This is a genomic window from Methylobacterium litchii (assembly GCF_038442315.1).
GTDB classification, from domain to species: Bacteria; Pseudomonadota; Alphaproteobacteria; order Rhizobiales; family Beijerinckiaceae; genus Methylobacterium; species Methylobacterium litchii.
In genome coordinates this window covers 105764-154974 of record NZ_JBBXMY010000002.1, presented here as the reverse complement: position 1 = coordinate 154974, position 49211 = coordinate 105764, and the positions used below count along the sequence as shown (strand labels likewise).

General features: G+C 66.9%; 74 protein-coding genes and 1 pseudogene (2 of these 75 running past the window's edge). 26 read left to right on the top strand and 49 right to left on the bottom strand.

Features of this window, described 5'->3' with window-relative positions; translation table 11 throughout:
* Positions 1 to 209, bottom strand: partial view of an NlpC/P60 family protein gene (locus AAHF99_RS05735; protein WP_342163092.1) — the beginning only. Its footprint begins 472 nt before the window's first position; only the first 209 of its 681 coding nucleotides appear in the window; it begins with the start codon at positions 207 to 209; the stop codon falls past the left edge of the window.
* 118 nt (positions 210 to 327) lie between these two features.
* On the opposite strand from AAHF99_RS05735, the gene AAHF99_RS05730 reads away from it, so the two are divergent.
* Both AAHF99_RS05730 and AAHF99_RS05725 read left to right on the top strand, forming a co-directional pair.
* On the top strand, positions 328 to 816 hold the full coding sequence (locus tag AAHF99_RS05730; RefSeq protein ID WP_342163091.1) for an HNH endonuclease family protein: 489 nt from the start codon (positions 328 to 330) through the stop codon (positions 814 to 816).
* 325 nt (positions 817 to 1141) lie between these two features.
* Positions 1142 to 1300 (top strand): hypothetical protein, encoded by a 159-nt coding sequence (locus AAHF99_RS05725; RefSeq protein ID WP_342163090.1) that lies wholly within the window; start codon positions 1142 to 1144, stop codon positions 1298 to 1300.
* A 2-nt stretch (positions 1301 to 1302) separates the two neighbouring features.
* On the opposite strand, the gene AAHF99_RS05720 is transcribed toward AAHF99_RS05725, so the two are convergent.
* The gene (locus tag AAHF99_RS05720) at positions 1303 to 2733 is read right to left on the bottom strand and encodes a C1q-like domain-containing protein (RefSeq protein ID WP_342163089.1); all 1431 of its coding nucleotides are present in this window, start codon (positions 2731 to 2733) and stop codon (positions 1303 to 1305) included.
* 6 nt (positions 2734 to 2739) lie between these two features.
* Positions 2740 to 3084 (bottom strand): hypothetical protein, encoded by a 345-nt coding sequence (locus tag AAHF99_RS05715; RefSeq protein WP_342163088.1) that lies wholly within the window; start codon positions 3082 to 3084, stop codon positions 2740 to 2742.
* Between the two features lie 139 nt (positions 3085 to 3223).
* Between AAHF99_RS05715 and AAHF99_RS05710 the strand changes: the two genes are divergently transcribed.
* Positions 3224 to 3874, top strand: coding sequence for a hypothetical protein (locus tag AAHF99_RS05710; RefSeq protein WP_342163087.1), 651 nt, complete (start codon positions 3224 to 3226; stop codon positions 3872 to 3874).
* On the opposite strand, the gene AAHF99_RS05705 is transcribed toward AAHF99_RS05710, so the two are convergent.
* Genes AAHF99_RS05705 through AAHF99_RS05675 form a run of 7 tightly spaced genes read right to left on the bottom strand, consistent with a single transcriptional unit; the run spans position 3840 to position 12853 of the window.
* Entirely contained in the window at positions 3840 to 4073 is a 234-nt protein-coding gene (locus tag AAHF99_RS05705; protein ID WP_342163086.1) for a hypothetical protein, read from the bottom strand. The two genes, AAHF99_RS05710 and AAHF99_RS05705, sit on opposite strands and share 35 nt — an antisense overlap.
* Positions 4070 to 6862, bottom strand: a complete 2793-nt coding sequence (locus tag AAHF99_RS05700; RefSeq protein ID WP_342163085.1) for a hypothetical protein — start codon at positions 6860 to 6862, stop codon at positions 4070 to 4072. Before AAHF99_RS05700 ends, AAHF99_RS05705 begins: the two co-directional genes overlap by 4 nt.
* Positions 6863 to 6904: 42 nt before the next feature.
* Positions 6905 to 7612, bottom strand: a complete 708-nt coding sequence (locus AAHF99_RS05695; protein ID WP_342163084.1) for a hypothetical protein — start codon at positions 7610 to 7612, stop codon at positions 6905 to 6907.
* Complete coding sequence (locus AAHF99_RS05690) at positions 7612 to 9675, bottom strand: phage tail protein (protein ID WP_342163083.1); 2064 nt, start codon at positions 9673 to 9675, stop codon at positions 7612 to 7614. Before AAHF99_RS05690 ends, AAHF99_RS05695 begins: the two co-directional genes overlap by 1 nt.
* Positions 9675 to 10052, bottom strand: a complete 378-nt coding sequence (locus tag AAHF99_RS05685; RefSeq protein ID WP_342163082.1) for a DUF6950 family protein — start codon at positions 10050 to 10052, stop codon at positions 9675 to 9677. The genes AAHF99_RS05690 and AAHF99_RS05685 overlap by 1 nt, the downstream gene beginning before the upstream one ends.
* On the bottom strand, positions 10049 to 10627 hold the full coding sequence (locus AAHF99_RS05680; protein WP_342163081.1) for a hypothetical protein: 579 nt from the start codon (positions 10625 to 10627) through the stop codon (positions 10049 to 10051). The genes AAHF99_RS05685 and AAHF99_RS05680 overlap by 4 nt, the downstream gene beginning before the upstream one ends.
* A 12-nt stretch (positions 10628 to 10639) precedes the next feature.
* Complete coding sequence (locus tag AAHF99_RS05675; RefSeq protein ID WP_342163079.1) at positions 10640 to 12853, bottom strand: hypothetical protein; 2214 nt, start codon at positions 12851 to 12853, stop codon at positions 10640 to 10642.
* A gap of 71 nt (positions 12854 to 12924) precedes the next feature.
* Here AAHF99_RS05675 and AAHF99_RS05670 point away from each other — a divergent pair, with 71 nt between their 5' ends.
* Positions 12925 to 13254, top strand: coding sequence for a superinfection immunity protein (locus AAHF99_RS05670; protein ID WP_342163078.1), 330 nt, complete (start codon positions 12925 to 12927; stop codon positions 13252 to 13254).
* A gap of 7 nt (positions 13255 to 13261) precedes the next feature.
* Here the strand turns inward: AAHF99_RS05670 and AAHF99_RS05665 are convergent, their stop codons facing one another.
* From AAHF99_RS05665 to AAHF99_RS05545, 25 genes are all read right to left on the bottom strand, one after another.
* Positions 13262 to 13390 carry a hypothetical protein gene (locus tag AAHF99_RS05665; RefSeq protein WP_342163076.1) on the bottom strand — a complete coding sequence of 43 codons (129 nt, stop codon included), beginning with the start codon at positions 13388 to 13390 and terminating at the stop codon, positions 13262 to 13264.
* A gap of 5 nt (positions 13391 to 13395) precedes the next feature.
* On the bottom strand, positions 13396 to 13815 hold the full coding sequence (locus AAHF99_RS05660; protein ID WP_342163075.1) for a gene transfer agent family protein: 420 nt from the start codon (positions 13813 to 13815) through the stop codon (positions 13396 to 13398).
* A complete protein-coding gene (locus AAHF99_RS05655) occupies positions 13812 to 14267 on the bottom strand; it encodes a phage tail tube protein (RefSeq protein WP_342163074.1) in 456 nt (151 codons plus the stop codon). The genes AAHF99_RS05660 and AAHF99_RS05655 overlap by 4 nt, the downstream gene beginning before the upstream one ends.
* Positions 14268 to 14269: 2 nt before the next feature.
* Positions 14270 to 14746, bottom strand: a complete 477-nt coding sequence (locus AAHF99_RS05650; RefSeq protein ID WP_342163073.1) for a DUF3168 domain-containing protein — start codon at positions 14744 to 14746, stop codon at positions 14270 to 14272.
* The gene (locus tag AAHF99_RS05645) at positions 14746 to 15324 is read right to left on the bottom strand and encodes a hypothetical protein (RefSeq protein WP_342163072.1); all 579 of its coding nucleotides are present in this window, start codon (positions 15322 to 15324) and stop codon (positions 14746 to 14748) included. Before AAHF99_RS05645 ends, AAHF99_RS05650 begins: the two co-directional genes overlap by 1 nt.
* Positions 15324 to 15665 carry a head-tail adaptor protein gene (locus tag AAHF99_RS05640; RefSeq protein ID WP_342163070.1) on the bottom strand — a complete coding sequence of 114 codons (342 nt, stop codon included), beginning with the start codon at positions 15663 to 15665 and terminating at the stop codon, positions 15324 to 15326. Before AAHF99_RS05640 ends, AAHF99_RS05645 begins: the two co-directional genes overlap by 1 nt.
* 8 nt (positions 15666 to 15673) lie before the next feature.
* Positions 15674 to 16357: a head-tail connector protein gene (locus AAHF99_RS05635; RefSeq protein WP_342163069.1), complete on the bottom strand. Its 684-nt coding sequence runs from the start codon at positions 16355 to 16357 to the stop codon at positions 15674 to 15676.
* 5 nt (positions 16358 to 16362) lie between these two features.
* Complete coding sequence (locus tag AAHF99_RS05630) at positions 16363 to 16737, bottom strand: hypothetical protein (protein ID WP_342163068.1); 375 nt, start codon at positions 16735 to 16737, stop codon at positions 16363 to 16365.
* 10 nt (positions 16738 to 16747) lie between these two features.
* Positions 16748 to 17260, bottom strand: a complete 513-nt coding sequence (locus AAHF99_RS05625) for a hypothetical protein (RefSeq protein ID WP_342163066.1) — start codon at positions 17258 to 17260, stop codon at positions 16748 to 16750.
* Positions 17261 to 17271: 11 nt separating this feature from the next.
* Entirely contained in the window at positions 17272 to 18393 is a 1122-nt protein-coding gene (locus AAHF99_RS05620; protein WP_342163064.1) for a hypothetical protein, read from the bottom strand.
* A 3-nt stretch (positions 18394 to 18396) separates the two neighbouring features.
* The gene (locus AAHF99_RS05615; protein WP_342163063.1) at positions 18397 to 18822 is read right to left on the bottom strand and encodes a hypothetical protein; all 426 of its coding nucleotides are present in this window, start codon (positions 18820 to 18822) and stop codon (positions 18397 to 18399) included.
* Positions 18812 to 19561, bottom strand: coding sequence for a hypothetical protein (locus AAHF99_RS05610; RefSeq protein WP_342163062.1), 750 nt, complete (start codon positions 19559 to 19561; stop codon positions 18812 to 18814). Before AAHF99_RS05610 ends, AAHF99_RS05615 begins: the two co-directional genes overlap by 11 nt.
* Before the next feature lie 570 nt (positions 19562 to 20131).
* Positions 20132 to 20353 (bottom strand): hypothetical protein, encoded by a 222-nt coding sequence (locus AAHF99_RS05605; protein ID WP_342163061.1) that lies wholly within the window; start codon positions 20351 to 20353, stop codon positions 20132 to 20134.
* Positions 20354 to 20569: 216 nt separating this feature from the next.
* Positions 20570 to 21154 carry a hypothetical protein gene (locus tag AAHF99_RS05600; RefSeq protein ID WP_342163060.1) on the bottom strand — a complete coding sequence of 195 codons (585 nt, stop codon included), beginning with the start codon at positions 21152 to 21154 and terminating at the stop codon, positions 20570 to 20572.
* A gap of 16 nt (positions 21155 to 21170) precedes the next feature.
* Positions 21171 to 21338, bottom strand: a complete 168-nt coding sequence (locus AAHF99_RS05595; RefSeq protein ID WP_342163059.1) for a hypothetical protein — start codon at positions 21336 to 21338, stop codon at positions 21171 to 21173.
* Entirely contained in the window at positions 21335 to 21808 is a 474-nt protein-coding gene (locus AAHF99_RS05590) for a hypothetical protein (protein WP_342163057.1), read from the bottom strand. Before AAHF99_RS05590 ends, AAHF99_RS05595 begins: the two co-directional genes overlap by 4 nt.
* A 71-nt stretch (positions 21809 to 21879) precedes the next feature.
* Positions 21880 to 23307 (bottom strand): phage major capsid protein, encoded by a 1428-nt coding sequence (locus AAHF99_RS05585; protein WP_342163056.1) that lies wholly within the window; start codon positions 23305 to 23307, stop codon positions 21880 to 21882.
* Positions 23308 to 23384: 77 nt separating this feature from the next.
* On the bottom strand, positions 23385 to 24671 hold the full coding sequence (locus AAHF99_RS05580; protein ID WP_342163055.1) for an HK97 family phage prohead protease: 1287 nt from the start codon (positions 24669 to 24671) through the stop codon (positions 23385 to 23387).
* Complete coding sequence (locus AAHF99_RS05575) at positions 24671 to 26104, bottom strand: phage portal protein (protein WP_342163054.1); 1434 nt, start codon at positions 26102 to 26104, stop codon at positions 24671 to 24673. The genes AAHF99_RS05580 and AAHF99_RS05575 overlap by 1 nt, the downstream gene beginning before the upstream one ends.
* Positions 26104 to 27960 (bottom strand): terminase large subunit, encoded by a 1857-nt coding sequence (locus AAHF99_RS05570; protein WP_342163053.1) that lies wholly within the window; start codon positions 27958 to 27960, stop codon positions 26104 to 26106. The genes AAHF99_RS05575 and AAHF99_RS05570 overlap by 1 nt, the downstream gene beginning before the upstream one ends.
* Positions 27878 to 28273 (bottom strand): hypothetical protein, encoded by a 396-nt coding sequence (locus tag AAHF99_RS05565; protein ID WP_342163052.1) that lies wholly within the window; start codon positions 28271 to 28273, stop codon positions 27878 to 27880. Before AAHF99_RS05565 ends, AAHF99_RS05570 begins: the two co-directional genes overlap by 83 nt.
* Positions 28251 to 28655 carry a hypothetical protein gene (locus AAHF99_RS05560; RefSeq protein WP_342163051.1) on the bottom strand — a complete coding sequence of 135 codons (405 nt, stop codon included), beginning with the start codon at positions 28653 to 28655 and terminating at the stop codon, positions 28251 to 28253. The genes AAHF99_RS05565 and AAHF99_RS05560 overlap by 23 nt, the downstream gene beginning before the upstream one ends.
* A 227-nt stretch (positions 28656 to 28882) precedes the next feature.
* The gene (locus tag AAHF99_RS05555; protein ID WP_342163050.1) at positions 28883 to 29020 is read right to left on the bottom strand and encodes a hypothetical protein; all 138 of its coding nucleotides are present in this window, start codon (positions 29018 to 29020) and stop codon (positions 28883 to 28885) included.
* 3 nt (positions 29021 to 29023) lie between these two features.
* Positions 29024 to 29149 (bottom strand): hypothetical protein, encoded by a 126-nt coding sequence (locus AAHF99_RS05550; protein WP_342163049.1) that lies wholly within the window; start codon positions 29147 to 29149, stop codon positions 29024 to 29026.
* 72 nt (positions 29150 to 29221) lie between these two features.
* Positions 29222 to 29596 carry a hypothetical protein gene (locus tag AAHF99_RS05545; RefSeq protein WP_342163048.1) on the bottom strand — a complete coding sequence of 125 codons (375 nt, stop codon included), beginning with the start codon at positions 29594 to 29596 and terminating at the stop codon, positions 29222 to 29224.
* A 457-nt stretch (positions 29597 to 30053) separates the two neighbouring features.
* Between AAHF99_RS05545 and AAHF99_RS05540 the strand changes: the two genes are divergently transcribed.
* The gene (locus AAHF99_RS05540) at positions 30054 to 30653 is read left to right on the top strand and encodes a hypothetical protein (RefSeq protein WP_342163047.1); all 600 of its coding nucleotides are present in this window, start codon (positions 30054 to 30056) and stop codon (positions 30651 to 30653) included.
* 33 nt (positions 30654 to 30686) lie between these two features.
* Here AAHF99_RS05540 and nusG read toward each other — a convergent pair whose 3' ends face one another.
* From nusG to AAHF99_RS05475, 13 genes are all read right to left on the bottom strand, one after another.
* Positions 30687 to 31535, bottom strand: coding sequence for a transcription termination/antitermination protein NusG (nusG, locus tag AAHF99_RS27185; protein ID WP_412759839.1), 849 nt, complete (start codon positions 31533 to 31535; stop codon positions 30687 to 30689).
* On the bottom strand, positions 31532 to 31945 hold the full coding sequence (locus AAHF99_RS05530; RefSeq protein WP_342163046.1) for a hypothetical protein: 414 nt from the start codon (positions 31943 to 31945) through the stop codon (positions 31532 to 31534). Before AAHF99_RS05530 ends, nusG begins: the two co-directional genes overlap by 4 nt.
* Before the next feature lie 12 nt (positions 31946 to 31957).
* Positions 31958 to 33064 (bottom strand): DUF1376 domain-containing protein, encoded by a 1107-nt coding sequence (locus AAHF99_RS05525; RefSeq protein WP_342163044.1) that lies wholly within the window; start codon positions 33062 to 33064, stop codon positions 31958 to 31960.
* A 2-nt stretch (positions 33065 to 33066) separates the two neighbouring features.
* A complete protein-coding gene (locus AAHF99_RS05520) occupies positions 33067 to 34536 on the bottom strand; it encodes a replicative DNA helicase (protein ID WP_342163043.1) in 1470 nt (489 codons plus the stop codon).
* Positions 34523 to 34732, bottom strand: coding sequence for a hypothetical protein (locus AAHF99_RS05515; protein WP_342163042.1), 210 nt, complete (start codon positions 34730 to 34732; stop codon positions 34523 to 34525). The genes AAHF99_RS05520 and AAHF99_RS05515 overlap by 14 nt, the downstream gene beginning before the upstream one ends.
* Positions 34729 to 34965 (bottom strand): hypothetical protein, encoded by a 237-nt coding sequence (locus tag AAHF99_RS05510; RefSeq protein ID WP_342163041.1) that lies wholly within the window; start codon positions 34963 to 34965, stop codon positions 34729 to 34731. Before AAHF99_RS05510 ends, AAHF99_RS05515 begins: the two co-directional genes overlap by 4 nt.
* 4 nt (positions 34966 to 34969) lie before the next feature.
* Positions 34970 to 35497, bottom strand: a complete 528-nt coding sequence (locus AAHF99_RS05505) for a methyltransferase (RefSeq protein ID WP_342163039.1) — start codon at positions 35495 to 35497, stop codon at positions 34970 to 34972.
* A gap of 167 nt (positions 35498 to 35664) precedes the next feature.
* Positions 35665 to 36177, bottom strand: a complete 513-nt coding sequence (locus AAHF99_RS05500; protein ID WP_342163038.1) for a hypothetical protein — start codon at positions 36175 to 36177, stop codon at positions 35665 to 35667.
* 2 nt (positions 36178 to 36179) lie between these two features.
* Positions 36180 to 36599, bottom strand: coding sequence for a hypothetical protein (locus AAHF99_RS05495; RefSeq protein ID WP_342163037.1), 420 nt, complete (start codon positions 36597 to 36599; stop codon positions 36180 to 36182).
* A gap of 46 nt (positions 36600 to 36645) precedes the next feature.
* Positions 36646 to 36984, bottom strand: a complete 339-nt coding sequence (locus tag AAHF99_RS05490) for a hypothetical protein (RefSeq protein WP_342163036.1) — start codon at positions 36982 to 36984, stop codon at positions 36646 to 36648.
* Positions 36981 to 37349 (bottom strand): hypothetical protein, encoded by a 369-nt coding sequence (locus tag AAHF99_RS05485; protein ID WP_342163034.1) that lies wholly within the window; start codon positions 37347 to 37349, stop codon positions 36981 to 36983. Before AAHF99_RS05485 ends, AAHF99_RS05490 begins: the two co-directional genes overlap by 4 nt.
* Before the next feature lie 202 nt (positions 37350 to 37551).
* Positions 37552 to 37737, bottom strand: a complete 186-nt coding sequence (locus AAHF99_RS05480; RefSeq protein WP_342163033.1) for a hypothetical protein — start codon at positions 37735 to 37737, stop codon at positions 37552 to 37554.
* A gap of 132 nt (positions 37738 to 37869) precedes the next feature.
* Complete coding sequence (locus AAHF99_RS05475) at positions 37870 to 38130, bottom strand: hypothetical protein (RefSeq protein ID WP_342163032.1); 261 nt, start codon at positions 38128 to 38130, stop codon at positions 37870 to 37872.
* A gap of 75 nt (positions 38131 to 38205) precedes the next feature.
* Between AAHF99_RS05475 and AAHF99_RS05470 the strand changes: the two genes are divergently transcribed.
* The 18 genes from AAHF99_RS05470 (at position 38206) to AAHF99_RS05385 (ending at position 45578) form a co-directional block, all read left to right on the top strand.
* Positions 38206 to 38934 (top strand): S24 family peptidase, encoded by a 729-nt coding sequence (locus AAHF99_RS05470; protein ID WP_342163031.1) that lies wholly within the window; start codon positions 38206 to 38208, stop codon positions 38932 to 38934.
* A gap of 576 nt (positions 38935 to 39510) precedes the next feature.
* Positions 39511 to 39669 (top strand): hypothetical protein, encoded by a 159-nt coding sequence (locus AAHF99_RS05465; RefSeq protein WP_342163030.1) that lies wholly within the window; start codon positions 39511 to 39513, stop codon positions 39667 to 39669.
* Positions 39669 to 40001 carry a helix-turn-helix domain-containing protein gene (locus AAHF99_RS05460; protein ID WP_342163029.1) on the top strand — a complete coding sequence of 111 codons (333 nt, stop codon included), beginning with the start codon at positions 39669 to 39671 and terminating at the stop codon, positions 39999 to 40001. The genes AAHF99_RS05465 and AAHF99_RS05460 overlap by 1 nt, the downstream gene beginning before the upstream one ends.
* 1 nt (position 40002) lies before the next feature.
* Positions 40003 to 40287: a hypothetical protein gene (locus tag AAHF99_RS05455; RefSeq protein WP_342163028.1), complete on the top strand. Its 285-nt coding sequence runs from the start codon at positions 40003 to 40005 to the stop codon at positions 40285 to 40287.
* A complete protein-coding gene (locus AAHF99_RS05450) occupies positions 40284 to 40574 on the top strand; it encodes a hypothetical protein (RefSeq protein ID WP_342163027.1) in 291 nt (96 codons plus the stop codon). The genes AAHF99_RS05455 and AAHF99_RS05450 overlap by 4 nt, the downstream gene beginning before the upstream one ends.
* On the top strand, positions 40571 to 40717 hold the full coding sequence (locus AAHF99_RS05445; protein ID WP_342163025.1) for a hypothetical protein: 147 nt from the start codon (positions 40571 to 40573) through the stop codon (positions 40715 to 40717). The genes AAHF99_RS05450 and AAHF99_RS05445 overlap by 4 nt, the downstream gene beginning before the upstream one ends.
* 65 nt (positions 40718 to 40782) lie before the next feature.
* Positions 40783 to 41088, top strand: a complete 306-nt coding sequence (locus AAHF99_RS05440; protein WP_342163024.1) for a hypothetical protein — start codon at positions 40783 to 40785, stop codon at positions 41086 to 41088.
* 5 nt (positions 41089 to 41093) lie between these two features.
* The gene (locus AAHF99_RS05435) at positions 41094 to 41798 is read left to right on the top strand and encodes a lambda exonuclease family protein (RefSeq protein WP_342163023.1); all 705 of its coding nucleotides are present in this window, start codon (positions 41094 to 41096) and stop codon (positions 41796 to 41798) included.
* Positions 41795 to 42424, top strand: a complete 630-nt coding sequence (locus tag AAHF99_RS05430; RefSeq protein WP_342163022.1) for a hypothetical protein — start codon at positions 41795 to 41797, stop codon at positions 42422 to 42424. The genes AAHF99_RS05435 and AAHF99_RS05430 overlap by 4 nt, the downstream gene beginning before the upstream one ends.
* Positions 42424 to 42897 carry a hypothetical protein gene (locus AAHF99_RS05425; protein ID WP_342163021.1) on the top strand — a complete coding sequence of 158 codons (474 nt, stop codon included), beginning with the start codon at positions 42424 to 42426 and terminating at the stop codon, positions 42895 to 42897. The genes AAHF99_RS05430 and AAHF99_RS05425 overlap by 1 nt, the downstream gene beginning before the upstream one ends.
* Entirely contained in the window at positions 42897 to 43346 is a 450-nt protein-coding gene (locus tag AAHF99_RS05420; RefSeq protein ID WP_342163020.1) for a hypothetical protein, read from the top strand. Before AAHF99_RS05425 ends, AAHF99_RS05420 begins: the two co-directional genes overlap by 1 nt.
* 10 nt (positions 43347 to 43356) lie before the next feature.
* Positions 43357 to 43842, top strand: a complete 486-nt coding sequence (locus AAHF99_RS05415) for a hypothetical protein (RefSeq protein WP_342163019.1) — start codon at positions 43357 to 43359, stop codon at positions 43840 to 43842.
* Positions 43839 to 44009 carry a hypothetical protein gene (locus AAHF99_RS05410; RefSeq protein WP_342163018.1) on the top strand — a complete coding sequence of 57 codons (171 nt, stop codon included), beginning with the start codon at positions 43839 to 43841 and terminating at the stop codon, positions 44007 to 44009. The genes AAHF99_RS05415 and AAHF99_RS05410 overlap by 4 nt, the downstream gene beginning before the upstream one ends.
* Positions 44002 to 44535 carry a hypothetical protein gene (locus tag AAHF99_RS05405; RefSeq protein WP_342163016.1) on the top strand — a complete coding sequence of 178 codons (534 nt, stop codon included), beginning with the start codon at positions 44002 to 44004 and terminating at the stop codon, positions 44533 to 44535. Before AAHF99_RS05410 ends, AAHF99_RS05405 begins: the two co-directional genes overlap by 8 nt.
* Positions 44528 to 44746, top strand: a complete 219-nt coding sequence (locus AAHF99_RS05400) for a hypothetical protein (protein WP_342163015.1) — start codon at positions 44528 to 44530, stop codon at positions 44744 to 44746. The genes AAHF99_RS05405 and AAHF99_RS05400 overlap by 8 nt, the downstream gene beginning before the upstream one ends.
* On the top strand, positions 44739 to 45038 hold the full coding sequence (locus tag AAHF99_RS05395) for a hypothetical protein (protein WP_342163014.1): 300 nt from the start codon (positions 44739 to 44741) through the stop codon (positions 45036 to 45038). The genes AAHF99_RS05400 and AAHF99_RS05395 overlap by 8 nt, the downstream gene beginning before the upstream one ends.
* 10 nt (positions 45039 to 45048) lie before the next feature.
* Positions 45049 to 45354: a hypothetical protein gene (locus tag AAHF99_RS05390; protein WP_342163013.1), complete on the top strand. Its 306-nt coding sequence runs from the start codon at positions 45049 to 45051 to the stop codon at positions 45352 to 45354.
* Complete coding sequence (locus AAHF99_RS05385) at positions 45351 to 45578, top strand: hypothetical protein (protein ID WP_342163012.1); 228 nt, start codon at positions 45351 to 45353, stop codon at positions 45576 to 45578. The genes AAHF99_RS05390 and AAHF99_RS05385 overlap by 4 nt, the downstream gene beginning before the upstream one ends.
* A 47-nt stretch (positions 45579 to 45625) precedes the next feature.
* Here AAHF99_RS05385 and AAHF99_RS05380 read toward each other — a convergent pair whose 3' ends face one another.
* The gene (locus AAHF99_RS05380) at positions 45626 to 46864 is read right to left on the bottom strand and encodes an RNA-guided endonuclease InsQ/TnpB family protein (RefSeq protein ID WP_342163445.1); all 1239 of its coding nucleotides are present in this window, start codon (positions 46862 to 46864) and stop codon (positions 45626 to 45628) included.
* A gap of 1363 nt (positions 46865 to 48227) precedes the next feature.
* On the opposite strand from AAHF99_RS05380, the pseudogene AAHF99_RS05375 reads away from it, so the two are divergent.
* The 3 genes and pseudogenes from AAHF99_RS05375 to AAHF99_RS05365 all read left to right on the top strand — a co-directional run.
* Positions 48228 to 48449 (top strand): annotated as a pseudogene (locus AAHF99_RS05375) (hypothetical protein); the annotation flags it as partial.
* Positions 48449 to 48847 carry a hypothetical protein gene (locus tag AAHF99_RS05370; RefSeq protein WP_342163011.1) on the top strand — a complete coding sequence of 133 codons (399 nt, stop codon included), beginning with the start codon at positions 48449 to 48451 and terminating at the stop codon, positions 48845 to 48847. The pseudogene AAHF99_RS05375 and the gene AAHF99_RS05370, both read left to right, overlap by 1 nt.
* Positions 48840 to 49211: the 5' portion of a hypothetical protein gene (locus AAHF99_RS05365; protein WP_342163009.1), read on the top strand. 189 nt of this gene lie beyond the right edge of the window; 372 of the gene's 561 nt are visible here — the first part of the coding sequence; its start codon is at positions 48840 to 48842; its stop codon lies beyond the right edge, outside the window. The genes AAHF99_RS05370 and AAHF99_RS05365 overlap by 8 nt, the downstream gene beginning before the upstream one ends.

The following is a 49211-nucleotide window of genomic DNA, read 5'->3' as shown; positions in this document are numbered from 1 at the left end:
GGCGGCGGCGAGGCCGGCGCGGCTGCGGTCGAGAGGCCGAGGGCGGCGAGCGTCTTCTCGCCGACCACGCCATCGACCTCCAGCTTGCTGGCTTTCTGGAAGGCCTTCGCCGCCGCGATAGATGCGCGGCCCCAGATGCCATCCGCCCCGGCCTTCCCGAGGTCATAGCCGCGCGCCAGGAGAGCGCGCTGGATTGATTGGATGTCCATTGTTTTGGCCTCTCAGTATTTGATTGAGAGGCCTTCGTTCGATAGATTACGAGCGGCCCGAGAGAGTTCGGCAAAAACTATCTCGGGCCTGACCACAACGACCTGTTGGGAGGCCGGCATGGCTGCCGTAGATGATATCTATCTTCCGAAGGACCTCAAAGAGGTTCGCTCCACCTTCGATGGAAAGTGGACGCTTGATGCGGCGTCAGGCTGCTGGGTGTGGCAGGCGTGCCTGAACCGTGCAGGGTATGGGCGCTTCAACTGGCCGTACCCGCGGCAGAGCGTACTCGCACATCGCGCGGCGATGCTGATCTACCGCAGATGTGATGCCAAGCAGTTCGATGTCTGCCATCACTGCGATAACCCGAGTTGCGTGAACCCGGATCATCTGTTCATCGGCAATCGCCACATGAATATGCAGGACGCTATCGCTAAAAAACGGTTTGCAGTCGGGCGAAAGTACCCTCACGCGATCTTGGATGAGGGTGCCGTCAGGGCCATCCGCACCGATAACCGGACCTACAAGCAGATCGGTGCGACCTACGGTGTCTCATGGCGCACCGTCAGAATGGTCCGCCAAGGACGCTCATGGAAGCACGTGACGTGACAGCAACGGTCATGTCGTCCTCACGATGGGGGTGGGATCAGTGGCGGCCCGGAGCCGGGGCGCAGATGCGATACGTGCCAACGCCGGGGTCACGGACCTCGACGCAGGTGGGGCGGCGATGATGCGCGGCCGTGGCATGCGCACTGATCGGCCAAAGCAGAAGGGCGGCGAAGAACGCCGCGCGAGCATGGGGGATCGGCAAGGCCGTCACCTCGTTATCGATAGTTGGAAGCGGCGGGTTGCGAGCCAGCACGTGGCTGGCACGCAACTGGCTTGACTGCATTCGCGGTCGGGTGACCGACAGATGTCGATTGTGGAGACGCACATGAGCAGCATCTCAATGTCGCAAGGCGAGGATGGCCTCTGGAGCCTTTGCCTCCCAGGGCTTGTCATCACCGATCTCTCCAAGGAGGCGGCCGATGAAATCGCGGCCACCTACGGTCGCGTCGTGCACGCGGCACGCGAAAAGACCGATGCCGGATAACGTCAGCTTGCCGGGTATTGAGCGACCACAGGGGTGACGCTCAGGTAATTCTGCGTGGCATCGTTCGGCAGGGTCGCGCCCATGTCGGCGTAGAACTGCAGGAACACCTGATCGCCTGCCGCGAGGTCGAGGATCGCGCTGCTCACGCTTTGCGTGCCGAACGTCGTAGCGTTGTAGCGGGTGAACATACGCTTGAACTGCGCGCCATTCTTGACGATCACCAGAACGATCTGGCCACCCGTGGCCGTGGCCGGATTGTACTGGCAACCGATCTCGATGTTGTAGGAGCCGGCTCGCTTCACCGTCCACGTCTGGGTGGCGGGGTCGTACTCCCCGTCGCGGTCCGACGTCTCCGTGGCGAAGGCGATCTTGGTGAAGGCGGCGGAGGGGATCGTCTGCGCCGCCGAGAGCGAGGCTAGGATCCGCGTTTTCGGGTTGTCGATGCGGGGCTGGATGTCGAGCGCGATCTGCGCCGAGGCCAGATCGGCGAACGTGAGAAACCCTCGGCCGAATGCTGTGGTCGTCAGGCTCGCAATGGCGTCGAGATCGGCGTCGTAAGCCTGCACATTGGTGCCGATCGCCAGCCCGAGCAGAGCTCGCATCGCCGCATAGTTCGCCGCTGTCAGCAGAGAGCGACCGTTGGCAGATGCGTCGGTGATGTCCGCCGCCGCGATGGCCAGGGCAGTCTTGAGTGCAGCAGCGGTGATTGCCCCTTGTAGGCCAGCTACCGACACCACCTGATCTGAACTGTCGACCTTCTCCCAGTAGGTCCCGTCCGAGACGGCCCAATCGCCGACCTTCCAATCCGTGATGGCGCCGGCCGGACCTTGTAGGCTTGCCGAGCCTGCGGTGGTGACGATGAAGTACCAGCCCTTGTTGGCAGACGATGGCGCGGGCAGCGTCGGCTGGTTGCTGCTGGCATTCCAGCCGCCCTGGTAGCGAACGGCGCCGAGGATCGCATCGGGGATCTGCGATGCCGCGAGCTTGCTCTGCGCGTCGAGGGTGGCCACGCCATTGGCCTGCCCGGCAGCGAGCGAGGCGGCCGAGCCCAGGGCGAGAAGCGTCCGCACCGAGGCGGCATCGGCGCCTGTGAGGAGCGAGAGCCCGAACGGTTGGGCGGCTACCGCAGCGAGGGCCTGGAGGTCGCTGTCGTAGGCCTGCACATCGACACCGATGCGGAGGCCGAGCAGTTGGCGCATCGCGGCATAGTCGATGGCGCGCACCAGGGTCTTGCCCGGCAGCGTGATGTCGGAAATTTGGTCGAGCGAGATTTCGTCCAGCGCATCCAATGCCTGCTGGAGCGCGAGGAGAGCGGCCTGGACGGACAGGTCCGTGACAGGCGCCAGAACCTCGACCACCGCAGCAGTCTGAGATCCGATGGGTACGCCACCAACGTTGCGCACCTGCGTACCGAGTTCGAGCACATCAGCCATCGACCGTCAGCCTTCCGCGATGATCTTGCCGGTGAGGCGGTCGCTGACCGTGCCGTCCGGCGCGGTGTAGCGGACCAAGTAGGTGGAGGCGCCGGGCGGAAACGCCTGCGTGTCGGCGGGCGACATCTGCCATGTGACGAGCCGCGTGATCGCGTTGACGATGAGGCCGCCATCGACCGCTATCGACTTCATCACGTCGCCCCCGGCGCGAGCCACGGTGAGGACGACCTGCGCGCCATCGAGAGTCGCAAGCGTCTCTTCACCCGTGATGATGTTGCGATTTTTCAGGCGGAACCCGATGATGTCTGAGTTGCCGCGCCGGATGGTGAAATCGTGCTGACCGGGCTGCATTGAACCGCTCGTGCTGACACTGCAGGGACTATCGACTGCTTCCAACTGAAAACTACGGATAGCATTTCATAGCGAACAGAGATCGGGTCGCCACATTATGACTATCATAATAGAAGTTCCAAGGATCAAGTCACCAAAGATGAAGCCCGATGAATTAGATCATGTTTGGCAAATTCAGACACAACTGAACGAGCTGGCCAGATATGTCCGGGAATTTGAAGGGGCATTATCTCTGATGGATTTTGCGCGCGAGGAATGGATCCGCTGCGTGGACCTGATGTCAGGACCAAACTTTGAAGAGGCAAATGAACGGCAGAACCTCGTTAGCATCTGGCAAACCATCGCGGCCCGTGACGGAGCCCTGACAGTCCAGCACATTGCAGTAAAAATGCAGCAAATCAGTTCATCAATATACAATTCGCCTGTTCTACAAAAAAACGTTAATCATCACACATTACGCGCAGCCACAAAGCTGATGGACAGTTATTTCCCCGGCTCAAGAGATCTCCGGAACGCTGTGGCGCATCAAAGTGAATTAAATAAGTCAATAGATGCTACGCGCAATAATTCTAGTATTGGATCAAACGATGCCGCTGGTATAATGAACGACGGAAGCGCTGAATTGCTAATCAACGAGGCTGTCTATGATGGCCGCCTGATACAAACGAAAGATAGCAATATATTTACTTGCGCGATAAATACCGAGTCCCTTTCGACACTTGTCGATGCAGTGTCAAGGTTCATCGGCGGTTTTTCTATGCCGGATGATTATTTTCGCCGAGACTGTTGATCAAACGTCGGGCAACATTCCTAAGATCGAATTTGCCATCTATGGCAATTTCTCCGCGAATTGGATCGCCTTGCATAAAGCACCCCGCGTCTTCGCAAAGCAATGCGGCGGCAATCTGTTTCGCAAAATAGACTTCTACTTTAGTGTAGTAGCTAATGATGCCCGGCCCGGCCTCAACTGGAGGATTTTTCTCAGTCAAAGCGCGTATCCATTATTGAACGGCGTCACCCGGAGATAGCTCGCAGTATCGCTCTGGGTCAGCGTGGCGCCCATATCCGCGTAGACCTGCACCGCGATTTGATCGAACGGCACCAGATCCACTTCGGCGGCATGAGTGCGCTTGATGCCGAACGTCGAGGAATACGGCTCCAGGAACAGGTCGCGGAAGGGGACGCCATTCCGCGTCAGGCGGACACCGATCTGGCCCGGATCGGCGCTGCCCGGCAGGATCTGCAAGCCGACCTCAACGCGGAAGCGCCCGTACTGCGCGACGGTCCAGACTTGGATCGTCGGATCGTACTCCCCACTCGGATCTCCGGCCTCAACGTTGAAGAGCACACCCGTCCATTGGCCCTTGTCGACCGCCTGCGGGCCGCCGAGCAAGGCTTCGATCTTCGTGCGGGGAAAGACATCGGGAAGGCATTCGATGCGGTCACTCGGATCCGCCCCCGTGATCGCGAAGCTGCCGCTGTCGGTCTCGAAGCGGTTGCGATAGGTCTCCGAGCACACCACCGTGTAGTTCTTGACCTCGAAGCGCCCGTACCGGGTCCGCGAGAGTGCAAAGTCGCCATCGGGATGCTGGGTGCTCGGGAAAACCTTGCGGGGATTGCGCACGGTGAGATCCAGCACGCGGTTCACGTCGTCGTTGCCGGCGACGCCGATCGTCCGGAGCACGCCACGGCCACCCTCAATCGTCGGGGTCTCGATGGTGATGCCCCGGCAGATGGATCCGCCGGTCGCCTCGATGCGGAAGGCGTGCTCGAAGCAGAACGCGGCGCTCGGGTTGGTGAACGTCAGGCCGTTGCAGTCCTTGAGATGGAATCCGTGGCAGGGGGCCGCCTTGTTGCCACCGAAGTTGCCGGGGAAGCACCCGAAGGCCTTGACGAGCGAGAAATCGCCTTCGTTCAGGCTCTCCATGTAATAAAGCGGCGCGGCCCCGTTGGGGTCGGAGTGAGCGGACAGAACATTCCGCATGTTCACGCCCTGGCTGTAGATGTCGGTCGGCCCGAAAATCGGGTCGGGAACGATCTCGACGGCGTGGTCTCCAGGGGCGACGTTCTCGAAGAAGGCGTTGATGATGTCGAAGCAGTCGTATGGCTTCCAGCACTTCAACGCCACGCCGGTATGTCCGAGCATGTCGACACGCAGGCCTTCGACGCCGGACCCAACATTCGAGTAGCCGACTGCCTTCTGACGAAGCTCGATCGCGGGGACGCCCTGCCCGAGATCTCGTCGCAGCACGATGTTGGCGGCGCCCATGGCCGCGCTGCGAACCCTCGTCGCGACCTGATTGAACGAGACCGTGTCGCTGATGTTGTAGACGCCCTTGGCAAGGTTCGCGTCCTGGCCGGACCCGAAATACGCCCGACCGCCGGACCCGAGCGAGGCAGCGAAGGCGCGCAGGCCTTCCGTCACGTCCTGAGTGCTCGTGCCAGCCTCAATGGCGTCGTGATAACTGCCCTGGATGTAGTCGAAGACGTGCGGCCCAGGTCGATCCGTGCGGCCCTTGATCGAGAACAGCCAGTCAGCGACCGCCTTCGTGTCGTTCAGTGCCGGGATTGCGATCTGCGCCAGCGCGGTGAGCGCGTTGATCGCTTGCCGGGTCGTGGCGGGCGTCATCACGACATCCGCCCTTACGCCATCTTGCGCCTCGTCATCGCTGGCGCTTTGGACGGTGAAGGTCCGATCTGACTTGAGATCGCCGCCGCCGCTGGCCAGCCCTTGGGCGATCCATTCGCGCGCCTCCAGCTTGTCGAGGCGGGCCGATACGGCGGGGACGCTGGCGGGATCGGTCAGCTTCTCGACGAGGCTGGTTACCGTATCTGTGACGTCCTCCATCTCGATCACCTCAACGGCGGTGATCTGGTCGGTGCCGAACGCCTTGACGTAGGGGCGGGCGAACTTCGCGCCGTCCGCCGTCAGGAGATCGACTGCCGGCCCGGTCGCACGAGCGACATAGAGCGTGCGCTCGACGCGCCCGGAGGCGTAGACGAGGTTCGGCAGGTCGACCACGATGGTATCGGCGCCCTCCATGGGGCTGCGCGCCGCGTCGAACCAACGGATCGCCAGCCGCACGGCATCGCCCATCGGATCGGTCGGGTTCTTGGCGCGAGAGACGACGAAGCGCAGGCGGTAGACGTGCCCCGGCTCGATCGCCGTGTAGCGGCGGCTGGCGACGACGCCGCCATCGCGCGCGGCCTGCGCCCTGCCGTTTGCCGTCAGGACCACATCAGGCACGAGCGGCGGGAGCGAGCGAGGATCGCCGCCCGACAGTGAATTGGTGAACCCGCTGGGCCCGTCGCCCGGCCGCGTAGCAGATGCCGCGACATCGGCCGCTGCGCCTTCCGGGCCCGCGACGCTGGCGCCCGGCTGCCCGGTGATGTCGGCAAGCCGGACAAGGTTCTGCCAGCCCGCAGTGAGGCCGGCGAAGCGCATCTGCACGTAGCCGTCCTGAAGACGGGTCTCCAGAAGGCGCGCCTCGAGAACGGACAGACGCTGGCCATTCGCTCGATTGACCGCCACCACGTCGTTGGCTTTGGCCAGCGCGGTGTCGGTGTTCAGCGCGAGAGTGGAGACCGAACTCTGAAGCGATCGGGCGGTCGTCTCGACGTATCCCAGGCGCGAGCCGGTGGTCTGCTCCAAACGCGACAGGCGCGTTGAGGTCGACAGAAGACCTGAAAAAAGCCCATCAACGACGTCGAAGGCGCCATTGAAGCGTCGATAGTTCTCAGCCGGCAGCAAGCCGGGTGACACCTTTGGGAGGGCCATCGGTCGTCCTTTGCTGGTCTCTGGGGTTGGGCGCGGCGAGCGCTACGGCGCTTCGATCAGATCGAGCGAGACGGAGCCGGTTCGACTGAGCTGCAACTGCAGGGCACCGGTGTCGTCGGAGGCAAGCCGCATCCGGCAGACCGGACGCCCGAATTCCACGGGCGCGCCGGCGGCATAGTCGGCGCGCGTCCAAGGGCGGATCCCAACGCCGATCTGGCCCGCCTGTGCGTAGCCGGCGTCTGCGCCTGGATCGGGGGTCAGCAGGTCGGTGAGCAGGTGTAGGCGGTTGCCGATCGAGAACATCATGCCGGGCTGGAGCAAGCCACCGCGGTTGCGCTGGATCGTCATCGCCGTGGCGTTCATCGCCACCGGGCCCGCGGCCCGAAAGTCGAGCGTCGAGGCGGTGTCGGGGTTGGTCTCGAAGGCTGGGTCCGTCGCCGCGTCGGCCGCACCCATCGCGTAGCTGATGCGCCCGCCCGTCAGCGGATCAACGAACCACGGCGCTCGCGCCGTCTCCACCGGCCCGATGATCCAGACCTGAGACCGGCCCAACGCGATAGCGGCCCGCATGGCGAGCACCTTCCCCTGCGTGCCGCAGGGGATTGTGAGCGAAGCGCCCCAGCGTGCAGCCGGGGAATCGCTCAGCTGCTCGACGCCCGAGAACGATTGGCCGCCCGTGCGGGTCGCGTTCTTCAGCCCCCACTGCTCCGCGGACGGGACGAGGATCGGATTCCACGCGCGATCCGGCATCAGGTCACCGTCACCGTGATCGGGCCGACGATGCTCGACGCATCCGCGAACCCCGAGGCGTTGAAGGCCCGCACCCAATACGAGTAGGTGCCGGCGGGGCGGGCGTCGGTGCCGTCGAAGGCTTGGTTCGCCGCGCCGTTGAAGGTCTTCACCACCACCGCATTGGCGAAGTTCGTGGTCGCCGAGCGGTAGAGCCGCGCGTAGGAGAAGTTCGGTGCGTTCGGCGCCGTGAAGGCATAGCTCGCCTGGCCGACGCCTCCGTTGACGACGAACCCGGTCGCCGGCCCGGTCGGCGTCGTGTCGGCGGCGACGGTGAAGCTGATCGTATCCCCCCAGTCCCCGATGGAGGTGCTCGACAGCCATGCGACCTGCGCCTCGTAGGCCTGGCCGTCGTTGAGCGGCCCGGCAATGGCGGCACCGTCCTGGCTGGCCATATCCGCCCACTCGTCGGTGGCGGCGGGGCGGAAGCGGCCGATCAGGACGAGGTCAGCGCGCCCCGCAACCGGATCGGCGGTAAAGCTGGCAGAAAGGCCGGTGACTTGCCCCCCGGTGGTGTAGCGGACGGCCTCAAAGACCACCCCGGTCGGGATCGGGGCGGGCGCGGGCGAACTCGCGTCCGGCAGCGGCGGCGCGTTGCCTTCCTCGATCGGGGACCACGCATAAGCCGAGGCGTCGAGTGAATAGAGATCAAACACCGGCTCGGTCTTGAACGGTCCGGTCAGCTTGCCCGACGAAGGGGCGAAGGTGGCGTCGATGCCGAAGGACGGCAGGACGAGGCGGACCGTCGGCTCGCCGTAGGCCGGAAGCCCGGCGGGCGAGAGGCGCATGCCCGAGAATTGCAGGTCCGGCGCGCCCTTGGCCGCTGCGATCTTGGCGAGGCGCCGCCCCTGCGAGTGCGAAGGGGCCCGACCAAAGTCCCGCTCGGTCGGCACGACGCCGATCTCGGCTTGGCTCTCGGCGTCGTCCCAGGGGTCGCCCTCGACCGGCTGGTAGTCGTGCCAGGGGCTCTTGTAGGTGAACTTGACCCGGTTGAACGTCGCGAAGGCCTCATCCCCGACCTCGTATCGGTCCCAGCCCAGCACCATGTCCTCGGTGATGGTGAAGGTCGGCTCCTGCCAGCGCCCACCATGCACCGTGACGCGCCCCTGAGCGTCCTGATCAAGCTCGGCATCGCAGGCCGAGAGGTAGCGCGCCAGGACGGTCGCCCGCTCCTCGTCGAACGTGTAGGTGCCCCAGGAGCGGTAGCGCGGCTCCGAGGTGTCTCCGTCGGGGTTCGGGCGCAGGAGCGGCACCTCCTCGTCGCAGACATTCGCCAGGGCGACGAAGCTGTCGAGGTCGATCTCGGCGAACGCAATGCCGTAGCCGCTGTCGCTGTGGAGGTAGTCGAGAAGGACGATGGCCGCGTTGTCAGACCACCGCCACGTCGCAGCGTTCGCCGGGTCCTGCGCGGGATCGCGCGGGTCGTAGCAGGCGGACAGGTCGGCCACGAGGCGCACGTCGGGCGCGCCCTCGGGGAAGATCTTGTCGCCGTGCTTCAGCGGACTCGCCACGACGACGGTGTAAGCGAGGCCCTTCAGCCGGGCGGCCGGCGACCAGTAGCCGTAGCGCGAAAGCGCCGCTGAGACGGCCTGGTCATCGGTCCCGACGTATGACTCGATGGCGATCTTGCCCTGATACACGGGATCAGGGACGACGCCGCCGTTCTGGGGGGCGAGGCTCGTGTGGATGTCGCCGAGCCAGAACTCGTGGATGAAGGACAGGCGTCCGGCGAAATGCACGACGCCCCGGGTCAGTACGCCGCCCTGCACGTCGAGAAAGAAGATGGCTCCCCCGAGCTTCTCGCGGCCGTGCCCACCTCGACGCGGTGGGATTGCTTGGCGCACAGTGACCTGAGCGTCATTGCGCTTCTGCGCGGGGGTCAGCGCCTCGACCACGGCTTGCAGCGCAAGGAGCGCGCCGCCGATCACGGCATAGCCCACGACCGAAGCGGCGAGAGCGCCCGTTCCGACGACGGCGCCGAGCGCGGTCTCGGCGAGGATGGCGGCTCCGATCGCGGCAGGCATCAGACGCTCCAGGCCACGATGGCGGGGAAGGCGCCGAGGGCGATGCCCCGGGGCCCTTTGGCCGCCCAGCCGATGGCGGTCCGCACGGCGAAGAGTGGGCCGGCAAGCGGGTCGCTCACGAGGCCGATGTCGCCCGCCCGGGGGTCGTTCGTCTCGGCAAGCCCGGCCTGCGCGGCAAGCGCCCGTCCCATGGCCTCAATGCCGCCCAGCCGCCGGATGTGGCGCGCCGCGCCGAGGTGGCAGCGATAGCGGCCACGAAGGGACGCCGCCGGATCCATGCCGCGCGCGATCCGCACCCAATCCGCCATGAACAGGGCGCAGTCGGACACGCCCCACACGAAGGGTTCGCGCGCCGCCTGACGCAGGAAGGCGATCATTTCTCGGGAATTGCGGGGTTCCAGGGCCGCCTCCGGTTCTGCATGGCGGGGACCATGAACAAGCCGATATCGCCGGGGAATCGGCGCTGCTGGTCGCGGTCGGTGAGGCTGCCGAAGGGCGGCAGGCCGCGCCGAGCGAACAGCGTTTCGGCGGTGAGCTGCGCGGTCCACGTGTTGACGTCGGACGCTTGGTGGACGAGCCGGTCCATGATCCCGCGATAGAGGACGTAGGGGCTGCCCAGCGCCACGAGGTCGTCGCCGAAGAACTGCAGGCTCACCGAGCACGCCCGGCCCTTCACCCGCTCCTTCGCGTTCATCACGTCGTCGCGGATCTCTTGGCCGGTCCCCGACAGCGTGAACGTCACCGGAGGCGCTTGGCCGCCGACTGCGGCCTCGATGTCGGAGACCGCGCCGAGGACACCAATTCCCTGCCAGACGTAGCCGCCAGCCGAGAGGGGGCCGAAGCCATCGTGCACGCGGGTCGGTGCGTTGGCGAAGTCGAAGAACGCCAAAAGCGCGCCACGCACCGTCTCGCCAGCGGCGGCGGCGCGGCCAGCTGCGTCGAAGATCGGCACCGCCTACCGCCCCTAGTACCGCCGCCGCCCGGTGGCGACGATGCCGTTGATGTTCCGCTGGAACTGAGCGTCGCGCTGCGCGAGCGCGGACAGCATCTGCTGCGGGGTCACGCCCTGTGCGGAGGTGATGTTGATGTTGTCGCCCGCGATCATGAACTGGCTGCTCCCGCCATCGCCGCCCGGCATGATCGGCACGATCTGGCCGTTACGGTTCGGGATGAAGAGCTCCCGCCCGCGCTCGCCGACGGTGTAGGCCTGCCCGGCATCGACCGGGCCGCCGTTGGCGCGGAACAGGCTCGCGAAGAAGTCGCCGATGCCGCCGAGTCCGCCTCCAGGCAGCGACGGGCCTTGAGCGCCCGGCAGGGGCGACCCCGCCGAGGATCCCAAGCCTCCCGCGAACAGGCCCGCGAGCCCGCCGACCTGATTGCCGGAACTGGCCGAGGCGGCTGTGCCGAGGAGCCCGGCCAGCGGCCCTTGCCCCGTGAACACTGCTTGCAACGCCGACCGCTCGAACTGCTTGATGAGCCCCGCGAACACATCACTGAGCGATTTGCCCTCGATGATGGCATCCCCGAACGCGCTGGCGGCGGCGTCGCCGAAGTAGCGAGAGGCCTCGGCCGCCTGACGGATCGCCTGCTGGGCGTCCATTGTCCGATCCTTGTAGGTCTGCCACGCCTCGGCAGCGGCGAGCACGCGGGTCCGCTCGTCGGCGGTGAGTTCGGCGCTGTCGCGGTTGCCCTTCTTCACCTCCTCGCGGGCCGCCGCCTCAGCCTTGGCCAAAGCCACCGCCTTCTCGCGCTCGACGTTCGTCTTCTCGACGTTCTCCAGTTCGGCCTTCGCGGTATCGCGAGCCTTCTCCAGCTGGTTGATGAGCGTCTCGACGGCATCGAGGGATTCGGAGCCGCCGCCGCGCTCCTTCGGGGTGTGAAGGGACGGCAGAACGGCGGAACGGTCGGGGCCCCTGGGACGGACCTTCACGCTGAGCGGCGCGGGCGGGCCCTGCACTTCCGGGTCGATGACCCCGGTGGCGCGGCCGACCTCCTGCAGGAAGGTGAGCGGGTTGCCGGCGGTGATGATCTTCCCGATGCCGGGGATCGATCCGACGAGGTCGCGGACCTGTCCGACGATGCCGCTGATCTGGGTGTAGAGGTTGGCGGCGATCCCGACGACGCGGGCGATCACCGCCTCGACGTTGAGGAAGGCGGCGTAGGTGTCGAGCACGGCGTTCGAGATGTCGTGCTGGATCGGGGCCAGAGCGTTCGCGAAGGTGTCCGCAATGTCCTTGGCCTTGGCGTCGAGCTGGTTGGCGCGCTCGACCTCGTCCGCGCCGACGATGCGCACGCCCGCCACCGTGGTCGAGGTGCTGTTCAACGTGTCGCGCAGCTGGTTGGTCAGGTCGACGCCGTTGCGCAGCTGGCGCTCGAAGTCGGCGCCGAAGAACTTGCCGGCCAGATCGAAGGCGGCGAGATCGCGCTGGCTGGCACGGAGCTTGTCGATCAGGTCGAGGACGACCCGGATCTTGGCCTCCTGAGACCCGGCGTTGTCGAACGATGCCTTGTCGGCTGCGGTGAGATTTCCGGCCCGAACGTTCTGGGTCAGCCGCCCGTCGAAGGCCGACGTGTTCGAGCCCTCCTTGCCCTCGCCGATCTTGATCTCGCTGGCGGTGCGGGCGTTCTGCAAGGCGGTGACGATCTGCTCGACCTTCAGGCCGAACTTGTCCGCGTTCAGCGTCGCGCGTTGGAAGAACTCGGGGCCGACCCCGACGCGCTCGGCGTCCTTGCCGATCTGCACGAAGTCCGCGATGTGCTTGCGCGCCTCGTCGATGGAGGCCGCCACGCTGAGGAAGACGAGTTTCGCCGCCTCGAACCCGAGGAACACGGCCAGCAAGGTGTTGAGCGAAGGGATCTGCGCCGCCACGCCCGTGATGGTGCTGGTGGTGGCGGTGAGGCTGGCGCGCACGCCAGCGCCGGCCGTCTCCGAAGCCGCCGCCGCCCCAGTGAAGGCCCGCACCACGCCTTCAAGGGTCGCTTTGTCGGCCGTCGCAGCGTTGGCCGTTGAGGCTGAGATGCTTTTGATGTCCCGGCCGACCGCCGCAGCGGCGCGCTGCAGGTTGGTCGAGAGGCCCGACAGGCTTCCGCTGAACGTGTTCGCGTTCGCCGCACCGCCGGACATCGCGACGCCGATACTCGTCATGTTGCCGACGATCTGGCCCGCCAGCGTTGCCATCGCGCTCTGAGCGCGCGAGGTATCGGCGGCGAACGATATGACGAGCGGTTCGGCCATAGGAGTCCATCAACGTGAGTAGCCAAGACCTGACGCAAGTCGGTGCCGGACTGACAATAATAGCGGTCAGTATCGCTATATATTTCCTACCTGCCCTGCTCGCATCCCAGAGGAAGCATCCTCATTTCGCAGGTATACTTGCTCTGAACCTACTGCTCGGGTGGACCTTTGTCGGGTGGGCAGTAGCCCTGGTTTGGGTGTACGTGAAGCCATCGACAGGTCGAGGCACCAAGCCATGCCCTCGATGCGCTGAGCGCGTGAAAGATGCCGCGCTGGTGTGTCGCCACTGCGGATACGAGTTCAAAGACTTGCCGCCCTCGCGGGCTGAGCCCTCGCTGAACTGAACGGGCTTCAGGCCCGCCCCGCCGCCATCTCCTCGGCCAGCACAGCCATGAACTCGTCCTCGGTGCTGCCCTCTTCCGGCGGACTGTTCGCCGCAATGAAGGCGTCGATGACGACGTGCCACTCGGCCAGCGTCATCCGCTTTACCTCTTCCGGCGAAAAGCCCGCGACCGCCCCGGCTCCGATGAAGACCGAGAGGTCGCCGGGTCGGCTTGGCTCTCCCCCTCGGCCTCGGCTTTTCCCTTGGGGACGCCGTTCACCGCCGCCGACACGATCTGCCCGGCGAGCGGCAGGTAGTCCATCAGTGGCTCGTCCTGATAGCGCATGACTGTCGCTGAGGCCTCGATGCTGCCCATGCCGCCGCCTTCGAGGCCGAGCCGGATCGTGTCCCAGATGTCTCGATGGGTGAACTGGTGCGTGCCCAGGCGCATGAAGATCGCGCCGATGCCGGCCCCGCACAGGCGCTCCAGTTCCGCCATTTCCCCCAGCCGCAGCTGGAAGCGATGCTCGCGCCCGGCGAAGGCCGCCGAGACGAGCGTGCGTGAGGTGTCGGCCTCGTTCACGGCAGAGCCCCGGTGGACCAGCTGAGCGGGCCGTCGCCGCGGAACTGCAGGGTGAAGTTCACGAGGCCGTTGTTCGACTTCGTGATCTCCATGCTCTCCACGAACACGTCGCCGTGCCAGTAGCCCACACCCTGCCCGTTCTTCGGATCGACCACGAAGGCGTAGGGGATGGCCGTCTCGCTCGCGACATCGGTGCGGAGGTCGTCGAGGTGATCGGCAGCGGCCGTGCCCGCGATCCGGCCGCTCCACGCCCGCGACTGCACCGTGCTCTTGCGGTTCGGGATCTCGACCGGGTTGTCGCAATCCGCGACCGTCGCGTCCTCGAAGGTGTTCGTCTGCGTCAGGGTGATCGAGGTGCCCAGGCAGACGAAGTCGTAGTCGAGGTTCGGCGGCGTGCCGGTGCCGCGATAGGCACGGAATCGGTTGCCGGGGAGAAGGGTGGGAGCGGCCATCGTCAATCCTCCTGGTCCGGCAGCGGCCGGCTGATGGTGGTCGTCAGGTCGAAGAAGACCGACTTCGCTTGCAGCGGGTCGATCACATCCCCGGCCTGGCCGACCACGATGGGCGTGCGCAGGCTGAAGGGTTCGGCGAGCGGCAGATCGGGCTGCTCAAGCTGGTTGAGGGCACGCACCATCGCGTCGGCGAGGAGCCAGCCCTGATCGCGGTCGTAGGCGGTGGAGACGACGAAGAGCCGGGCCTGGATCGTCCAGCTTTCCTCGCACCCGATCTCGTAGCCCGTGCGCCGCATCGGGCCGAAGTAGGCGTAGGGCGGCGTTACGTCGGCGGGCTTCGGGATCGCGTTGCCGCTGCCAACCGGCACCTCGTCGTAGATCCGTTTCTTGGCGAGGGCGACGAAGCCGGCATCAGTCCTCAGCAGCGTCCGGATCGCGTCGCGCAGGGCGAGCTCCGGTGTCGTCGCGGCGGTCGGCATCAGAGGCCCTCCTCACGCGCCGAGGCGCCGATGCCCGCGCCGAGATCCTTGCTCCAGTCGGACAGGGCCTCGCGGGCCGAGCCGTAAAAGTACAGCTGCCCCGGCACTTCGCTCTCGCTCGACGCCCGCGCGTGCCGGCCGCCCTTGCCCGTGGTGTCCGCGAAGAAGTCCGCGTCTGCCGCCGTGCCGCCGGCATGGTGGCCGGCTTCGACCGCCAGGGCATAGTCGTAGCCGCCTCGGTCGGCCGTGGCCTCGACGACGTAGAAGGCGCCCTCGCGGCGGTAGGAGATGCCGTTCAGCAGCAGGCCGGAGTCCTGCGGCACCCGGGACCGCATCAGGTCCACCATCTCCTGCGCGGCATGCAGCGAGGCCTGATCGCCCTTCAGCGCCAGCTTCACGGCGTACTTGGCCAGTTGGCCGGAGATGCGCTCCACCCCGATGATGCCGGATACGGTGTCGACTAGCCGAAGGCCCGAAAGCACCCCAGGCTTCAGGTCGAAGCCGCGCGCGGCGCCGGTCAGGCTCAGAGCGGCCTGCCCTTGGCCCAGCAAGCCGAAGGTCGCGCCGATGTCGGCCATCACTGCCCTCCGAGCGTGGATGAGATGTTCAGCGTGATGGTGCCGTAGGAACGATCCGGCAGGGCCACCCCGTCGATGTTGAAGTCGCGCCCGAGGACGGTGACGCGGTCGCCGTTCGTGATCGTGCGCGCCTGCGGTCCGTCACGCACCGTCAGCACGCCGCTCGCCACGTTCTGGGCCGTGCCGCCCTGCGAGGCCTCGCGAGCCGTCAGGGGGCGGAAGTTCGCCCATCGGACGAAGACTGGCTCATAGTCGCCGTAGCCGATCACCTCGCCGTCGGTGTCCTTGCGAGCGACCCGCTTCCGGAACGTCGCGCGCAAGTCGAGAAGGCCAGCTGCCATGTCGATGCTCAGCTGTGATCGACTGCGACGCGGTAGCGACCTGCCAGCCGGCCGATGCCGATGGTCAGGTTCTCGGGCAGCGCCTGCGTGCGCGGGTCGCTCTCGATGGATTCCCGCTTCTCGTACCAGTAGCCCGCGATCAGCTTGATCGCCTGCTTCAGGGGGCTCGGCACGAGGTCGGCGGACTTGGCGCCGGCGGCGAACCGAATCCGGTAGAGGCGCGGCTTGCGGGCGGGCGTGTCCGTCCACCGCGCAGCCCACGCGCTCCAGTCCAGCCCCCGCCAAGTGCGCTCGGTCTCGCCTAGCGGGCGGCCCGACAGGCTGGCGATCACACCGTAATCGTCCTCACGCACCACGGTGTAGAGCCCGACGTCGAGGTCTTGGTACTGCCCCGAGATCAGATCGAACCGCTCGACGCTGACGAGGTCGGCATCGAAGAACCGCCGGACGGGCAGTTCCAGGCGGCTGCCGAGGGTGTCGACGTAGAGCTCGAAGCTCTCCTCGAGGAGGCAGTACCCGTTCAGCCAGCCCTCGGGGCCCGAGAGGTAGTCGTAGGCAGCCTCGATCAAGTCGGCGATCAGCTGGTCCTCGTCGTCTTCGGCCACGCGCTGATGCAGCTTCAGAGCGTCGATCGAGACGACGCCCAGCTTCTGGCCCAGGGTGAGAGGCGCAGAAATGCGCTGCAGATCCATGGGCGCTAGTCCTGGCTGGGATCGACGGTGAAGGAGCCGACCAGAACGGTCTGGATCGCCCCCCCGCCGCCATCGGAGGCGAAGGTCACCCGCGCCTGAAACAGGTACGTCCGGAACGCCTGCAGCCTGATCGTTTCGGAGGCCGGCATAGGAACGATGAAGGCCGGGACCTCACGGCCATCGATCTCGACGGCACCACGCTCGATACCATCGTCGAGAGTCTTGCTACCCTTCGGCGGCCCATCGGCCGTGAAGCCGTAGGTGAACCGGATCGTCGCGCCGTCGATGCTCGCGTAGCTCCCGTCCGCATTCTGGATGGGGATCGCGACGGAGCCATCGTCGCCGCGGCGAAGCGAGAATGCGGCGGACGCGCTGTCCATGGCGACCTCGCTACGGGTGGTTGATCACGCCGGAGTTAACCGTGAACGGCACGCCGGTCGCCACGGTGGCCGTGTTCACCACGATGTCGGGGTTGGTCCCGCCGGCGCCGGAGCCCGCGAGCCCCACGGTCAGGCCGGAGGCGATGGTCGTGCCGGCGTTGTTCCGGATCTCGGCCAGAGCGGCCGTGCCGGAGGTCGTCGGGTTCGAGGAGAGCGGCGTACCAGCCAGCGTCAGCGTCTTGCCGCTCACCGTGCAGCAGGGCGCGGCCAGCGGGATCGTGACGAGCACGCCCGTCGAGCCGGACAGCGCCGAGGTCCCGATCACGAGCTGGCCTGCCGTCGCGGTGCCGGTGGGCGCGGCCAGCGTCTGCGAGTTGATCAGCGCCGCGACGACGTTGAGCCTGCCGGTGGCGACGGTTGCGGCGTAGTTCACCGCCGCATCGGCGAACGGCAGCGAGCCGGCGATGAGGCCGAGCGCGAGGAGCGGCACCGCCACGCGGCGGCGCAGGAGGGTCTTCAGCATGGTGGGGTCTCCTACGAAGAGGCTCGGTAAGCCTTGAGCACGATGGGGGCGCCCCGGCGCGCGGCGAGCACCGGCTGTCCGTTCCGACGCCCGATGAGCGTTCGCGTCGGTCGAGCATTGGCGCCGCCCCGCATGGCCGCCGTATCGGGGCCTTCGGTCGCGGCCAGATCAGCGGCGGCTGGACGGCTCGACCCGGCCGCGATCGCGGCGCTGTCAGGTGCCTCGCTGCTCGCCACGTCGGCGGCTGTGCGAGCGGTTGCGGATACGGCCGCATCGTCGGGCTGCTCTCCGCCGGCGAGGCCCGCCGCCGTCGTCGCCACGCCGCCGATAAAGGCGGTGTCAGCTGCCTCCGTCGCGGAGAGCGTGCCGGCGACCTGCGAGGCCGCGCTTGCCTGGGCGGTGTCGGGCCGCTCGGTCGCCGAGAGGGCATTCGAGCCCTGTTGGGCGCCGAGGTTGGCCGTGTCTCCGGTTTCGCTCGCCGCCAGCGTGCCGGTGATGCTGCTCGAAGCCGCGACCGCCGCCGTGTCGGCGCCCTCTGCCGCCGTCAGATACGCTCCGGCGCTTGCGCTCGCGACGACGGCTGCCGTATCGGCCGCCTCCGCCCCCGAAAGCGTGCCCGTGATCTCGGCCCTGGCTGCCCCGGATGCTGTGTCCTGCGCCTCCGCACCGCTCAGATCGCCAGTAACCGCAGTTGAGGCCCACGCAGCGGCGGTGTCCTGCCCTTCGGTGCCCGAGAGCGCCGCGATGGTGGCGACCGATGCAGATGCGGAAGCCGTGTCGCCTCGTTCCGTGGCCGCCAGGTTCGCGCCGCCGCCGGTCTGGCCCGCACCGCTGGCGGCGTCCCGACCTTCTGTGACGGCGAGATCGGCGCTCGTAGCCGATCCGGCTGCGGCGGACCCGCTGTCTGGCCCCTCGCCCGCCGCGACGCTGCCGATGGTGGCCGAGGACGCGCTGCCCGCGCTGGTGTCCTGCCCTTCGTTCGCGCTGGCCGCCCCGGTAGTGCGGCTGACGGCGGCGACGGATGCGGTATCGTTCGCTTCGGTCGCAGCCAGCGCCGCGGTCGTTGCGGTGGCTCCGGTAGCCGCAGGGGTCGCGCCGAGCGGGCCAGACGCGAGAGGGCGATTTGCGAGCATCGGTTAAAGGTCAGCCCACATCAACCAACGGGAACGCAGAAAATCCGTAGTCCACCTCTGATCCGAGGCAGCCATCGCTTGTCGGAAGATTTCTACGAGCGGGTGGCCGAACTCGTAGGTCTTGGAGCCAGTAAGAAAGCCGACCGCGTCCTTGCGCGGCGTTGGCGCCCCCGTATCGTCATCAGGCAGAGTGGCAATGATCGCTTGTATCGGACCAGGGATAGCGCCCGGTCCGATGAAGCCGAGGAAGTCGGCATATGTGATGATGCCATCGCCCCAAAGCCCCCGCGCAAATTGCCGGTCGCTGATGTCCGGCAGAGCGCTTATCACAGGCGCCGCCCGCCCAGCGGTGAGGTCGGCGGCCGTTTGGACCGACATGGGGTGTTTTACCCCATTCACCATTTCGTATTGGGCTGCATCAGCGGGCATTGTAATTAACTGCCCCAGTATTGAAGTTGCCGCTTGTCGTCGGGACAAACCGAACCGCAACGATTGGCGCTCCCGCAAAAAGAATTATGTTGCGGTCCTGTCCCTGCCCTAAGCTTGGGGGATTGTTGCTATTGCCTGTGGTAAATGTGCACTGGAGAACTGGTCGCAACGCCCCGTTGCCAAAAAGCCTGCACTGACCTGTATTTCTCGCCGTGCTACCAATGCTTGTAGAGATCACTGCGGCGGGCCCGAATGTAGATCCATCCAGGCTGTAGCTGACGCTGAAAGTCTGTGCTGCGGTCGTATAGTCGTGGCCTACGCTCGCAAAATCGAACGTCAGATCCGTGTAGGCATCCAGCCCCGTAAATATGATTGCGGCAACTGGCGCGGCAGACAGATCGCCTGACGTGGAAATCAGCGCGAACTGGTTGGTGACGTCCTCCGCGAAGGCGTCGCAGGAGACGATGGCCGAGGCCGAGGCGTTGATCGCTGCCCCGCTGTTGGACGAGGCCAGAATTTTCGTGCGCGAGAGAGTGGGTCCGGTCGAGGACCAAGTGCCGCGACCGTATTCCCAGGCTGCGCCATCCTCCAGCACGTAATTGACGACGACACCCGTCGTGGCACCGGCCTGAGCGAGGGTGCGATAGCCGGAAACCGCCGCTCCCAACGCGATGGCGCCTGTGCTCGGCGCCGATGCGACAACCTGCCTGACGCGATTGAAAAGTTGCGGAGGCGCCATCAGTTCACCGGTTTACGCTGTAGACGGCGACGGGGATTGAGTATGACGCCCCGACCGCAAGAGCCGGCACGCTGATCACGGCGCGGAAGGTGTTAGCGGCAGTCGGCAGCGCGTGGTGGACGGCATAGCCAGCTGGGAAGGTGCTGGGGCTGGTCGGGTAGACCTCCAGCACGTCGGTCGCCAGGACGCCCGTGCAGGTGATGCCGGTGAGGCTGCGGATGCCGGAGGAGACGGCGATCAGCGTCGTCTCACCGATGGTCGCGTTGCAGACGAACTGAGACGACCTCGATCCGGCTGGTCCGGCTACGCCTTGGGGACCTTGCGCCCCGGTGTCGCCTTTCGCACCTTGCGGGCCGGCGGGGCCTTGGGCGCCCGTGTCGCCTTTGGCGCCGGTCGCTCCTGCGGGTCCAGCAAGGCCTGTAAGTCCAGAGCTGCCCTGTGGGCCTGCGGGGCCGGCGGGTCCAGCCGCGCCAGTTGCACCAGCAGGGCCGACATCGCCTTGCGCACCCGTGGCGCCGGTCGCACCGGTTGCTCCTGTGGCACCCGCATCTCCTTTCGGGCCCTGAGCCCCTACTGCTCCAGCACTACCCGCCACCCCCTGCGGGCCAGCCGCCCCGGGGTCACCCTTCGGGCCTGCCGGGCCTGCTGCTCCAGGCTCACCTTTCGGCCCTGTCGCGCCCGCCGGACCCGTCGCGCCCGCGGCTCCAGCCGCTCCATCAACACCCCGAGGGCCCACGCTGCCAGCAGGGCCGGGATCGCCAGCGGGGCCTGTCGCACCAGCAGGTCCAGCATCGCCAGGATCTCCCTTTGGCCCAACCACGATGCCGACATCGGCCTTCGAGCCGTCGGTGTAGGTGATGACCAGATGGCCATCGCTGCCGAGCAGGCTGGACGCGATACCGCGCCCGTCCAGCGCGGCCTGCCCCGACATCAAGGAGCTCTCGTCCTCCCCAAGCGCCGGGGTGACCGTGAGGCCGAGGCAGAGCGCGAGGGTTGCGAGACGGCGCATCAGCTGCCGCCTCCGTAGTGCAGCCGGAAGGCGCACGGCGTTGCGCCGGGGTCGGCCACCGCCATGATCGACACGTAGCGCGTCGTCCCGCCCATCGGGTTTGCGGTGCTTGCCAGCACGCGGCCGCTGCGCGCCATGAAGTAGGTGTCCTCGAACTGGTTCACGGTGCCGGTGGGCGAGGTGACCTGCAGGACGTTCGGGACAGTCTGCCCGTTGATCACCACCGGCTGCGTCGTGACCGGCGCGGTGGCGGCGACGGACGAAATGACGATGTCGACCGGGCACGGGTTGAGCCCGCGATAAGCGGCGGTGCCGGCCGGCTGGACGATGGCGTAGGTCTGCGGGGTGGTGCTGACCGGCAGCGCGAAGGCCTTCGCCGCCCGGGCGAACGGCGAGGCGAGCACGTTCAGCGGATTGGCGGGGCCGCCGCACGGCACGGCGCCGAGGCCAACGCCAGACCGGCACCATAGGACGAGCGGCTCGATCTTCGCCCCGTCCGGCGCGACGGACGTGGTGGTGTCCACCTGCGCATGGGCCGAGGCCGCATGCAGCAGGAGGAGGAACGCGAACAGGACCCGCTGCATCGGAGAACCTCCGAGGCTATTTGGTCTCGTAGCCACCGCGGCGCGCGTCGCCGCTCAGCATCTTGTTGGGCGAGCGGCGAGCCGTCTTCGGCTCGCGATCGCGCAGCGCGTCAGCGGCCGCTGGACCGGTGCGGACGTCCGCTGGCCTGCGGTCCTGCTGCTCGCGCTTGTCCTCGCCGCTCACGCGGCCGGCCCGAGGTGGGCGGTCTCCGTGGTCACCGCGCCGCCCGTGCGTTCCGCCAGAGCGGACCGGCGCTGCTGCTCGGCACGGATGATCTCGTCGGCCTCGTCGTAGGTGCCGGGGTCACGGCCGGCGATCTTCTTCGCCAGGGCCATGCGCTTCAGGCCGTGAGCCTCCAGCACGTCGCCTGGAATCTCGACCGCGCTGCGGCGGGCCTCGTCCTCGGTCTCATCAACGAGGCCGGCACCGACCTGCTTCTCGGGGAGCGAGCCGGACCGGTAAACGGACTCGTGCGGGACCGCCGTGCCGTCGTCGTGGAGCTTCTTCGCCGCCGCTGGCCGGAAGCCCGCGATCTCGCCGAGGGCGTAGGGGAGCGTCGTCTCGGCGAAGACCATCGGGACGAGGCCGCGGTGGTTCTTGCGCGCCATGTCCTCGTAGTGGCGCAGATCGAGCTTCGTATTATTCGCCAGCATGTCCGCTGTCCTTGATTCTGAACCTCAGCGGGCCGCCGGCCCATTCCGGCGGCCCATGATCATCGCCTTGATCAGGAGGCGGACAGCGAGCCCCAGCGGGCGTGCCGGAGCACGGAGACCGCCTGATCGTAGTTCAGCGCGATGTCGTGCTGCGCCTCCATCAGCACGGCCATCATGTTCTGCTGGAACAGGTGGACCAGCGTACCGGTGCCGGGGTCGATGGTGGCCTCCATCGAGGTGCGGACGGTGATGTCCTCCTCGTCGCCGTAGAGGACGTTGCTCCAGTCGACGAGCGCGAGGGTGGACTCGTCGGTGGTGGCGCCGCCGTTCGAGGGGAACTGCGTGGTCACCAGCACCCGGAAGCCCTTCCACGTCGGGTTCTCGGTGTTGAGCTCGGGGTAGATCGCCTGCCCGTTGGCGCCTCTCGCGTCGGCGAGGTAGCGCATCAGGTGGTAGTTCATCGTCCAGGCGAAGCGGTTGGTCGCCGGGATGTTGGCGTCGGTGATCGCGAGGATCATTCGGGTCGCCACCTTGTCGAGCTCGGCGACCGTCGGCGACTTCGGGTTGGCGAACAGCGCGGATGCGCCGGTGGCCGAGGCGTCGAAGGAGTTGACGTTCGGCCGGTTCAGGATGCCGAGCGGGGTGTAGTTCGAGCCAGCGCCGAAGTAGCAGGCGAGGTCCATGTTCTGGGCGAGCGTGCGCCGCAGGTCATCACGGATGTAGGCCTGCAGGTCCGGCAGCGACCACTTCAGCGCTTCCATCGTCACCATGACGATGCCCGCGATCTTCTTCGACCGCATGGAGATGCCGTTGAAGGTCGGCGACCCGACGGGCTTCTTCATGCCCTCGCCGACGTATCCGGCGGTGGAGGAGGTCGCGCCGCGCGGCTGGTTGAACTGGCCGCCGATGAGCGGCACCCGGCGCGGGCCGGCCGCGAGGAAGGTGTTCTCCCCGCGGAGCAGCTCCACGATGGTGTTGGCGTTCGGGGTCGGCAGCAGGATGCCGCCGTCCTGCGAGGTCAGGGTGGAGTTGGTCTTCTCGCGGCGTCGGGCGGCGTTGGCGGCGGCCCGATCCTTGAGCTGCTTCACGAAGCGCTCGTAGCCCTCGTCGCCGAGGATCTCGACCGGCGACTTGGCGATGCCGGCCTGGAGGAAGGCGCGGCTCTTGGCGGAAGCGGCGGCCATGAGCGTGGCCTCGTCGAGGACGCTCATATTGCCGGCGGGCTGGGCATAGGCGAACTGGCCATCGTTGCCCGCGCTGCGCTCGCGCGCCTCGGTGCCGGCCGGCGCGGACGCCGAGCGCGTGGTGCCCGCGTCGAGGGCCTCCTGCCGCTCGGCGTCCTTGACCATGTCGAGCGCCTTCTCGGCCGCGGTGAGCGCGTCCTTGTAGGCGGTGCGGTCGGCATCGGTGGCGGTATCGGCCACGGCCTTGGCACGGGCGGCGGTGGCCGCGTCGCGCGCAGCCTTCAGCTTCTCGCGGAGCTCTGCGAGCGTGGGCATGTCGATTCTCCGTCTGGAAGGGTGGCAGCGCCCGCACTCGGGATGGCCACCGGGGTCAACCGCCGTGTGCGGGCGGATTACGCGGGGGCGTGCTGCCCCATCTCGATGTCGAGGGCGGCCATGCGGGCATCGGCCTCGATGATCTCGTGCTTCGCAGTGAGCACCTGCAGGTCGGCGGCCATGCTCGCGGCAGCCTTCTGCTCGGGCGTCGGCTCCGGGGCCGGCTTCTGTCCGCCCTCGGTGGGCTTCGGGTCGGCGGCCTCGGTCTTGCCCTTGATGCCCAGCGCGGACAGCAGGCCAGCGACGATATTCTCGGCGAGGCCGGCGCCCTCGGTCTTCACCGCCTTCAGCGGCTCGATCTTCGTCAGCGCGGAGACCTTGTGCGCGACCTTGGTGTCGGTGGCGGTCCAGCTGTCGCCGTCCTGGCGGTAGATCGTGATCTTCGCGGCCGGGTCATCGGACGTGCCCGTCACCGTTGCGCCCGGCACCTCGATGGAGCCGTCGGACACGATCTTGGTGACCTTGCCCCGGGCCGTGGCGCCGTTGGCCGACCACGACACGAAGTCACCCTTCGCAATGCTGTCGGCCTTCACCACCTGCGCCGCGCCGGCGGCATCCTTGAAGGCGACGAAGCGCTCGCCGCCGAGGACGAAGCTCTTGCGCTCGGACGCACCGCGCTGGTGGGCATCCTCGAACATCTTGCGCGGCACGATCACGCCCTTCTCGATCGTCCAGGTGTCGAGCACCTCCTCGATCATCTCGCGGGCCATCACGTCACCCTCGGCGGCGGCCTTGGCCAGCGCGGCCGGGTTCGCCGGGATGCAGCACGGGGAGCACTCGTAGAGGTCGGCCTCGTGGATCATGTAGCCGGGGTAGAAGTAGCCACCCTGCTGATCCTGCGGCACCTCTCGGCGCTCGATGGAGGTCGGCATGAAGCCGATCGAGCAGGCGCGGACGCTGCCGGCATCGAAGTGGATGGCGAGGCGGTCCGCCATAGGCTCGCCCTTGACCAGGGTCAGCGTCCCCTCGGTGCGCTTCGGTCGACCGCCGAGCGACTTTTCGAGGTCCGACCATGTGCCCACCGGCGGGTCACCGGCCTTGTGCGACCACGGCGCGACCGGGTTCTTCTCGAACTCGGAGGTGTCCAGGCCGGCCTGCACGACGATATCGCGGTCGCGGTCCTCGACCTCGGCCGACATCACGAAGCGCATCGTGCCGGCTTCCTTATCGAACCGCGCCTTCGCGATGCCGGTGGGGGCCGCCTTGATGATGACGCCCGAATCCCGGGCGAAGTGTTTCCGCTCGACGCCGCCGTAGCCGCGCGAGGCGAGGTACTCGTCGATGGAGACGCGCTTCGAGGCCATCAGGCTGCTCCTGTTGCATCGTAGGCGAGGCGCAGACCGGCGCCCTTGCCCGCGTTGTTGTCGGGGCTTTCGCCCTGCCCGGCGCCCGGTCGCGTGGCGTTCTGGCCGGAGCCGGCCTGGACCACCCTGCCGTCCGGCCCGATCAGGCTCATGTTCACCGGGACCATGCGCTGGTCGCCGCCGGCCTGGAGGGGGTTCCAGCGGAACGGCAGGACCTCGCGCAGTTCGTCGAAGGTCCCGAGGCCGTTCTTCGCCGCCATGTCGACGAGCTTGGAGAGCGCCTCGAGATCGGTCGACATAAGCGTGATCTGATCGAACTGCGGGCCGTAGATCGGCCAGTCGTCGATCGGGAACAGCGCGTTGCGGAACTTCTCCTGAATGCCGTGCGCCGTCGGATGCAGGCAATCGCTGTAGTATTGGCGGTTCATGGCCGCCATGTTGTTGTAGGCCACCGCCTCCAGCGCGAAGATCTTATGCGGCGGCATGTTCATCAGGCCGCAGATCCGCATGACCTGCTGGTTGAAGCTCTCCGTGGTCTGGCCGTCCCGCGCGTTCAGCGCGATCACGTTGGCCTTCAGCCCGGCCTCCAGCAGGATCGGATCGCCGTTGGCGCTGGCCTTCCGGGTCCGGTCCGTCAGCTGCTGCTTCAGGCGACGGAACGCGGCGTCGGCCAGCCCGCCGTCACCGAATTCCTTGTCCGTCTCGAAGACGAGCGGCTGCTTGCCGTCGTTGCCGAACAGGTTCGTTTGGTACTCGGCGATGGCCGAGACGAGGTCGAAGATCGGCGTGCCGAGCGCGAGGCTCGACAGGCCGTAAAGCCCGTCCCAGAGCCTGCCGCGCAGGTGGATCACGCGATCCGCCGGCACGATCATGTACGTCTCGCCGAGGACGGCTCGCTCGTATTCCGTGCCGGCGAAAATCTCGTAGAACAGCCGCCCGCTCGGGTAGGCGACGCGCGCCCGGCACCGGCCCGGCATGATCGGGATCAGTTCGAGGACCGTGCCGTCCGTGGCGATGCGCTTCAGCGCGTAGGCGTTTTGCGCGAGCTCATAGTGCATGATCATCATGCGCCAGAACTCGGTCCACGTATGCTGCTCGTTCGGCCGGGTCATCAGCAGCCGGGCGACCGGGTGCTGGTCGTGCTCGACCATCGTCCAGCCGCGGCCCTTGCGCTTCCAGAGCAGCATCTCGGCCTTGGCGATGTCCTGGGCCTTCCGATCCGCGCACTGGATCGCCAAGCCCATGCCGACCGCGTCGCGGCCGAGGATGCCGCCGCGCGGCCCGCGCCCGCCGATGCCCAGGAAGTCGCTGACGTCCGACCAGCCGAACTCGAACTGGTCCCATCCCTCGGGGTCGGTGGTGGTGAGCGGGCCCGGCACGTCGCCGGCGGCCTTGGCTACGGCGTCGGACATGGCGGGGTCGGACAGGCTCATCAGGTCGATGCTCCGGCGAGACCGCGGGTCAGCCACGGGTTGCTGTCGGCGGTCCGCTTGGCGTGAGCGCCGAGCTGTCCGGCCTCATGGTCGAGGCGCAGCGCGTTGGCCTCGACCAGGGCGTCGAAGCCGTCGATGTTGGCCTTCGACCAGGGCTTCTCTTTCTTCGGCAGCACGTTGGCGTTCTGGTCGTAGTGGCCGACCACGTTGCCGGCGCACCAGGCCGTGATCGGGTTGCCGTCGTGCTGGAACAGCTCGGGATCGGCGGTGCGGGCCACGAGGTCCTCGGTGGCCGCCGTCAGGTTCCTGGCGTTCTTCTGGATGATGAAGGTCTGGTAGCCGGCCTGCTCGATGTCCGAGGCCATGAGGTTGGCCTGGTAGTCGTCGAGGCCGACGCCCACGACGTTGTGCCCGTCCAACGTGGCGAGGATCTGCTTCAGGATCACCCGGTAGTCGATGAAGGAGCCCGGCGTGAGGTGAAGCCACCCCTGCCGGTGCCACGCCAGGAACGCATCGGCGAAGCGGTCGTCCTTCAGCCGCTCGCACTTCGCGCCCAGCCAGTAATCGGCGGTCGTGTAGACCCGCTCTCCGGCCTTCACCATGTAGGCGGCCGCATTCAGGTCCGAGCGGCTCGCGAGGTCGATGCCGACGTAGAGCGGGAAGCCCTTCAGCACGTCGAGCTTCAGCATCGGGTCCGCGCAGCGCTCCCACGCCTCCAGCGACACGAGGTTGCCGGCGGCGCGCGACCAGAAGTTGACCCGGGTCCGCAGGTACTCCTGCCGCTTCGACTCCGACTTGCGGCCCTCGAACGCCTCCTCGTCGATCGAAGTCGGGTTCAGCGAGACGCCCCACATCGGGTTGAGCTTCTCGACCGTCGCCGGATCGAAGCACCGGTCCTTGTCGGCTTCCGAGCCCGCGTACATCGCGATGAACAGGCGCGGCGCGCTCAGCCGGCCCGCCAGCACCTGCCGGCAGACCTTCCAGTCGTCGTAGGCCGGCGCGTTCACATCGCGCCCCGCCGTCGAGATGCCCAGGTCCAGCGGCGACTGCCGCGAGCCCTGTGCGGTCTTCAGCACGCCGATGACGTCCTGATCCTGAGCGTGAAGCTCTTCCTGCAGCAGGACGTGCGGGTTGAAGCCGTCGAGGTTCTTGGCCCGGGCATGCGCCAGCTTGATCGTGCCGCCGGTCGCCTTGAACTCGCACCCGTCCTTGATGTCGACCGCTCCGGTCATCTCCCGGAGGTCGTCATCCTTGCCGATCATCTTGCGGATGACGTCGTAGGGGATGCGAGCCTGATCCTCGGATGCGGCCGAGACCACTACGTCGGCGCCGATCTCGCCCTCGAAGTTGGCGCAGTACAGCACCACCCCGGCCGACAGCGTGGTCTTCGCGTTCTTGCGCGGGATCCAGACGCGGACGGTGCGCACCCAGCGCAGCCCGGTCGCCTTCTCCCGGAACCCGAAGATGCCGGCGAGATACCAGCACTGCACCGGCTCCAGCGTAATCGTGCCGGTGAAGGCCTTCACGTGCGGGAGCTTTTCAACGAAGTCACAGACGTCGACGACGTGCTGATCGGACCAGACGAAGTCCGCCCGGCCGGTCATCGCCTGGGCGCGCATATCGAGGAAGCGCTGGCAGCCCTGCCGTTCCTCGTCGCACGCCGTCACGCGGCCGGCCGCGACCTCCTCGCAGTACCAGACGGCCATCCCGACGTAGGCCGGGAAGGTCTCGACCTGCCCGTCGATCTCGATCTCGACCGGGCGGAACCGCTGATCAGCGGCGGTTCGCGAAACCTGTGCGCGCGTACCGGTTGACCCGCGCCCCTTGTGGGGCCGCGATCGGCCTGTCGAGGTCATCCAGGCCCAGCTCCTTCCGCGCCTTGTCGAGTTGGGCGAACCACGACCCACGCACCTGCTTGCCGCTCGCGGCGGCCCGCGTGATCGTGTCGAACTGCATCGCGTAACTGGACAGGCTGCGGTGCGCGCCGATGGTCAGCCGCCCGGCGTCGAACAGCACACGGGCGAGGGTGTCGTATTCCCCCTGCGCCTCGACGCTGCTCAGCGGGAACAGGGAGCGCGGGATCTCGCGGAAGGCCGGATGCGCCACCACGCGAGGATCGCCGCCGCCGACCTGCGCGGGCTCGGCGTCAGCCTTCCGAGCCGCCCCCATACCGAACCTCGCCGCGAATGACCGGGCGTGCGCTGGGATCGTCGCACCAGAGCACGATCAGGTGCATCTGGTCGGTCCGCCGCGCCAACGCCTCCAGCGCTTCCTTCCACCCGTGGCAGGCGGCACACAGCGACCACAGCCCTTCGTCCGGGCAATGCACCGCCCCGCCGTCTTGGACCGGGAACTTGTGATCGACGAACTTCGCCAGGACCGTGCGGCCGATCTCGTCGCAGCGCTGGCAAAACGGGTGCTCGCGGCGGAAGGCGACCGAGCGCCGGTCCCATCGCGCATCGTAGCCCCGCTCGCGGTACGGCGTCCTCGGCACGCAGCGCTGGCGCGTCGGTCGCCGGGTCGCGCCTCGAGCACGGAAGATCTGCGGCATCAGCGGAAGAGGCGCGCCGTCGTCATGCTGGCGATCGGCTTAACCGCGTAGCACGACTCGTTTTTTTCCGTTTTGATCCGCGAGAATCGGTTTCCCATCCGCCCCTGAACTCGCGACGGATTTTCCTTAATCGACACCCCCCACCCCTTGCTGCCCGCCCGATCCATCTCGATGCCTCTCAGGATCGTCAGGGCGGGGGCGTGAGTGGCCGCGCGTGTCTCGACGGCTCAGGAGCCCACGCCGATGCGGGGCTTGCCCAGCGGGCCCTGATCCGGCGCCAGGGCGGCCAGGACGGACTGGCTGTGCTCCTGATGCCGGAGCGCCAGCTTCAGGTGGCCGATGATCTCGTGGTTGTTGTGAAGCACGGTCTACGCCTGCGAGCGGGTGTCGCCCTCGATCTTCCGGCACTTGGCCTCGATCTCATCGATCAGCGCGAGGAGGTGCTCTTCGAGCTTCGCCCCGGTGGGGTTCTCGGCGGACATCAAGATCGCCATCGGAGCTTCGCGAACACGGGGGGAGTGAAAATCTGAAAGGGCCGGAGGGGTGGTCACCCTCCGGCCTGGGCATCAGTTCGCGGCGTTGTCGGTGCCGTTGCCCTGCTGCTCGGTCGCGGCCGGAGCCGGATCGTCGCCGGTCGAGGCGGCGGCGGTGTTGGCCGGGATGGCGGCGGCGAGCGCCGAGGCCGAGGCCTTCATCTCGGCGATGATAGACGCGAACTGCGCGCCGTCGCCGATGGCGTTGGCCTGCTCGAGGCGGCCGACGAGGCCGGTGATCGCGGCGGCGGCGGCGGCTTCCACGGACTCGTTGGCGCGCACCTGCGCGATGAGGTCGTCGAGGTTCTGGTTGGCCATGATGCTCTCCTGGGTCAGCGCAGACGCCTGCCACAGCAGGGCGTCCAGTTTCGCTTCGATGCGGCGGCCTCGGCCGATCCAGTCGAACATGCGAGGTCCGTTCGCTGATGGTGAGGGAGGCAGGGCTCGAACCCGCCGTGCGTTAAGCGCCTGGGTTACAGCCAGGTGGACGTCCGCGCGTCCGTGTCCCTCAAGCGGATCAGGACGCGTGCCGCAGGGGTCAGCTGGCGTCCGGTTCTATGTGGACAGAGTCCGACCAAAGAGGGGGTCTGGCACCTCCCTCGGCCTCATCCCATCCTTCGACCCGCTGAGCGGGGAGTACAGGCAGAGACGGTCCAACGCCGCGAACGGCGTGGGCCGCATAGATTCAGAATCGATTCGGGGAGTCAACCGGCGGCTGTGGATGATGGCAGATGCCCCTTTGCCATGCCTGTACGGCGCAGTCCGTAGCTCTGTGACCACAAGCTCATTAGTAAATAATAAACTTTACAACAGAACGTGAATTTAAGCTCTCATCGCAAAGTATACTCGAAAATCGGGGAAGGCGATGAAAATCAATCTCGATAGTATTGATGAAGATGTAATTGGTTTTATCTTCTGTTCATTTTTGTTTTTATGCTCACTGGTCGCTTGGTATGGGTGCTACGCTGGCTGGAACGCGCCAAACGCGCTGATTGCGATCTGGCTAACAGCGGCATCAATTCTCTTGATGCTGGCGCTAAACTCTTTTGGTAATGACAGGTCGCCAACTAGAGACGAATGGTTCGGGTCATTTGGCATATTAGCGACGTTGATCACATTTACCGGCAGCTATGGCTGGTGGTACTCGTGGCCAGGCCCCTTTCTCTACATTGGCCTTCTAGGCATATTCTGTTTCATAGTGTTTGGAGTCGTCGCTGAGCGCTTCGAACGAGATGATCGGCGCCAGATGCTACTGGCGAAAGGCTATAGCGAGGAGCAGATCAACGATCTCTTCGCGCGCGAGGATGCTGAAGCTGCCCGAAAGACCGAGATCGCTTACCTGCGTAATTCGATCAGATATGAAGCTACGATGGCTGAGCAGGAGGCCAATCAGGGTCGAGATGTCGGCGGCCGTCTCGGACAGATCAGGGTTCTAGAATCAAAGCTCCGCCAGCTTGGCGCATAAGCGCGCTGGCTTGTTGGCGGAGTTCCAGTGCGCTTACGCCCGCTCGAACTGCTGTCGCTCCAGCTCCACCGGGGTGCCGCGGCCAAAGATGTCGACGGCGACCTTGAACCGGCTCCGGTCCTCCGCGACCTCCTCAACGACGCCGCTGAAGGTGGCGAAGGGGCCATCCACGACGCGCACCCATTCCCCGATCTCGATCCGGTCGTGATCGTCGAGGATCGGCGCGGCCCCGATCAGCCGGTCGGCGAAGCGCCGCATCTCGTCGTCGGGCACGGCGACTGGGACGATGGCCGGGACGCGCCGCTCCTGGCCCGCCGGGTCGAGCAGCGACTCCTGACGCTCGACGTGCTCGACGGTCCAGGCGAACTCGCGCTCGTTGAGCATCAGCTCCCGCTGACCGCGCACCTGCGGCATCGCCGCGAACACCCGCCGCTCCATCAGCCAGGGATGCGCCTCGGCGAGGTCGTCGAGCTGCTCGCAATAGGCCAGCCCTACGAACACCTTCCGGTCGAACAGCGGCATCCGGATCTTGCGGACCTGGCCCGAGGCGAGACGCTGCTCGACGTCATCGGTGGGCCGGAAGAACGGGATGCCGGCCTTGCGCAGCCGGTCGCAGAGATCGCCGGCATGGCCGACGCAGGCCTCGACCATGATCCAGACCTTGCCCTCGGGCAGGTCGTGCTCGGCCCGCCGGGCGGCGATGCGCTCGGCCTCGCGCTCCCGCTGCTCCCGCTGATGCCGTTCCCGGGGGCTCTCGCCGGTCACGGGGCGGTCGCCGTTGCCGGCCGGGCCGATGTAGCCCCGGCGGTCGAAGCGCTTGCGGGCGGCCTCCTGCTCGCGCTTGAGCTTCAGGCGTTGCTTACGGGTCAGTCTGCGCGTCATCGCTGTGCTCCCGTGGCTCCCCACCCGGTCGAGACCGGGCGCTGATCTGGCGCGGCATGGCCGGCGGCGTGATCGGCGAGGCTGGCGCCACCGCTATGCCGGCCCGGCGCGCCGCTGATCACGGCGAGGTGCTGCGCGCACCAGCTGGTCGGCTTGCCCCGCAGCCACGCGACCGGCCCGCCGCAGAACCGGTGCTCCTCGGCCCGGGCGGTGTGCGGCGTGCAGGCGAAGCGGCACTGGCCGGCGTGGAGGTCGGCGATGCGGTAGGTGCCCGGGGGTGGCGCCGGGGCTGGCGCAGCCTGCTGCACCTCGGCGACCTGCGCGGCCTGAGCGGCGAGCGCATCGCGGGCTTCCCGCTGCTGCCGCTCGTAGCGCAAGGTGGCGCCGGACTTGTGGGGGGTTCTGGCCATGCTCGCCCCCCTTCAGTGCTGCGCCATGGCGTAGCCGCGAGCCTCGGCGCGCTCGGCCGGGCTCATCGCCTGCTCGGCGTCGATGACCGCTCTCGCCTCCTCGAGGACGTCTTCCGGCGTCGCGCAATCGGGGTGATCGGGCTTGAGCGTGGTTGGCCAATTCGGGTGCCAGCGGCCCCTGTAGAAATCGATCGCCATGACCAGCTGATGCCGCCGGAACTCGGTGGGGGTCGGCAGGGGCGTGGGAGCGTCTGACGACCGCTGGCCTGCGGGTTTTCCAGCGATCCGCTCCTTCGCCGCGGTGCGAATCCAGCCGTCGAAGTCGGCCCAGGATTTCGCCCGGCGTCGGGATTTGGCGAGGAAGGCGGCGAGTCCGGCTTCGACGTCGGCCCGAACGATTCCGGGCTCGCCGAGGATGGCTCGGATCGGCGTCACGTCGGGATCGACCAGCACCGGCTGTCGCTCGTCCGTGATTAACGACCGGACCCAGACCTCGGTCTCGTCAGGCTGCCGTCGGGATCGAACCTCGCGTGCGTCGCCGCAGGCTTCTTTCTCCCTGTCTATTCCCTCTCCCTGTCTATTCCCTTTCGGCAATGCTCCCGTCATGCTGCCGTTATGCTGATCGGATGCTCCGGCATTTGCTTGAGCAGATGCACCATTGATGCGCGGGGAGTGCTCCGTTTCGCCACCTCCGGAAGGAGTGTCCTTCTTCCCCCAGCGAGCTTCGGCCGCGGCCTTCGCCTGTTCGGCGCGAGCGCTAGCTTTGCCTGCGAACTCGCTCTTCTTGTCCCAGGCATCCAGGGCCTTCTCGGCGATGACTGGATGGTAGAGGCGGCCATCCGAGCACTCGACCCAGCCGTAAAGCGCGCCCTCGGCGACCTTCTCCCATTCGCTGACGACACGGCCGTAACCTGCGAACTTGGAGAGCTGCTTCGGATCCTTCGGGAGCGACCCCGCCGGCACCTGATGCCAGGACGCGCACCAGAGCAGGATGGCGGCTCGGAACTCGTCGCCTGAGATCTCGTCCACGATCGCCGAGTCACGCAGGCGCGAGACCTCGAGCGGCATGAAGGGGAAGTCACGCAGGTCGATGTGCGCGGGAACGAGCGGATCGCGCATGGTCAGCCTCGAAAATTGTAGTTGCGGACGGCGTTCAGCGCCGGATCGATCCAGGCGCGCACGATGTGGTTCGAGCGACCGGCCCGGTTCTTGTCGATGATGAATTCGAGGCCGTGGCGGTTGGCGCGATGATCTTCGATCGCCTTCGCCTCGCCGTTCCGGAATGCAGGAGACCGCTCGATGTAGTAGGCGGCGCGGTAGAGGAAGATCACCGCATCCGAGTCCTCCTCGAACGCCCCGGCGCCGCGCAGATCGGCGAGGCCCGGTCGTTTATCCTCGCGGTTCTCAGGGCCACGATTCAGCTGCGCGAGGAGCAGCACCGTCGTGTCGAGGTGCTTGGCCAGCGCGAGCGCGCCGTCGGCGATCTCCTTGAAGCCCTCGTCCTCACGATTAAAGTTGCGCGAGAACTTCACGATGTGCGCGTGATCGATGACGACGAGCCCGAGCGGGATGTTGCGTCGGGCGTAGAGGTTGGCCAGCCGGTCCGTTGAAGCGGCTATGTCGCCGATGGTGCGGCCGCCGCCATCCTCGATGTGGAAGGGCAGGTCGCGGGTATCGCGCGCCGCGACCGCCACCTGGTAGGCGTCCCGATCGTTCAGCGCCCGCCGCTTCTGAATCTGCGAGAACGGGATCTCGACGCCGAGGTCGAACAGGTGGCTTGCTGCGATGCGGGCGGCGATCTGCTTCCGCGACATCTCCAGGGAGTGGTAGATCGCGGCGTGGCCGCCGGTGGCGACGCAGCGCCCCATCTCGACGCCGACCACCGATTTGCCGACCGAGGTTCTGGCGCCGATGGTCAAGAGGAACGAGGGTAGCAGGCCGCCGCCGATCTCCTCGTCCAGCGCCGCGATTCCGCAGGACGGCGGCGCGAGGTCTTCACCTTGAAGGCTGGCCTGGATGTCCGAGACAAGGGCGTGGCTCGCCTCGTCGAGGCTGACCGAGGTGACCTTCCGATCCACGAACGAGGACCGGACCGCGTCGATGCGGCTGTAGATGCGATCCAGTGCCGGGCCGGGTACGAAGCCCGTCCCGGGGGTGACCGAACCCGTCGCAACGTGAAGCTCGCGCAGCTGCCAGATCTGCTGGACGATGCGGGCGTATTCGACCGCCTGCGCCGGCAGGCCGTTGATCGCCAAGCCGGTGAGGTAGGACCCGAAGGTCTTGCCACCGAAGTCCTGCCCCCAGACCTCGGCGCCGATCGCGGCGCGCACCCGCATCAGGTTCGGGGTGTCGCCAGCCGCCACGACGTCGGCGATGGCGGCCCAGACCATCTGGTGAGGCTGCTCGTGGAAGTGCTCGACGGCGACCAGGGCCTCGACGCGCGGGTAGACTTCCGGGTGACCGAGAACGGTGCCGATCAGGGCCTGCTCGACATCGACGTCGGCGATCGGCGCGGCCGGCGTCGGTGCGACAGCAGCGCGGCCTGCACGGAAGTCGTCGAGAAGCGCGACGGGATTGCTACCGCTTGGCATGGTGATCCCGAACCCATTCGAGTGTGCGGACAGCCGCTTCCAGGCCCGGCAGGGTCGCTGCGGTGCAGCCGGTGTCGGGCGGCACCTTCTTGCCCTGCTGGATCAGGTCTTCCCGGCGCTGCAGCCACGCCTTGCGGTTGACGATCACGAGGCTCAGCTCGGTGATCTGCTCTTCGATGCCGACGCGCTCACTCATGCCGAGCGCCTCCGATGCCGAGCCGGAAGCATCTCCTCCGGCATGATGATCGCGTCCTTCGACAGGCGCGGCGGGATCTCGACGCCGTCGGCGTAGAAGCCGCGGCCCGGCACTGGATCTCGTGGATCGTCGAGGACGTGCGAGATCAGGCCGTAGCGTTCGGCCGCCTCGAGGACCTGCTCGCGCGTGCCCCGGTAGGCGATGGTGCCGGCACGGATGAGAGCCCAGCGCATCGGCTCACTCTCCCGCCATCAGGAGAGGAGCGTCGGCCGGCGCGGCCCCGAAGCGCGGCACATCGTCCGGCCGTGTCAGGGCCTTCCGACGGCCCGGCGGGATGTGCACGAACTCCGTCGTGGCCGACCCGTCGATCTCGTCGGAAGTGAGCCAGACGACCCAGAGGTAGGACGTCGCCGTCGAGCCGTTCGGCTCCCAGCGCCCCCGGTGCATCGGCAACCGCTCGACAAACTGCGCGACCATCGCGGGGCGATGGTGGGCGAAGAGGCGTTCGTAGCGGCCCGCGCCTTCCAGCCAGGACGTGCGCACCAAGAGCGCGACACCCTCGGTCGCGATGGTCAGCGCGTTGAGAGCGAAGGCCTCGGCGACCTTGAACGGCGGATTGGTGATGATCCAATCGGGCCGACGACGACCGGCGGGCGCCGATATCGCGCCGAGGAAGTCGATCGCGTCATCCTGATGCTCGGACCCGTAGGCGAACACATCGGACGCAACGACATCGAGGAAATATTCGCGCAGCGGCGCCGCCATGTGGCCCTGGCCGCAAGCCGGCTCCCAGCAGGTCCGGTGGTAGAGCTGAAAGTGGTCGCGCAGGATCTCGCACAAGGCGCGCGTGCCCCACGGGGGCGTGGGGAAGAAATCGAGGCTGTCCGGCGGCTCGCGACGCGACGCCATGACGGAGGTATGGCCGGAGGGAATCATGCTGCCCTCCCGCCGAGCGGGCCGAGCCGAAGCCGCGAGAAACGCGGCGCCTTCACGTCGACGACACAGGCCCAGAGTGCGAGGGCATCGGCGGCGTTGTCGTCCTTCGGATCCCAGCCGAACCGCTGGCACGCGGCGATCATGTCGCCTTTGCTGGCGAACCCGTGCCCGGCGAAAGTCTTCTTGATGCTGTTGTTGCCGTGCTCAAGGCACTGCACGTCGCGGCGGTAGCAGGCGATTTCGGTCTGCCAGCACAGCCCCATCAGCTTACGGGCCGTGTTCGCGTTGCCCGTGTTGCTGACGAAGGGAGCCTCGAACACGACCAGCGCCGGGCTCTCCAGCGTGATCATGTCGAGGAGCCATTGATCGTAGGCGTCGCCGAAGCGCCCAATCCCGTTCCCGGTCGACGGGAGCCGGTACGAGCCGTAGTGCGGCTCTGCGTCGGGCGACCCGCAGGCCCAGCCCAGGCGGGTCGCCAAGTCCAGGGTGAGGATCTTCGGCAGCGCCATGATCAGTGCGCCAGCTGCTGGATGCCGCCGCGCAGGGCCTTACTGTTGCGCTCGACCACCTCATCGTCGGCCTTGGCCTTCGCGGCCTGCTCGGCCCGGCGCTTCTCCTCGTCGCCGTCGCCAGCGGTCTCGAACAGGTCCGGCGGCGGGTTCAGTTCGAGCTTCGCGCGGTAGTCGTCGAAGGCGCGGAGGTAGTCGGCGCGGGCCGCATCCTCCATGCGCGAGAGCTTGCGGCAATCGTTGAAGGCCCGGCGGTGAACGCCGTGGACGTCCTCGGCCTTCTTCACCGCCGCGCCGAGTTCGCCCCGGGCCGCGTCCATGTCGGTCTTGTGCCCGTTGCAGACGCCGATGAGGCTCTGCAGGACCGGCGCCGCGACGCCTGTCTGCTTCTTGCTCTTCGTGCTCTTCAGCTTCTCGGCCATCGCGGGCCTCCATGTCGCGCGGGAGCGCCCCGCGTGGGCGGGCTGTTCAGCCGGGGAAGCGGGGGACGCGCGGCGGAAGGCCGGAGCAGCCGGCGGCGGCGCGGGGCACGGGCGTGGCCTCGGACCGGAAGACGTCGTCGCGGACGTGGCTCACGGCGCCGTCGAGGGCGACGATCAGCCAATCGCCAGCGACGGGCGTGCTGGCATTGCAGAAGTGGCGCGGCACCGCCGCGTGCGCAGGCTCGCCGTTGGCGATGATCGTGACCCGACGGTGAGTGTCGATCTCGTCGGCAGCGACGATCCGGAAGGCCGTGACGCGCTGCTGAATGACGTGCGTCGTGGGCAGCAGGCCGTCGAGGGTGATGGTGCGCAGGGGCTCGTTCACGCCGCGCCCCCGATCATCCGATCATGCAGCGCTTGCGCTTCGCTCAGGAGCGCCGCCGCTTTACCCACCATGTGCGGATCTTGCGGAGCGCCCAGGCCACGAGCGTTTTCCAGCTCGCGGGAGAGGGCGGCGATCTCATTCTGGAGGTCCTCGATCGCGTAGCGGGTAAGGCCGGCCCGCAGGTCGGCGTCGAGCTTCTTCAGGCGGCCCCGAAGCAGGTTGTAAAGCGTGCCCGGCGCCCAGCCGAACTTCTGCGCAACCCGATCGCGGGCTACGTCCTGCGGCAGACCCGTCCGCTCGGCGTACCGGCGCACACAACTGCGCGCCAACGTCTCGGCGGTGTCGAGATACAGACCGGCGCTCACAACGCGCCTCCCTGGATGCGTAATCCCTGGCCGCTGGTCGCCCATGCCACTTTCCTCGTGCTCTGAAGGGGGCACGGGAGCGGCAGGAGCCGGCGATGCAGGAGGTGGACGGAATACGCAGGCACACGAAGAGCACCCCGCCCGCAGTCTTGGCGGGCCGACGGCAGAGGTGCGGGAATGACGACGTCGGACCGGCGGGGCATCACGCGAGCCCCCCGGCGGCGGCGCAGGCGATGGCGAGCAGCAGCAGCGCCCCGCCGAACGATTGCAGGACCACCTCAACGCGGCTCTCGTCCGCGCGCGGCCCAGCCGCGAGCGCCAGCACGAAGAGCGCATCGAAGGCGCAGAGCAGCGAGACGGCTTGGAGGACGTGCGCGGTGAGGCTCATCTCAGGCGCGCACCGAAAGAGGCCGGAGCCCGAAGGTCCCGGCCAGTCTGTCAGGGGAGAAACGCCCGAGAGAGGCGTGCCCGCACGGGGCTTCGGTGCGGCCGACGGCCGAAAAAGTAATGAGGCCGCTCATCAGGCGGCCTCCGTTTCTGTGGTGAGGGGCCGCGGGACGTCGCTCGGCCAGTGAGCGTCTGACGGCCAGTGGTCCGAAAGCCAGCGAAAGGCGGCGGCGAGGTGCCTGGAACCGACATCACCGCCATTCCGCACCAAGCCGATCCGCTTGCCGTCGTTGAACAGCAGCGTCGAGACGCGCGAGTCCGACAGCCCTCGCGCCTGGCGGAAGGCATCGACGACGGTCAGCAAGTGATCGGCCGTAAGCATGGGACCGAACATGCGGGCAATCTCCCGCATGTGTCAAGGGTCACTTCCCGCTCATCCCTCGCGGACCTCGCGGGTATCCTCCCTTACATGCCGAGAGACATCCGCGAGCGTATCCAAGAACGCCTTGACGAGACAGGTAAGTCGAAGCGGGCCGCCAGCCTTGATGGCGGCCTGGGCGCCGACGCTATCCGCGACCTGATGCGTCGACCGGATGACTCGCCTACACTGGAGACCGTCTCGAAGCTCGCGGATGGGTTGCAAACGAGCGCGGCATGGCTGGCATTCGAAGCCGGGCCGAAGACGCCGAATGCCTCCAGGCGCGAGGCGTCACTGGTGAGCGCGAACAAAGCCTTCACTCTGGCCAAGGTGGATGGCCCCGTCGCTGCCGGAATGTTCCTAGCAAGGCCCGCGTTCGACGACGACCTAGGAGAGGTCATCTCCGCTCCACGCGATCCTGAATATCCCTTCGCCCGACAGATCGCCTATCGCGTCGAGGGCGACTCCATGGACAAGGCACAGCCGCGTCCGATCCGGCACGGGGACTTCATCATTTGCGCCGCCTGGGAGGATTTGGACCTTCCCGAGAAAGACGGCCTGGTAGTCGTCGTGCAGCAAACGCTCGCTCAAGAGCAATTGCGGGAACGCTCGGTGAAAGTCCTCAAGCTTTATAAGGACCGCCGCGAGTTCGTGCCAATGTCGTCAAACCCGGAGCACAAAAGCATCGTTGTTCCTAGAGACGCCGATCCGAATGACGGGCGCGAAGTGAAGATCATCGCGCTCGTCCGTTACGTCTTCGACAACCAGCCTATTCGATAGCTCGGGGATCGTCGCCGGGCTGGCGCAGGTACACGACCCCTAAGACTAATGCGCCATCGGAGGCGCACGTTGGGCATGCCGTATCCATGCGATCGATGACCCCCGAGTCGTAGAAGTCATGGCCCGTCGCCGGGTCGTTGGGCTCGTCGGCCATCGCCACAATCTCCGAACGCTCGCGGTCACACTCCGTGCATCGGAGGCGAACGCTGAAGCAGCGCTCCTGAAGGATCGGCCGGGCGGTCGAGGCCGTGTGTGTCGTCGGGGGGAACATAAGCGTCATCGGCTACCTCCAGCGGATATGTTCTCATTACGTTCTCAACTCGCTGGAGAGTCAATCCGATGCGGGATCATTCCCTCACCCTGTGGATCAATGTGCATAGGCGAGCGCAAGTAGCTGCCACCACTCACGAAAAAGACACGCGAAGTTTTGGCTGACCCTCTCGCGGTCCTTGACAGAGCAGGGCGAGGAGGCCGGCAAAGCGCCGAAATAAGGGAGATTGCCCGCATTACGTCTTGACGCGGGCAATCTCCCGCATCATTCTTGGCTTCATCGCCTCAGCGATTGGAGCCGCCGCCGTGCTCAGCACCCTTCACACCTACCTCGCCAGCCTGCCCGCCGAAGGCACGGTCGTCGTCACCGTCCTCTGTGTGGTGCTGCCGGTCCTCGCGCTGTTCGGCGCAGGGTTCGAAGCCTTCCGCGCCGCTGATCGCGCCGCCGACGAGTGGGCCCGGTGATGGCCGCTCGCCCGCGCTTCCCTTCGCCGGCTCAGGCCATCCGCGCAGCGACCGCCGTGCAACGCGCCGTCAACGCCGCCCGGCCCGCGACCCTCGCCGCGCGTCTCGGCGTGAAGGTCACAACGGTGATGGCCTGGACCTTCTGCCCGGCCGAGCACGTCGATGCCGTCGCCGATGCCTCGGGCGTCGCCCGGCACGACCTGCGCCCCGACCTGTATCCGCGTCCGACGCCGGCCCGCGCCCTGAGCGCCGAGCAGGCCGTGGCCGCGCACCTGATGGCCGGCGAGCACTTCGCGCGGACCGGGCGGTGCCTGTCGCTGGAGGGCCGCTGACATGGAGCGTCCCTACGATCCCTGTCGCGGCCCGTCCTGGCCCATCTGGACTCGCCGCCGCGTGCGCCGCCCGCGCTACGCCCTGCGCTTCACCACCCGCACCCGTGGCCCGTCGCCGGCCATGCGCGCTGCCCTGGCAGCTTTCGAGGATCACGCCCGGCGCTGGGTCGCCGCCCGCGTCGAGGTCCTGGCCGAAGGCAGGCTGCCGGTGACGCCGGCGCGGGACACCCGCCTCGACCTTTCCGCCGGTCGCCGTCCGGCCTGCTTGTCCGGAGGCTCGCTGTGAACGCGCCGTTCCTCTCGCTCGTCCCGACGCCCGCCGCCGAGCCGGTCAGCAACTCCGAGCGCCTCATGGCGCACGGGCAGCTTGTCGCGTCAGCCGACGCCCTGGCCCATGCCGTCGAGGGCGCGCACTCCGCGGCCTTCTTCGCCTCCCAGGCCGCATCGCGAGGCGGCGGCTACCCCTCTGATGTCGAGCGCCTGGAGCGCACCCGCGAGCTGCTGCGCGAGACGGCGCGGCGGGTCGACGAGGCCATCGACATGCTGGCCGATGCTGCGGGGAGGCGCCTGTGAGCCCCTTTCTCTGGCTCGAGCTCTGCTCGGCCTTCTGGTCTGCCTTCCTTCCGCCGCCGCGCGACCTGCCGGCCAGCGTCACGGACATCCGCGAGGGGCACGCGATCCGCGCCCGCCGCGCCGAGCAGCGGAGGCGGCTGTAATTCTCTCTCCCTTCGATCCCGATCAACTCGCGCCCATCGCGGCGCTGCGTGCCCAGGAGGCGCTTGTGCAGGCTCCCAACTCGTTCGCGGCGCGCATGGCGCTGCTCGGCCATCCCGGTCCCTACCAGTCCAGCCCGAGCAATCCCGGCCTCGTCCTCGACCGGGCCCGGCATCCCATCGAGCACGTCATGCCGACGATCAGCGGCGGCCCAGCGCGGCGCGAGGCGGCCGAGATCACGGCGCTCGCCCTAAACCGGCTCTGCGGGTTCGTCGCGGTCGAGGACAAGCTCGACCCCGAGCACATCGACGACGTGCGCGCCGAGAGCGCGCGGTTCCAGGCGCAGGCGCGGCCTGCCGAAGCGGCCGAGTGAGCGCGATGGCCACCGCGACCGCCTCCACAATCCAGATTTACGAGGACCTGTATCAGGGCAGCGACGAGTGGATCGCCGCCCGGTGCGGGATGCTCACCGCGAGCGAGATGCACCTGATCGTCACGCCGACCTTCAAGGCGGCCAAGAACGAGAAGGAGCGCGCCCACCTCTACGAGCTGCTGGCCCAGCGCATCACCGGCTTCGTCGAGCCCCACTACATCAGCGACGACATGCTGCGCGGGCACGACGACGAGGTCGAGGCCCTCGGCATCTACGCCCAGCACTACGCGCCCACCGAGCACGTCGGCTTCATCGTCAACGACAAGTGGGGCTTCCGGATCGGCTACTCGCCGGACGCGCTCGTCGGCCGCGATGGCCTCGTCGAGGTGAAGTCCCGGCGGCAGAAGTTCCAGATCGAGACCTTCGTCACCCACGCGGTGGCGGGGACGATTCCGAGCGACTTCGTCATCCAGATCCAGACCGGACTGCTCGTGTCCGAGCGGTCGTGGTGCGACTTCGTCTCGTACTCGGGCGGCCTGCCCATGGCCGTGATCCGGGTCTTCCCCGACGCCGCCGTGCAGGACGCGATCATCACCGCCGCTGCGGCCTTCGAGGACCGGCTGGCCGAGGCGCGCGACCGCTACGAGCTCGTGCTCGCGAACACCCGCGCCGTCCCCACCAAGCGCATCAACCGTGAGATCGTGCTGTGACCGACCTTTCCCAGACCATCGCCCCCAAGAGCACGCAGCTCAACGCCGACGATCTGATCGGCGGCCCCCGCACCATCCTGATCACGAAGGTGGCCCGCTCCACCGAACCGGATCAGCCGATCGCGATCAACTTCGAGGGCGACGGCGGCAAGCCGTATCTGCCGTGCAAGTCGATGCGCCGCGTCCTCGTGACGGTGTGGGGCAACGACGGCAACGCCTACGTCGGCCGCAGCATGACGCTGTACCGGGACGACAAGGTCCTGTTCGGCGGCATCGCGGTGGGCGGCATCCGCATCAGCCACATGACCGGCCTCGAGCGCGAGATGACCCTGGCGCTTACGGTCACGAAGGCCCGGCGCGCTCCCTACGTGGTGAAGCCGCTGCGCGTGGAGCAGGCACCACCGCCGCCGAAGAAGACCAGGGCTGAGTTCCTGAACGAGGCCCGCGCCGTAGCGCGCGAGGGGTCGTTCGCACTGGCCGAGTGGAAGGCGACCTTCAACGAGCGGATGCGCACCGTACTCGACGAGATCGGGGACGAGCTCGCGACGATCTCGGAGAATGCTGACGCCGAAGCGGACAGCGCGGGCAGCAACGGCGGCGCCGGCCTTAAAGAAGAGGTCGTCTGATGGCCCGCCCCGAACGAACCCTCGCCGACGGCCGCACAGTAGCGGCCTTCAAAAAGTGGTTGATCAAGGCCGGCGCCGAGATTTTGCCGACAAAGGGCGAATACGAAGTCCTGCGCTTCCGGGGCGGCGGTGTGCTGTCCGTGGCTCATTGCAGTCCAAAGGCCCGCGTGTGGTTCCAGGGCGGGGCTGAAGAGGCATTCGAGGCGTATCTCGACGGCACGCCGTGCCAGTTCACGCGCGCCGAAGAACTGCCGCCGGTCCTCGACAGCATCGGGCCGGACAGCGGCCGGATCATCTTCGACATGGCCACCGAGGGGCCCGTCACCATCGCAGCCATCATGGACCGGCTGAGGGTCACGATGGGCGCCGCGTCCGCCTTCCTGAGTACCGAGACGGCCAACGGCCACCTCACCCGATCCGGGGGAGGTCGCGGTGATGCCTACCGCTGGGAAATTACGAGGAGCGCCGCCTGATGACTCGCACCCCGCAGCAAGCCGCCGCCGAGGCGATCTTCGACGCCTACGAGGCGCGCAACACCCTGACCGAGGCCGAGCGGGCGATGAAGCCCGCCGAGCTCGCGGCCGCCCGCGCCATCGCCGCGATGGAGGCCGCCGCCCAGGCCGAGGAGGAATCCAACGGCTGGGATTGGGCCGTCGTCGAGGTGATGGGCCACCGTCGCCACGTCGGCCGCATCCGCGAGGAGGAGCGCTTCGGCGCCAAGATGATCCGGGTGGACGTGCCGATTGACGGCGACCCGGTCGCGAAGGGCTGGCGGACGCACTTCTACGGCGGCGCCTCTCTGTTCGGAATCACGCCCTGCACCCGCGAGGCCGCGCTCAAGGCGAACAAGCCCTACGAGCCTCCGGCCCGGCTGGCGCTGCCGCGTCGTGAGGAAGACGACGCCGACCCCATTCCCTTCTGAGGCCGAACCGATGCACGCACGGATCGAACTGACCTACGCAGCCGAGCGCAACATCAAGGGGATGGATCGAGGGCAACGCGAGCGGCTGGTCCGCCTGCTGCCGTCCGCCGACATTCCGCTCGATGACGTGGTGCCGGAGAAATGGGGCTTCGGCTGGGAGGGCCGCGAGTTCACCGTCGACCTCTCCGACATCGGCGTGAATCTGATCGAGATGGGCGTCACCTTCGAGGTGAAGCGGTTCTCGTCCTGTTACCGGGTGGCTGAGCCCGGCAGCGCCGGCCCTGGCACGACGAACAATATCCAGATCGCTATTCCGAACCTGCTGCTGTTCGCGGTCGACGAGGTGCTGCTGCTCGAGGATTCCTGCACCGACAGGCTGCAGGACCACCTCACCGAAGGCTGGCGCATCCTAGCGGTCTGCCCTCCAGCAGCTCAGCGGCGACCCGATTACATCCTGGGTCGGCAGAAGGCCCTGAGTGCGGGAGGCGGCCGATGATGGTCCACCGCTCGACCACGCGCCCGCCACCGCCGAAGCGCGACCGGTTCGCCGGGGAGATCCGCAAGGCGCTCGGCGAGGCCAAAGCCCGCAGGGGCCGCGTCACGCTCGCGATGGTGCGTGGGCTGAAGGAGCAGGACCAGGCGGGAGGGCGGGCCCATGGCTGAGCCCATCAACCTCGCGGCCATCATGGCCGGCCGCCTCCGCGACGCAGGCCACCTGAACTACGGCAAGCGCGGTGGCGGCACGATCTGGCAGCACACCACGATCCCGCGCCTCCAGGCCATCGACCGGCCGACGCTGAGCGTCGAGGAGACGGACCGGGTCGGCGCGACGCGGATGCGCGAGTGGAGCGTCGACGGCGGCAAGGGCGGAAGCATTGAGGACGCCATCGTGGCGCTCAACGTGCCGCCCGTGCTGTCGCTCGGCGAGTTCGTCGTGCTGGCGAAGGTGCCGGCCGAGTTCGACTGGCTCCGCGCGGTCCAGGCCAGGATCGCAGGCATCGCGGAGGAGGACGCTCCGACCTGCGTCAACGACCACCCGCGCTACTGCGCCGTCACCGAGGCCCTGATGCGGCTGAGGCACGTCGGGCTCGTGCGGCTGGAGCAGCGGCCCGTCGAGAAGCGCGGCGAGTTCGGGCCGCGCACCATGCCGATGATCTGCCGCACGCAGGGGGGGGCCGTCCATGGGTAAGCGCATCAGGCTGTGCGAGGCCTTCCACGCCGAGGCCGGGGAAACGCCCGGCCACCTGCACGACGTCTACACCACTGCGCCGCCGCTTCACGGCAATCGACGCCTGCACGTGGGGACGCTCAGCAGGGCAGCCGTTGAGGCCTGGGCTGCCGTGGAACGGGAACGCCGGCTCCTGATCAAGCTGCGTAAGCGGGAGGCCGCTCATGGCTGAGCACCCGATCCTCTCGCTGTTCCTGGCCGAGGCAGAGAGCGGCAAGGCCACGGCCCGGTCGCTGGCGGTGCTGTACGCGCTGCTGATGGCGGCGGGCGAGCAGATCGATCCGCGCGACTGGCGGCGGATCAACGACGCGGTGAGCGCCGCGCTCAGCTTCGACACGGCTCGCAAGATCGACCGCTTCCGCAAGGTGGCGGCCGAGATCGATGAGGCGGTGGCCCTCCGGCAGATGACGATGAACGGCTTGGCGGCGGCCGGTGCGCATCCCGCGCCGGCTCGGGTGCAGTGAGGACCACCGCATGAGCGCCGAAACCCTCATCACCGCCGCGCACCGCCTGAACCGTTTCTTCCGGGTGGACATGCGCAACGGCCTCGTCGTGGACGAGACGATCCTCGCCCACCTCACGCTCACCCGCGAGATCGAGCTCGCCCGCAAGGGCAAGCCGCACGACCCGGCGCCGCTCGTGGCGGCCGTGAACGCCGCCCGAGACTTCGCGATCGACACGTCCGAGCACGGCGGAATGGTCTCCGCGCAGACCGAGATCAGCTTCGACACGCTGGACAAGGCGATCCGCGCGGCTGGCGGGCGGGAGGCGGCCGAATGACCCGCCGCCTCGCCAGCCTCGACCAGATCAGCCTCGACCTGATGATCGCCGGCACCAAGGCGGCCGGCGTCCGTCGCACCAAGGCGAACAATCAGGCCTGCGCCGGTCTGCAAATCGCGATCCGCGAAGCCCTACGCGCCGTCCTGCCGCCCGACGACCCCCGGCGCGATCCCGAATACCCGTTCGCCCGCCCCGCATCCTCATCCTCGAACCTGACGGAGTAGAGCCATGCCTTGGTGGCGAAACACCAGCGCAGCGGGCTTAGCATCCCCTAAGCCGACAAAAGCTTAGGTTCATCCAGACTTTTTAAGTCCTTCAAAGTTGACGCTTCACAGGGCCGCTTATGCAAACCCTCCACGCCCAGCAACGGTGTGCTCCACCGCCGTTCGATATTGATCGCAGCATTGATGTCCGCGTGCGCGGTGTGACCACAACTGACGCATTCAAAGCGCGCTTGGCTCTTGCGGCTTCTCGCGTCAATCACTCCGCACGCCGCGCAGGTCTGCGACGTGTATTCAGGCTGAACGGTCACAACCAGACCGCCGCGCTCCTCCATTTTATATGTAAGTATTGTCTGGAACTGATGCCATCCAGCGGCGAGTATTACTCTGTTCAATCCGGATTTTTGGCGGACATTCCGCCCAGGAGCGGTAACCGTCCCCTTTGCGCTGGCGGTCATATTCCGCGTTTTGAGATCCTCAAGAACCGCTACGCCAAATCGTCTGGATATATTCAATGCCGCGTTGTGATGAAAACTGCGACGAATACGAGCTTGTTTTGCTTGAATTCGAGCGATACGCGCATGGATGCGACGGTAACGTTTCGATCCTCGCTTTCGTCTCGCAGCAACTCGCTGGCTCAACCTCTTCCTGAGTTCCAGCTTCTTCAAACTATCGGGAAGCGCCATCGTCTCACCACTAGACAGCGCAAGCGTTGTAGTAACTCCGCGATCAATGCCGACCGTTGCGACCGGCGGTGCTGGTGTTTGATGTTCTATCTCACTAACGAAGCTTATGAACCACACGCCGTTCTTATGACAAACCGTAGCATTCTTGATCGTTCCGCGCAGTTCTTTGGTGCTTCTGAATTTCATCCAGCCGATTTTGGGCAGCCTAACCAAGGACCATTTTTTGTTGAGTGGCTTGATGGACAGATCTCTGCCCTTTGTCCGGAAGCTATCGTTTTCACCCTTCCTTCTAAAGCTTGGGTAGCCTGCGGTTTTTTTGAAAAAAGCCTCGAAAGCAGCATCAAGATCACGCGCGACTTGATGCAAGCACTCGCACGGAGTCGCCCTGACCCAATCGAACTCCGCACGCAAAGCCGTAATTTCTCGTCCTTGCGTGGTAAAACTAATATTGCCTCCGGTAACTCTTTTGAACTGTCGGCGCCAAACTTGTCGCTGTTCAAGGCAAAGATTATACACAAGGCGACAAACACCTACAAACTGGGACAGTTGTTCTTCCTGCTCCAGCGACGGCGAAAGCCGGTATGTAGCGCCCCGAATGATCATTGCGCTCAAAACTAACCAATCCGCATGTTTTTCTCAACTGCTCAGGAGCTTCGCGATGAACTCAATTGCAAACGGCGGCGGGGGAGAGCGCTACTCGGTGCTCAGGGCCGACCACAGGCGCCGCATCCAAGCCATCGGAGCCGCGATCAGCCGCCGCGACTGGCCCGCTGTCGAACAGTCTCACGCCGAGATCCGTGACGCCTTTGACCGGCCTGACATCTACGATCCCGCCGCCCCGACCGCGAAGGGCGGGACGACATGGCGGCCGATGAATACGGCGCCGAGAGACGGCAAGACCCAGATCGTCGCGAAGCACAAGCCGAACGAGCACACACCTGACGGCTGGATCGCCACGATCACGATTGACCCTGACGACGGAGAGTATCGCTGGGGCGGCCTCGACACGATCAAGCACTACAACGGCGACGCGCTGATGCACGGCTTCCACGGCGTGTGGACGGGCTGGCTCTACCCGCAAGAAGTCGCCTCCCCACCCCCGCCCGCCGGGGCTGCTGCCTCGCTGGATACCTGGGAACTGGCCGAAGAACGGAAGCGGGCCGACCTGTTCGTTGCCAAACTGAACGAGGCCGAAGGCTACGCGACGCGGCTGGCGCAATCGCTATCCGACAAGCACTTCCTGAACCCAGACTGGCGCCCGCTGCCCGACCTGTACGGCGTGCTGACCCAGATCGACAACATGACGACGGGCCTCGTTCGCAAAGTTGACCCGCCCGCCGGGGCTGCTGGCGGCGGCTCGGGCGATCTGGCCGAGCTAAGCGTCAAAGCTACACCCGGCATGGCCCGCGCGCTGATGGATACCTTCAAACTGCGCGTCGGGCCGGAGGACTCGACGTTTCAGAACGAGTTCACGACCGTCGCGGTCTGCTCAACCTGCGACAGGGCTCACGCGAACCTGATTTTCCTCGCCGGGCTCTGGAACGCCTACCGCTCCGGCCGTCTGATCGAAGTCCCCATTACGAACTTCGCTGATCATGTGATGGCGAAGTTGAAGGCTTCAGTTCCCACCCCCGATCTGGGGGCACACGGCGAGCCGGTGGCGCGAGACGATCCAAAGGAGCCGGGCTACTGGAAGCACCAGCAAGCCGACTACCTCTGTCAGCGCGACACCGAGAGCGACGAGGACTGGATTGATCGGCTGAGGCGGCACTTCGCCCCCGCCGCGCCCCGAACAGGGAGCGGAGTGTCGGTGGAGGAGATCGAGAAGCTCTGCGACCGGCTCGACCGGCTGAACACCATCAGCGAGCCGCAGGCGTGCGCCGACGTGATGGACGAAGCGCGGTTGATGATCCTCACCCTCTTTGCCCAAGCCCCTGGTGACGGTGGGGAGACGCAGGGCGTGGGGGCGCCCTTTGCTACCGGCGCCCGCGTTCGCAAGACGAAGGGCTCGTCGTGGCAGGGCCGCGTCTGCGGCTTCTACAGCACCGACCTGACACCTTATGGCGTCTGCGTCGAAAGCGAGCGCGAACCGGGCTCAGTGCAGATCTATCCCGCCAGTGCACTTGAACCCACCCCGCCCTCCGGCGTGGAGACGATCCGGCAGGACAACACGAGCGGGGGGAAGTGATGGGCGATCTCACCTTAGACGAGCGCGCAAGATATGCGGCACAGCGCGCCCGTGAACAGGTAGCCGAGAAGCACTTCTTCGACGCCGCGCAGCCATTCTTCCCGCTCGGCTTCTCAGTGTTCCAGCGCAACCCCGGCCACTGGGATGTGACTGCCACTTCCTGCCCTGGTCAAGCGAGTGCGTGGCTTGCTGCTAATCCGACCGGCCAGACCACCGCAAAAGACGGCCAGCGTGAAAGGGCCTTCCGCATCCGTGGCGAGCGCGGAGCAGTGACAGTCTACGACGAGCGGTGGAACCCACACCAGCCCCATCCACGCGAACCCATGATCTTCCGCAGCGTGACTGGCGCGATGCTCTGGATTGTCGAGGAGATGATGCAGGAGCCCTCCGATGCCTGACGCCCCCGCCCCAACCCGCGCCGAGGAAGGGCGGGAGTACGTTCTGATCAAGCGCGGACTCTATTGGCGCCCGAACGGTCATGGCTACACCGGCCTGCTGTCGGAAGCCGGGCGATATTCGGCTTCGGAAGCCGCTGCTCACGCGGACCACGACAACGACAGCACGCGGGCATGGCCAGCCGACCAAGCGGGAGAGTTCGCGCCCTCCTGCTGGCAGGAGACAATGCTGGCGTTCCGCACAAAGGAACGAGACGAGGCTCTAGCCTGCGCCGCTCAGGCCGAAGCCGAGGTCGCCCGGCTCACCGCTGAGAACGAGCGCCTGCGCATCGCCTTTCACGACGCGACCCGCCGGCCGCTCGGCGTC

What these genes read in the sequence shown, in the direction of transcription:
- AAHF99_RS05730 (WP_342163091.1), top strand. Translation starts at nt 328, where the DNA reads ATGGCTGCCGTAGATGATATCTATCTTCCGAAGGACCTCAAAGAGGTT.
- AAHF99_RS05725 (WP_342163090.1), top strand. Translation starts at nt 1,142, where the DNA reads ATGAGCAGCATCTCAATGTCGCAAGGCGAGGATGGCCTCTGGAGCCTT.
- AAHF99_RS05720 (WP_342163089.1), bottom strand. Translation starts at nt 2,733, where the DNA reads ATGGCTGATGTGCTCGAACTCGGTACGCAGGTGCGCAACGTTGGTGGC.
- AAHF99_RS05715 (WP_342163088.1), bottom strand. Translation starts at nt 3,084, where the DNA reads ATGCAGCCCGGTCAGCACGATTTCACCATCCGGCGCGGCAACTCAGAC.
- AAHF99_RS05710 (WP_342163087.1), top strand. Translation starts at nt 3,224, where the DNA reads ATGAAGCCCGATGAATTAGATCATGTTTGGCAAATTCAGACACAACTG.
- AAHF99_RS05700 (WP_342163085.1), bottom strand. Translation starts at nt 6,862, where the DNA reads ATGGCCCTCCCAAAGGTGTCACCCGGCTTGCTGCCGGCTGAGAACTAT.
- AAHF99_RS05695 (WP_342163084.1), bottom strand. Translation starts at nt 7,612, where the DNA reads ATGCCGGATCGCGCGTGGAATCCGATCCTCGTCCCGTCCGCGGAGCAG.
- AAHF99_RS05690 (WP_342163083.1), bottom strand. Translation starts at nt 9,675, where the DNA reads ATGCCTGCCGCGATCGGAGCCGCCATCCTCGCCGAGACCGCGCTCGGC.
- AAHF99_RS05685 (WP_342163082.1), bottom strand. Translation starts at nt 10,052, where the DNA reads ATGATCGCCTTCCTGCGTCAGGCGGCGCGCGAACCCTTCGTGTGGGGC.
- AAHF99_RS05675 (WP_342163079.1), bottom strand. Translation starts at nt 12,853, where the DNA reads ATGGCAACGCTGGCGGGCCAGATCGTCGGCAACATGACGAGTATCGGC.
- AAHF99_RS05665 (WP_342163076.1), bottom strand. Translation starts at nt 13,390, where the DNA reads ATGACGCTGGCCGAGTGGCACGTCGTCATCGACGCCTTCATTGCGGCG.
- AAHF99_RS05655 (WP_342163074.1), bottom strand. Translation starts at nt 14,267, where the DNA reads ATGGCCGCTCCCACCCTTCTCCCCGGCAACCGATTCCGTGCCTATCGC.
- AAHF99_RS05650 (WP_342163073.1), bottom strand. Translation starts at nt 14,746, where the DNA reads ATGCCGACCGCCGCGACGACACCGGAGCTCGCCCTGCGCGACGCGATC.
- AAHF99_RS05645 (WP_342163072.1), bottom strand. Translation starts at nt 15,324, where the DNA reads ATGGCCGACATCGGCGCGACCTTCGGCTTGCTGGGCCAAGGGCAGGCC.
- AAHF99_RS05640 (WP_342163070.1), bottom strand. Translation starts at nt 15,665, where the DNA reads ATGGCAGCTGGCCTTCTCGACTTGCGCGCGACGTTCCGGAAGCGGGTC.
- AAHF99_RS05635 (WP_342163069.1), bottom strand. Translation starts at nt 16,357, where the DNA reads ATGGATCTGCAGCGCATTTCTGCGCCTCTCACCCTGGGCCAGAAGCTG.
- AAHF99_RS05630 (WP_342163068.1), bottom strand. Translation starts at nt 16,737, where the DNA reads ATGGACAGCGCGTCCGCCGCATTCTCGCTTCGCCGCGGCGACGATGGC.
- AAHF99_RS05625 (WP_342163066.1), bottom strand. Translation starts at nt 17,260, where the DNA reads ATGCTGAAGACCCTCCTGCGCCGCCGCGTGGCGGTGCCGCTCCTCGCG.
- AAHF99_RS05620 (WP_342163064.1), bottom strand. Translation starts at nt 18,393, where the DNA reads ATGCTCGCAAATCGCCCTCTCGCGTCTGGCCCGCTCGGCGCGACCCCT.
- AAHF99_RS05615 (WP_342163063.1), bottom strand. Translation starts at nt 18,822, where the DNA reads ATGCCCGCTGATGCAGCCCAATACGAAATGGTGAATGGGGTAAAACAC.
- AAHF99_RS05610 (WP_342163062.1), bottom strand. Translation starts at nt 19,561, where the DNA reads ATGGCGCCTCCGCAACTTTTCAATCGCGTCAGGCAGGTTGTCGCATCG.
- AAHF99_RS05605 (WP_342163061.1), bottom strand. Translation starts at nt 20,353, where the DNA reads ATGCTGGACCTGCTGGTGCGACAGGCCCCGCTGGCGATCCCGGCCCTG.
- AAHF99_RS05600 (WP_342163060.1), bottom strand. Translation starts at nt 21,154, where the DNA reads ATGCAGCGGGTCCTGTTCGCGTTCCTCCTCCTGCTGCATGCGGCCTCG.
- AAHF99_RS05590 (WP_342163057.1), bottom strand. Translation starts at nt 21,808, where the DNA reads ATGCTGGCGAATAATACGAAGCTCGATCTGCGCCACTACGAGGACATG.
- AAHF99_RS05585 (WP_342163056.1), bottom strand. Translation starts at nt 23,307, where the DNA reads ATGCCCACGCTCGCAGAGCTCCGCGAGAAGCTGAAGGCTGCGCGCGAC.
- AAHF99_RS05580 (WP_342163055.1), bottom strand. Translation starts at nt 24,671, where the DNA reads ATGGCCTCGAAGCGCGTCTCCATCGACGAGTACCTCGCCTCGCGCGGC.
- AAHF99_RS05575 (WP_342163054.1), bottom strand. Translation starts at nt 26,104, where the DNA reads ATGAGCCTGTCCGACCCCGCCATGTCCGACGCCGTAGCCAAGGCCGCC.
- AAHF99_RS05570 (WP_342163053.1), bottom strand. Translation starts at nt 27,960, where the DNA reads ATGACCTCGACAGGCCGATCGCGGCCCCACAAGGGGCGCGGGTCAACC.
- AAHF99_RS05565 (WP_342163052.1), bottom strand. Translation starts at nt 28,273, where the DNA reads ATGGGGGCGGCTCGGAAGGCTGACGCCGAGCCCGCGCAGGTCGGCGGC.
- AAHF99_RS05560 (WP_342163051.1), bottom strand. Translation starts at nt 28,655, where the DNA reads ATGCCGCAGATCTTCCGTGCTCGAGGCGCGACCCGGCGACCGACGCGC.
- AAHF99_RS05550 (WP_342163049.1), bottom strand. Translation starts at nt 29,149, where the DNA reads ATGGCGATCTTGATGTCCGCCGAGAACCCCACCGGGGCGAAGCTCGAA.
- AAHF99_RS05545 (WP_342163048.1), bottom strand. Translation starts at nt 29,596, where the DNA reads ATGTTCGACTGGATCGGCCGAGGCCGCCGCATCGAAGCGAAACTGGAC.
- AAHF99_RS05540 (WP_342163047.1), top strand. Translation starts at nt 30,054, where the DNA reads ATGAAAATCAATCTCGATAGTATTGATGAAGATGTAATTGGTTTTATC.
- nusG (WP_412759839.1), bottom strand. Translation starts at nt 31,535, where the DNA reads ATGACGCGCAGACTGACCCGTAAGCAACGCCTGAAGCTCAAGCGCGAG.
- AAHF99_RS05530 (WP_342163046.1), bottom strand. Translation starts at nt 31,945, where the DNA reads ATGGCCAGAACCCCCCACAAGTCCGGCGCCACCTTGCGCTACGAGCGG.
- AAHF99_RS05525 (WP_342163044.1), bottom strand. Translation starts at nt 33,064, where the DNA reads ATGCGCGATCCGCTCGTTCCCGCGCACATCGACCTGCGTGACTTCCCC.
- AAHF99_RS05520 (WP_342163043.1), bottom strand. Translation starts at nt 34,536, where the DNA reads ATGCCAAGCGGTAGCAATCCCGTCGCGCTTCTCGACGACTTCCGTGCA.
- AAHF99_RS05515 (WP_342163042.1), bottom strand. Translation starts at nt 34,732, where the DNA reads ATGAGTGAGCGCGTCGGCATCGAAGAGCAGATCACCGAGCTGAGCCTC.
- AAHF99_RS05510 (WP_342163041.1), bottom strand. Translation starts at nt 34,965, where the DNA reads ATGCGCTGGGCTCTCATCCGTGCCGGCACCATCGCCTACCGGGGCACG.
- AAHF99_RS05505 (WP_342163039.1), bottom strand. Translation starts at nt 35,497, where the DNA reads ATGGCGGCGCCGCTGCGCGAATATTTCCTCGATGTCGTTGCGTCCGAT.
- AAHF99_RS05500 (WP_342163038.1), bottom strand. Translation starts at nt 36,177, where the DNA reads ATGGCGCTGCCGAAGATCCTCACCCTGGACTTGGCGACCCGCCTGGGC.
- AAHF99_RS05495 (WP_342163037.1), bottom strand. Translation starts at nt 36,599, where the DNA reads ATGGCCGAGAAGCTGAAGAGCACGAAGAGCAAGAAGCAGACAGGCGTC.
- AAHF99_RS05480 (WP_342163033.1), bottom strand. Translation starts at nt 37,737, where the DNA reads ATGAGCCTCACCGCGCACGTCCTCCAAGCCGTCTCGCTGCTCTGCGCC.
- AAHF99_RS05475 (WP_342163032.1), bottom strand. Translation starts at nt 38,130, where the DNA reads ATGTTCGGTCCCATGCTTACGGCCGATCACTTGCTGACCGTCGTCGAT.
- AAHF99_RS05470 (WP_342163031.1), top strand. Translation starts at nt 38,206, where the DNA reads ATGCCGAGAGACATCCGCGAGCGTATCCAAGAACGCCTTGACGAGACA.
- AAHF99_RS05460 (WP_342163029.1), top strand. Translation starts at nt 39,669, where the DNA reads ATGGCCGCTCGCCCGCGCTTCCCTTCGCCGGCTCAGGCCATCCGCGCA.
- AAHF99_RS05455 (WP_342163028.1), top strand. Translation starts at nt 40,003, where the DNA reads ATGGAGCGTCCCTACGATCCCTGTCGCGGCCCGTCCTGGCCCATCTGG.
- AAHF99_RS05435 (WP_342163023.1), top strand. Translation starts at nt 41,094, where the DNA reads ATGGCCACCGCGACCGCCTCCACAATCCAGATTTACGAGGACCTGTAT.
- AAHF99_RS05425 (WP_342163021.1), top strand. Translation starts at nt 42,424, where the DNA reads ATGGCCCGCCCCGAACGAACCCTCGCCGACGGCCGCACAGTAGCGGCC.
- AAHF99_RS05420 (WP_342163020.1), top strand. Translation starts at nt 42,897, where the DNA reads ATGACTCGCACCCCGCAGCAAGCCGCCGCCGAGGCGATCTTCGACGCC.
- AAHF99_RS05415 (WP_342163019.1), top strand. Translation starts at nt 43,357, where the DNA reads ATGCACGCACGGATCGAACTGACCTACGCAGCCGAGCGCAACATCAAG.
- AAHF99_RS05410 (WP_342163018.1), top strand. Translation starts at nt 43,839, where the DNA reads ATGATGGTCCACCGCTCGACCACGCGCCCGCCACCGCCGAAGCGCGAC.
- AAHF99_RS05405 (WP_342163016.1), top strand. Translation starts at nt 44,002, where the DNA reads ATGGCTGAGCCCATCAACCTCGCGGCCATCATGGCCGGCCGCCTCCGC.
- AAHF99_RS05400 (WP_342163015.1), top strand. Translation starts at nt 44,528, where the DNA reads ATGGGTAAGCGCATCAGGCTGTGCGAGGCCTTCCACGCCGAGGCCGGG.
- AAHF99_RS05395 (WP_342163014.1), top strand. Translation starts at nt 44,739, where the DNA reads ATGGCTGAGCACCCGATCCTCTCGCTGTTCCTGGCCGAGGCAGAGAGC.
- AAHF99_RS05390 (WP_342163013.1), top strand. Translation starts at nt 45,049, where the DNA reads ATGAGCGCCGAAACCCTCATCACCGCCGCGCACCGCCTGAACCGTTTC.
- AAHF99_RS05385 (WP_342163012.1), top strand. Translation starts at nt 45,351, where the DNA reads ATGACCCGCCGCCTCGCCAGCCTCGACCAGATCAGCCTCGACCTGATG.
- AAHF99_RS05380 (WP_342163445.1), bottom strand. Translation starts at nt 46,864, where the DNA reads ATGATCATTCGGGGCGCTACATACCGGCTTTCGCCGTCGCTGGAGCAG.
- AAHF99_RS05370 (WP_342163011.1), top strand. Translation starts at nt 48,449, where the DNA reads ATGGGCGATCTCACCTTAGACGAGCGCGCAAGATATGCGGCACAGCGC.